This is a genomic window from Rhodopila sp. (genome assembly GCF_965276935.1).
Taxonomy (GTDB): Bacteria; Pseudomonadota; Alphaproteobacteria; order Acetobacterales; family Acetobacteraceae; genus Rhodopila.
Map to the genome: position 1 here is coordinate 569474 of NZ_CBDIBS010000001.1, position 57671 is coordinate 627144.

Sequence of the window (57671 nt, forward strand, 5' to 3'; positions counted from 1 at the left end):
TAACACCGGGCTGTTCGATCAGCCGGTGAGTCATGGCACGGGTGCGGTAGAACGCGCTCGTGCCGTGGCCTGCCTCATCGAGCATGACCACGCGGGCATCAGCAAAGCCGCCGAATTCACGATGTTCGATGTCGGGCAAAGGTTTGGCGGCCGCGGCGATCATTGCCGATACAGGGCGAACCGTTCGCACCGGCGCGGGCCGCGCAACTTGAGCGGGCGCTTTGCGGTTCTCGCTTCAGCCGTGCGCGCCGATCAGCGGCACGAACATTACGCCGCCGAGATCCTCCTGCTGGAACGCGTCTTCGCCTGTACGGACTAGTTTCACGAGACGCTGGTCGTCATGCTCGCCTACAGGCATGACCAGGCGGCCGCCGACCTTGAGCTGGCGGCGAAGGGTATCCGGGACCTCCGGCCCGCCCGCCGCGACAAGGATCGCGTCGAACGGCGCGGCCTCAGGCCAACCGTGAGTGCCATCGCCGGTGCGCACATCCACATTCTCGTAACGAAGATCAGTCAGCCGCCGCCGCGCCATGTCGGCCAGCACGGCGTGACGCTCGATCGTATACACATGATCGACGATCCGGCTGATGATCGCGGCCGCATAGCCCGACCCGGTGCCGATCTCTAGCACCCGGTCGCCGAACGCGACTTTGGCTGCCTCGATCATCAGGGCCACGATGTATGGCTGGGAGATGGTCTGTCCCGCTTCGATTGGCAGTGGCCCGTCGTCGTAGGAGAACGCCGCAAGGTGCGCGGGAACGAAACGCTCCCGCGGAACCCGACGCATGGCGGCCAGCACGTCAGGATTTGATACGCCGCGCCGGGCAATCTGATTGCGCACCATGCGCGCGCGTTGTCTTGCCGGATTAAGCATGGCGACCTCCCCGCACGGGCACCTGCACCCGATAGAACGCGTGAAGAAGTAACCGATTCCAGGAGGTGGGGTGATGGACACGATTTCGCGGCCAGCCTGAACAAGGGTTGACTGCGTCGAGAGCTTCGGGCCGCGTGTTGGCAGCGTCCTGGCCGCGCGAATCAAGATGGCGATGGCGTGCCAATCAGGACGAGCGACTTGAAGGTGCGCCGCCGTCCCGTCCCGAACCGCGACAAGCGCCTGGTGGGCTTGATCTTCCTTCGGCGATATCTCGAAAGGGCATGATCATATGCACACGCAGTCCCGGGATTTCCGCATTGTCTTACACACCCGATGGTCTTGCAGCGCGCTGCGCTGTCCGCTCCCAGTTCACCGGATGGCTTGACTGGTGTATCCACGGCACGCCGCGGAATGGCTCGCAGCCGAACCTTGACATTGTCATCAAGGTTCCGAACGACAGAGCTGTGCCATAGGCATCCTTCCGCGGTGCTATCAACGACAGCGTGTGAGCAGGCATTGGCGGAAAACAGACATGATAAGGACCTGCTGAATGACCTCCGCGCGTTTGGCCGTCGATATCGGCGGAACCTTCACCGACCTGGCTCTGGAGCACGGCGGCCGACGCACGACAATCAAGGTCTTGACTACCTCCGCCGCACCGGAACGCGGCGTCATGGACGGCGTCCGCACGATCACCAATACAGCCGGCATCGCACCAGCCGACATCGCCCTGATCATCCATGGCACCACGCTCGCGACCAACTCCATCATCGAGCGCAAGGGTGCCCGCACCGCCCTGATCACCACCGAAGGCTTTCGCGACGTCATCGCCATGGGCAACGAAAGCCGCTACGACCAATATGATCTGAACATCACCTTGCCGGAGCCGCTGGTGCCCCGCCACCTGCGCCTGCCGGTGCCGGAACGGCTGGACAACACCGGTCAGGTGCTGCTCAAGCTGGACGAGGCGGCGGTGCGCGCGCTGATCCCGGTTCTGCGCGATGAACGGGTCGAAAGCATCGCGATCGGGCTGCTGCACGCCTTCGTCAATCCAATCCACGAGCAAACGATCCAAGCGATCCTGCGGCAGGAACTGCCCGACGTCCCGGTTTCCCTGTCGTCGGAGGTGTCGCCGGAAATGCGTGAGTGGGAGCGGTTTTCGACCACTGTCGCCAATGCCTACGTGCAGCCGATGATGGCGCGCTACCTGCGGCGGCTGGAGGCCGACCTGCACGCGGCGGGTGCCGCCGCACCGCTGTTCCTGATGATGTCCGGCGGCGGCCTGACGACGATCGAAACCGCCTGCCGCTTCCCGATCCGCCTGGTGGAAAGCGGGCCGGCGGGCGGCGCGATCTTCTCCGCCCATATCGCCCGCGAATGCGGGCTGGACAGCGTGCTGTCCTTCGACATGGGCGGCACCACGGCGAAGATCTGCCTGATCGATAACTACAAGCCGCAGACCGCCCGCAGCTTCGAGGTCGCGAGGGTCGGGCGGTTTCGCAAGGGGTCGGGCCTGCCGCTGCGCATTCCGGTGATCGAGATGGTGGAAATCGGCGCCGGCGGCGGATCAATTGCACATGTCGATACCATGGGCCGGATTGGTATTGGACCGGAGAGCGCCGGAGCCGATCCGGGGCCGGCCTGTTATGGGAAAGGCGGCGTGCATCCGGCGGTGACGGACGCAAATCTGGCACTTGGGCGCTATGATCCCGCACGCTTCGCCGGCGGTTCGATGAAGCTGGACCTTACCGCCGCGCATGACGCGCTGCTGGCCGATGTGGGCGCCCGGTTGAGCCTGTCCGCCGAACTGGCGGCGCTGGGCGTGGTGGAGATGGTTGACGAGAACATGGCCAACGCCGCCCGCGTGCATGCGATTGAATCCGGAAAGACGTATCAAGGCCGGACGCTGATCGCCTTCGGCGGCGGTGGACCGGTGCATGCTTGCCGCGTGGCCGAGAAGATCGGCATCACCCGCGTGCTGGTGCCCTCCGGCGCCGGTGTCGGCAGCGCCATCGGCTTCCTGCGCGCGCCCGTGGGATACGAGGTCGTGCGCAGCCTGTATCAGCGTTTCTCCACATTCGACGCCGCGGCGGTGAACGATCTGCTGGACAATATGCGGCAGGACGCCGAGGCGGCTGTGGCCAAAGGCAGCTTCGGCGCCCTGACAACGGAAACCCGCACAGCGTATATGCGCTACGTCGGACAGGGGCACGAGATCCCAGTGCCGCTGCCGAACGCGGTGCTGGGCGACAAGGATATCCCGCTGATCCGGGAGTGCTACGACCGGGAATACGCCCGGTTCTTCGATCGGCCGGTGCCGGGATCGGATGTGGAGATCATGAGCTATGCCGTCGTCGTGACCACGGTGACCGATAAGGTGGCACCTATGCCGTCCAGCCCAGGCGCGCCGCGGACCGAAGCGAAACCGGCGCGGACCCAACTTGTGCGGGACACGACGACGGGTACGGTGTCGGCCTGGGCGATCCATGACCGGGATACGCTGGGGCCGGATGCCTACATCACCGGCCCGGCGGTGGTGGTGGAGGACGAAACCTCCACCTTGATCGGACCGGGATGGACGGCGGTGGTCAGCGCGCTGGGGTATATCGAAATGACGCGGTAAACCGAGCGAGGCCAGCCACACCAACCGTCATCATCCAGGCCAGCTTTGTCAGCAGATACGCCACCAGAGGAATATCACGTTGAACGTCTCGGACATGTTCTCGCGCGTCGTCGCGCTGGTCGGCGGCGCGGCGCTTCTGACACGTCGGTGGACCGACGGCTCGCCTGAGCCGGCCTGGGGCAGCGCGCCGGCAATACCCGCGGCAAGGCCGCAGGGCAATATCCCGACACTCAAGATGCCGACGGCCCAGGGATGGGCCCAGGGACAGACGCCAGTTGCCGCACCCGGGCTGACAGTCAATGCGTTCGCCACCGGTCTCGATCATCCCCGCTGGATTCAGGTGCTGCCCAATGACGACGTGCTGATCGCCGAAGCTATGAACGCGGACCGACCCCCCAGGTCTGTCTTCGACTACGCCATGGTCAGCACGATGAGACGCGCCGCCGCCATGGGTGTCAGCGCAAATCGCATCACGCTGCTGCGCGATGCGGACGGCGACGGCGTCGCCGAAATACGCGAGGTGTTCCTGGAGGGACAGAACCAGCCGTTCGGCATGGCGCTGGTGGGCGATACGTTCTACGTCGGCAACACTGATGGCGTGGTTGCCTTCCCCTATACGGCGGGCGCCAGCCGCATCACGGCCCCCGGTCGGAAGCTGACCACGTTCAAGCCCGGCGGACATTGGACGCGAAGCCTGCTGCCAAGCCCCGATGGCCGCAAGCTTTATGCCGGCGTCGGCTCACTCACCAATATCGGCGACAACGGCATGGACGTGGAGGAAGGCCGAGCGGCCATCCATGAACTGGATCTTGCCAGCGGGCAGAGCCGCATCTTCGCCTCCGGTCTGCGCAATGCGGTTGGCTTGGCGTGGGAGCCCGAGACCCGCGCCCTGTGGACCGTGGTCAACGAGCGCGACGGGCTGGGCGACGAGACGCCGCCCGATTATCTGACGTCCGTGCGCGAGGGCGGCTTCTACGGCTGGCCCTATTGCTACTGGGGGCAGACGGTGGACGACCGGGTGCCGCAGGATCCGGCCGCGGTCGCGCAGGCCATGACCCCGGACTACGCGCTGGGCGGGCACACCGCCTCGCTGGGCCTCTGCTGGGTGCCGGCCGGCACGCTTCCGGGCTTCCCGGACGGCATGGCGATCGGACAGCACGGCTCCTGGAACCGCAGCAAGCTGAGCGGCTACAAGCTCGTCTTCGTGCCGTTCGCGAACGGACGCCCGGCCGGCCCATCGCGTGACATCCTATCGGGATTTCTCGCTCCGGACGAACGGGTGTCGTATGGCCGGCCGGTTGGTGTGGCCATCGGTCCCGACGGCTCCCTGCTGATGGCGGATGATGTGGGCAATGTGATCTGGCGCGTGACTGGCGAGCGGCAGCGCTGAGCACGCGCCGAAGGTGCATCTGCATGCGGAGTACCCCCGTCTTTCAAAACAGCGCTCCTGAACGCGGCCTCCACACCACCGCCGCATGGCCGGAGCCTTGCGCGGGTATCAGCAATTGCTGGTCCCAATCGGCTCCGGGTTGCATGCATGACGACGCCGCTGGATAAAATGACGCGTAGACCGCGACGGTCATCAAGGCTTCATGGCCAGGGATCGCAAACGACCCGTTCGTATGGTTAAGCTTACCCGTCCTACCGACCAGCACCCATAGGCCCTTCCAATGTCCCACGAAACCAGCGCCATGGCGCAGATTCATCGTCAGATCATGTGGAACCGCCTGATCGCGGTGGTGGAGGAACAGGCGCAGATCATGATCCGCACCGCCTTCTCCACTACCGTCCGCGAAGCCGGTGACCTGTCCGCCGGCATTTTCGACATTCAAGGCCGGATGATGGCCCAGGCCGTCACCGGCACCCCCGGGCACGTCAACTCCATGGCTGAGTCCGTAGGGCACTTCCTGCGGAAGTTCCCCACCACCACCATGCGTCCCGGCGATCATTACATTACCAACGACCCCTGGCTTGGTACCGGCCATCTGCACGACCTGACCGTCGTCACACCGGCGTTCCACGGCGAAACGATCGTCGGCCTGTTCGCCAACACCGCCCACGTGATCGACATCGGCGGCCTCGGCATGGGACCGGAGGGACGCTCGGTCTACGAGGAAGGCATGTATATCCCGATCGTCAAATGCTTCGATCAGGGCCGGCAGAACGAGACCTTCTTTGACTTCATGCGCGCCGGATCACGCCTGCCGGTGGAACTGGAAGGCGACATCTACTCGCTATGTGCCTGCAACGACGCCGGCGTCCGCCGGCTGACCGAGATGATGACGGAATTCGAGATGACCAGCCTCGACCCGCTGGCACGGTTCATCTTCGACAGTTCCCGCCGCGCCACGCTGGCCGAAATAGCCCGCATCCCGCGCGGCACGTATCAGGCGGAAATCTTCTCCGACGGCTACGAGGAACCTGTCCGTCTGGCCGCATCGATGGACATCCTGGATGACCGCATCGAGGTGGATTTCACCGGCACTTCCGGCCTGTCCTCCCGCGGCATAAACGTTCCGCCGGCGTACTGCAGGGCTTACTCGTGCTTCGGGATCAAGTGCGTGGTGGCGCCGGAGATTCCCAACAACTGGGCATCGCTGGCACCGTTCCGGATGAGGATACCGGACGGCTGCATCCTGAACGCGCCGCATCCCTACCCCGTTTCCGTCCGCCATGTCATCGGCCACCTGCTGCCAGACCTGATGATGGGTTGCCTGCACCAGGCGGTGCCGGAGCGGGTCACCGCGGAGGGCGCCTCCGCGCTGTGGAACCCGCCATTGCGCGGCGGTGGCGCGATCTCCGGCCAGTCGCGCGGCAACAAGCCGGTTATCGCCGATTTCGAGATCATCACCTTTAACTCCGGCGGCACCGGCGCGCGGCCGACGCAGGACGGGCTGAACGCCACCGCCTTCCCCTCCGGCGTCCGCACCATGCCGGTGGAGGCGACCGAGAACGTCGCCCCGATCATCCTCTGGCGCAAGGAGCTGAAGCCGGATTCCGGCGGGGCCGGCCGTACCCGCGGCGGCGTCGGCCAGATCATGGAAATCGCCACCAAGGGCGACCTGGAATTCGCCGTCAACGCCAGCTTCGACCGCATCGCCAACGCGCCGAAAGGCCGGGAGGGCGGGCTGAACGGCGCCGCCGGACGCGTCGCCCAACAATCGGGCAAGCTGCTGCGAACCAAGGGCTTCCAGGTCATTCCCGACGGCGACCGGCTGATCCTGGAACTGCCTGGCGGTGCCGGCCTGGGCAATCCGGCGGTGCGGGACCCGGTCCTGGTCGCGCGAGACGTGCGGGATGGTCTGGTGTCGGCGGAAAATGCGCGCAGGCTGTACAAGGTGGCCGTCACCGAAAGCCATCAGGTCGACGAGGCCGAAACCCAGCGGCTGCGCTCGCTGCGGACAACCTGATACCAGCCGGCCTATGCGCTGACGCGTCAGCGCACGAGCCGCCGCGGGTGAACTCAGTGCCAGACCCGCAGCTCGCCTGGATTAGCTCCCTGCCGAGCTGTCATCATGCGCGGGTGATTCCGGGGTTTCCGATCGCGGTGGCGCTTCGGTCGCTGATCTCCACCGCCCTGCTGTCTCTGACAGGCCGGCTCGGCCTGCGCGGCTGGATGACGGTAGAATTGCTCTCGCCGGGACCGGCGTTGCAAGTCGTGGATGACGCGCGCGCCATGGCATTAACCGCATAGGACATTACGATAGAAGGCCATTTATGCATGGCAACCGGCGACCGCTTGTTGAAAGGAACAATACCTGTCCATGCCTCTGGCCATGATCCTTGATACCAGTTGGATCGCGCATGATCGCAGTGGATGGCGATTCTTGCTGAACGTGCATTGGTAAGGAGCCGCACATGTCACGCCACGCGTTCATCCTCGGCGGAACCGGACAAGTCGGCCGAGCGGTTGCAAGCGAGTTTCTTTCCGCCAACTGGCGGGTCACGATCTCTCATCGTGGCGGCCGTCCCGCGCCGGAGGACCTTGTCGAGCGGGGTGCCATGGTCGTCACGCTCGACCGAGACAATCCTGGCCAGCTTTCGCGCGTCCTTGGCACCGGCGCGGATGCGCTGGTCGACACCACCGCTTATGAACGAAACCACGGCAGCCAATTGATCAGCCTTCAAGGTAGCGTGGGCAGTTTCGTCGTCATCTCTTCAGCCAGCGTCTATCGAGATGATCTTGGCCGGAGCCTGGATGAAGCATCGCAACACGGCTTTCCGGAATTACGCGATCCAATTCCGGAAACGCACGCGACGGTTGATCCCGGGCCAACGACCTACTCGACGCGGAAGGTCGCACTGGAACGCCATCTGCTGGATGACGCCACAACACCGGTTACGATTTTACGGCCGTGTGCGATTCATGGGCCAAACTCTCGTCATCCGAGGGAATAGTGGTTTGTCAAACGCATCCTCGACCGTCGCTCGGCCATACCGCTGGCGTATCGGGGAATCAGTCGTTTTCATACGTCGGCTGTCGCCAACATTGCCGCATTGACCCGCGTTGCCGCGGAAGCGCCCGGACGCCGGGTGCTGAATATCGCCGATCCCACGGCGCCGACAGTGGCCGACATTGCTTGGTTCATTACGCGGCATCTTGGTTACACGGGATATATCGTGAAGCTGGACCAAACGGACTATCCGCCAAAGATCGGCAGAACGCCGTGGTCTCTGCCCCGCCCTTTCGTGGTCGATTGTGGAGCGGCCCTGGATCTGGGTTATTTGCCGAAGACAACCTATGCCGATGCTGTCAAAGTGACGTGCGACTGGCTGCTAGAGACTGTCGCGAGCGGGGAGTGGCAACAACACTTCCCCGTCCTCGCCGCTTACCCGAGAGACCATTTCGATTATGCCGCCGAGGAAGCTTTTTTCAGTGCCCGTCAATGACCTCTTGAGACCGAATGCAGTCCCGCCATTCAAGTTGCCTGGCCTGACCCTCCGTCCTGATCGAACCTTCAATCGCTTTGCGATCGAGACTTCCTAGGCCTTCCTTCAAAACAACAGTGCGCGGAAATCCGCCCGCTCTGCCTGTACCAGGACCGGCACAGTCGGCGTGGATGGGGTCGCCCTGCGCGGACCAAGACATCGAAAGCATGCAACGCCCTGGTGCAAGCGACAGGCTGCTGCAACCGACAGGCCTCTTGATCCACAGGAGGCAAGGACAGTAGGGGTCGGCAAGGAATAGCCACCGCCGCCGGCTTATGCTCGCATCAGCACAATGTCGAACGTCACCGCCAGCGCGTTCGGCTCCTTGCCGACCGCCGGTGTGGGATCCACGATCAGCAGATCCTTGCGGCTGGCGCTGTTCAGCCAGGAGTCTGTTTCGTTATAGGCATCACCCTTGAAATACATCTGCGTCACCAGGCGTTCATGTCGGCTGGTGACGCAGAAGTGGATGTGGGCAGGACGCCAGCGGCCCGGTGCGGCGGGATAGGCGGCCGGACGCACGGTCTTGAAGGCGTAGCGGCCCTCGCCATCCGTGGTGGTGACGGCGAAGCCATGGAAATTCTCATCCAGCGGCGCGGCGGTGTTGTCGTCGTTGGGATGCGTGTAGCGGCCACCGGCATTGGCCTGCCAGACCTCCACCGAGGCGCCGGCGACAGGCTGCCCATCTCGCGCCAGGATACGGCCGGACAGATAAAGCACGGTTCCCAGTGCCCGTCCGCCGCCAGTCAGGTCGCCGCTGTCGGTCGGCGTGTGCATGAACGGGTAGAACGGACCCAGGATTTGCGGCGGCGTCCCCGGCAGGATGGCGGCAGCACTCTGGCTGTCGGTCACAACATCATTCATTGTCACTCTCCCCTCGCTGTGCCGGGGCTTGAGCCGGCACCGGCGCAACGTCCCTTATGGTGGCGCCATGCTGTCCGATGTGCAATGCCGTTTCCTGAACGCCAGCCGCGTCGGCCATCTGGCGACCGTCGATCATCGCGGTGCCCCGCACGTCGTGCCGGTCTGCTTCGGCCTGCACGACACATCGGTCTACATCACGGTGGACGAGAAGCCGAAGCGGGCCGACGTCCCGCTCAAGCGCCTGCGCAACATCCAGGCTAATCCGGCGGTGGCGCTCAGCGTCGACCGATGGGACGAGGATTGGACTCGCCTCGGCTGGGTCATGCTGCGCGGTCTGGCGACGATCCTGACGGCTGGTCCGGAACATGATCAGGCGCAGGATCTGCTCCGGTCGCGTTACCCGCAATACCACGCGATGGACTTGTCGCCGCTTCCGGTGATCGCAGTGCGCATCGCCAAGGTTCTCGCCTGGGGTCGGCTAATGCCCGATGTAATCCATCCGCCCGCCGTCCACGGCCAGCACCTGGGCGGTGATCCAGCCGGAGTCGGGTGAGGCGAAAAAGGCCACCGCGTTGGCGATGTCATCGGGTTCGCCGACTCGTCCCATCATGGACAGGGCGCCAATCTGCTGCGCGCGCTCCTTCCACGCGGCCTCATTCCCGCTGCCGCGCGTCAGGTCGGTTTGCACGAAACCGGGCGCCACGGCGTTGACGGTAATGCCGAAGGGGCCGAGTTCCATGGCGAACCGCAGGGTCAGGATCTGGCCCCCCGCCTTGGTCGCGGCATAGAATGCATTGCCGGGAAGCGCCGTGCCAAGGCCGGCGATCGACGTGATGTTGACGATCCGGCCGTATTTCTGTCGCCGCATGTCGGTCATCACGGCGCGGGTGGTGTGGATCAGCCCATCAACATTGACCTGGCGCATCCGCTCCAGCTTGTCCGCGTCGTAGTTGTCCAGCGTGCCCTTGTGCGAGATACCGGCATTGTTTACCAGGATCGTTACCGGCCCGAAAGCGGCGGCGACGCGATCCACCATGCCCTCCACCGCGGCGTCATCGGCGACATCGGCGGCAACCGCAATGGCTCGGCCGCCATTTGCCCGAATATCGGATACCAGTGATTCCGCGGCATCCGCACGGGCGAGGTAGTTGACGCAGACCGATGCACCCTCATTCGCCAGCCGACGGGCGATCGACCGCCCAATGCCGCGTGCGCCGCCGGTTACCAGCGCCACCTGGTCGCGCCATGTCGCCATGCTAGCCTCCGTTACTCCGCGCTATTTGCGGTAGCTTAGCTTAGACCAGTACAAGCCCGGCATTGGTCACAAGATTCGGACGGGCGCTTGTTTCCACAAGGAATTGATCAGACGCCTTGATCGGCACTAGGCACGGCCACGGGAGAACCGTGCAAGCAGCACGATGGTCTATGTGGCGGTACTGGAGATGCTCGATGATGATCACGGCATGTGCATCTTCTAATTGGCGACGATGCGAAGTATGGCCGCAATAGGCAATGTGATTACGGCGCCGTTCCGCGCTTCTGTTCGCGCGGTCCCGGCTGGGGGACGGTTCGACCAGGCGTGGTCCACTTGGCTGTCCTGTTCCGGAAAGACCACCTGGCCGTGGTGGTCGGTGCGCCGGGACGGATCTGCTCGAACATCTTGTTATAAATGAAACTGATCGGCGCGGCGCCGGCCGGGCAGGCTCGTTTTCAGGTATCCTGTCGACAAATGCCGCAAAGCGCGCGCGAAGCAATGGAACAGTAGATAACGCGCTGTCTGTGGTGGCGTCCCCGGCGGGATTCGAACCCACGGCCCCAGGATTAGGAATCCTGTGCTCTATCCTGCTGAGCTACGGAGACTTGACCCTTTGCGACATCACTGCATTTGCGCTCGACCCCAGCATCCGGACCCGTGCCTGAAGCGTCAGCCTCAACGCGACCAGCCAGTGAAGGCCGTCCGGCTTATAGCATCGGTCAAACCGCAGGGCGAGGGGCGATCCATGACCAATCGTGACGAGCTTGTTGGCTCGCCTCGGTATCAAGCCTCCTCTGGATGCGGTCGGCGGCAATGCCGCTTCACGGCGTGGCCGGTAAATCATTCCCACTCTGATCGGACAGCGGCAGGGCGCCCGCGTTGCTACCGCCGCGAAACAGCCACGGTCGACCGATCCCGACATGACGTCGACAGCCTGGCGCGCTGCTGCGAACGACGTATTTCGTGTTGTGGCGGACGACGCATGACCAGCGATTGCCGATGTCATGCTTCCTGTCGCCGGGCGATTGGGCGGGTTGTCAATGAGGCATGGTGTTGGCTGACATCGCATGGAACTTGTCGTAAACGACGATGGACGGATCAGCTTGGCGGCAATAGCGTAGGCTTCTGACGTTGTTCGAACGCTGTTGAAAAGGCACGGCTTCTGGATCTGGACACAATCACCGTGATCGAGACCCCTGGCGCTCGCACCGAGCTGAAACCGTGGCAGTCGGGTGACGCCTGGCTGGCCGGCGGCACTTGGCTGTTCTCGGAACCACAGCCGCATCTGCGGCGGCTGGTCGACCTATGCGCGATGGACTGGCCGGCGCTGGTGGTATCCGAACACGGACTGGAAATCGCCGCGACTTGCACAATCGCGGAACTCGATGCCGCTGTACTTCCAAATACATGGATCGCGGCACGTTTAATTGGACAATGCTGCCGAGCGCTCTGGGCTTCATTCAAGGTGTGGAACACGGCGACGGTGGGTGGGAATATCTGTCTGTCGTTGCCCGCGGGCTCGATGACATCACTGATGGCCGCGCTGGACGGCGTCGGCACGGTGTGGCTGCCGAATGGAACCGACAGGCGGATACCGATCATCGACCTGGTCACCGGCCCGAACAGCAACGCGCTGCGGCCGAACGAGGTATTGCGCCGGATCGACATCCCAGCGGCGGCGCTGATACGGCGAAGCGCGTTTCGTCAAATCTCGCTCACCCGGCACGGCAGGTCGGGCGCATTGCTGATCGGCACGCGCCCAAGCTGCGGCGGCGGTTTCACGTTGACGATAACCGCCTCGATAATCCGGCCGATGAGGCTAAACTTTCGCCATCCGCCGGATGCGGCCGGCTTGGCCGCCGCGATCGATCGGAACATTGCGCCCGGGTCCTGGTTCAGCGACATGCATGGGCGACCGGACTGGCGCCGGCATGTGACGCTGCTTCTGGCGGAGGAGATCCGTCGCGAACTCGCGCCCGCGGCAGTGTCTTGACCTGCACCATCAACGGGCAGGCAACGGCACATGCGCCGCGGCCAGGGCAGTGCCTGCGCACATTCCTGCGGGAAGCGGGATGGTTCGGCGTCAAGAAAGGCTGCGACACGGGCGATTGCGGCGCCTGCACCGTGCTGCTGGACGGCAAGCCGGTGCATAGCTGCCTGGTGCCGGCATCGCGCGCCGCAGGCAAGACGGTAACGACGATCGAGGGCCTGGCACCGGCGCACGGCTTGCACCCGATGCAGCGCGCCTTCCTCGATGCCCAGGGCTTCCAGTGCGGATTCTGCACCGCCGGCATGATCATGACCGCGAGCAGCCTGACCGACGCGCAACGCCAGGATCTGCCGGTCGCGCTGAAGGGCAACCTGTGCCGCTGCACCGGCTATCATGCGATCAGCGATGCTATTGCGGGCATCCGCAACGTCGAGGCCGGCCCGTCAGGCTCAGCCATCGGCCGCTGCATCCCGGCGCCGGCCGGTCCGGACATCGTCACCGGGCAGGCCCGCTACACGCTGGATGTCGCCATGGATAGGCTGCTGCACATGAAGCTGCTGCGATCGCCGCATCCGCACGCCCGGATCGTGGCGATCGACAAGACCGCGGCGCTGGCGGTTCCCGGCGTGCAGGCGGTGCTGACTTACCTGGACGCGCCGGACAAGCTGTTTTCCACCGCGCGGCACGAGCGTCCGACGGACGACGTCGATGACACCCGTGTCCTCGATCCTGTCGTGCGCTTCATCGGCCAACGAGTCGCTGCCGTTGTCGCGGACACCGAAGCGGCGGCCGAGAAAGCCTGCGCGCGCCTGGCGGTAACCTACCAGACTCTGCCGGCGGTGTTCGACCCGGTGCTGGCGATGCAGCCCGGCGCGCCTGTCGTGCATGACAAGCCGGCCGCCGCCTCGCGCATCGCCAATCCCCAGCGGAACATCGTGGCCGAGGCGCACGGCGACATCGGCGACGTGGACGCCGGCTTCGCGGCTTCCGCCCATGTTCATGAAGCCACCTATACCTCCCAGCGCATCCAGCATGCCGCCTTGGAAACCCACGCCGCCATCGGCTGGCTGGAATCTGATGGCAGGCTGCACATCCGCACCAGCACGCAGACCCCCTATCTGACGCGCAACGCACTGTGCGACGTGTTCGATCTGCCGCGCGACAAGGTGCGGGTGTTCTGCGAGCGCGTCGGCGGCGGCTTCGGCGGCAAGCAGGAGATGCTGATCGAGGACATCGTCGCACTCGCCGTGCTGCGCACCGGCCGCCCGGTGAAGCTGGAACTGACCCGCGAGGAGCAGTTCACGACAACCACGACCCGGCATCCGATGCAGGTGCGCATCAAGGCCGGCGTGCATGCCGATGGGCGGCTGAGCGCGCTGCGGCTTCACGTCGTCAGCAACACCGGGGCCTACGGCAACCATGGCCCTGGCGTCCTGTTCCACGCCTGCGGCGAATGCTTCGGCGTCTACCGTTGCGCCAACAAGAAGGTGGACACCTTCGCCGTCTACACCAACACCGTGCCGGCCGGCGCGTTCCGCGGCTACGGATTGAGCCAGACGGTGTTCGCCGTCGAATCCGCGATGGACGAACTGGCGCGGGCGCTGTCGCTCGATCCGTTCGAGTTCCGCCGCCGCAACATCGTCCGGCCGGGCAACCCGATGGTGTCGATCGACGAGGCACCGCATGATGTGGAATTTGGCAGCCATGGACTCGACCAGTGCCTCGATAAGGTCGAGCGGGAGCTCGCGGCCGCCGAACCATCCACGTTGCCGCCAAGCTGGCTAATCGGCCAGGGCATGGCGCTGGCGATGCTCGATACGATCCCGCCCAACGGCCATTATTCCGAGTCGCGGGTGCGGCTGCGCGACGACGGGCATTACGAGGTCGCGGTCGGCACCGCTGAATTCGGCAACGGGACCACGACGGTCCATCAGCAGCTCGCGGCCGCGGCGCTGGGCGCCGTGCCGTCCCGGATCCGGATCATCCAGTCGGATACCGACCGGGTCGGCTATGACACGGGCGCCTTCGGCAGCACCGGAACGGTGGTGGCCGGGGCCGCCACGCACCGCGCGGCCGAGGCTCTGGCCGCGGTCATGATCAAATTCGCGGCGGAAATCGCCGGTTGCGGACGCCAGGCCTGCACGCTCGGCGCGGATGGCGTGACCTGCCCCGATCGGCACATCAGCCTGACCGTGCTGGCGTCGTTGGCCGTGGACGCGGGCCGCGACCTTGCGGCGACGGGGCATTCGAGCGGAACCCCCCGCTCCGTCGCCTTCAACGTGCAGGCCTTCCGGGTGGCGGTGCACGGGCAGACCGGCGAGATACGAATCCTCGACAGCATTCACGCCGCCGATGCCGGTGTGGTCATCAATCCGATGCAGTGCCGCGGGCAGGTCGAAGGCGGCATCGCCATGGCCCTGGGGGCGGCGCTGTTCGAGACGGTCGACGTCGATGCCTCCGGGCACACAATGAGCCGGACGTTTCGCGACTACCATATCCCAATCCTGGCCGACGTGCCGAACAGCCGCATATACTTCGCCGACACCGTGGACCGGTTTGGCCCCGCCGGAGCGAAATCCATGAGCGAAAGCCCCTTCAACCCTGTCGCGGCGGCGCTCGGCAACGCGATCCGCGATGCCACCGGCGTGCGCTTCCGGCAGACGCCGTTCAAGGCCGACCGGCTGTACCGGCAAATCATTGATCGCGAGGCCACGTGAAGGCGACACACTGCTCTTGCGACGCGTGTGCGATCGTTCCACCGCCGATTCAACATCATCACGCCAGCAGTGAGGTCTGGCGACCGTGCCGCCACGATACCCGTACGGACAGTCAAAGCCTCCAGAGCCGCGGCGACGAGACTTTTTGCGGTCCGCCCGCGTCGGCACCGGGGGACAGGCGCCCGACCTTTATGTTGCAACCCCTATGACAGGAGCCTGACAATGCCATTGATCCAGAACACCTACGGCAAGGGCCAAGTGCGGGTGTTGCGGGTTCGGCGTGACACCGCACGTCACGAGGTACGGGAATTATCCGTCAGGACAATGCTGCAAGGCGACTTCGCGGCATCCTATACGGCCGGCGACAACCACGCTGTCGTCGCCACCGACTCGATCAAGAACATCACCAATATCGTCGCGCGCGAGAACCTTACCGCCAGCGCGGAACTGTTCGGCGCGGCGCTCGCCAGCCGATTTCTGGAGCGCTATCCACAGGTGGCGCGGGTGACGGTCGAGATGCAGGAGACGGTCTGGCGCAGAGCCAGCGTCGGCGGCGTGCCACACCACCATAGCTTCGTGCTGGACAGCAACGGCAAGCCGTTCGCCGCTGTAAGCGGCACGCGTGAGGCGACGACCACCATCTCCGGCATCAACGGCTTTACCTTCATGAAGACGACGCAATCGGGCTGGGTGGAATACGTCAAGGATGAATATACCACGCTGCCGGAAACCACCGACCGTATCGCCGCCACGGCGATGGATGCGCACTGGTCCTGGCGCGCGCCAGTCGAGGACTACACTATTAGCAATGCGCTGGTGTTGAGCACCATGCTGGACGTATTCGCCAGCACATACAGCCGAAGCGTACAGGATAGTCTCTATCGCATGGGCGAAGCCGCTCTGGCAGCGGTGCCCGAGCTGGCGACGATCAGCCTCGCCTGCCCGAACAAGCATTATCTGCCAATCAACCTGAGCCCGTTCGGCCTGTCGTCCGACAACATGGTATTCACCCCGACCGACGAGCCACACGGGCAGATCGAATGCGTGGTCGGACGGGTGAATTAAACCGTGATCAAGTCAACTGAATTGTTCAAGGCGCTTGAATCGCGCGATCAGGAAAAGCCTGGGGTCCCTGCCCCGACGTTCGACGCATCTCGCTGCGGACGTCAGGGCACGTCTGTGCCCAAGCCAACCTGGGCTGCGGCCCAAGTCAGACCGCCTCGCGCCATCTGCGCATGTTCGCAGCCTGCGAGGTGCAACGGGCCTCGCCCGACCCATATGTTGCTATGGCAATGAGCCCGAATCCCCAGCTTCGCGAACTGGCCGACTTCATCCGGGTGCGCCGCGCGCGCCTATCACCGGAGCGGTGCGGTTTCGGCGCCGAACCGGCAACGCGGCGGCGCACGCCAGGCTTGCGCCGGGAGGAGCTGGGGCGGCTGGCGGGCCTGAGCGCCGACTGGATCGCATGGCTCGAGCAGGGTCGCGACATCAAGCTCTCGGTTCCGGCCGCGGCCCGCCTGGCCCTTGCGCTGCGACTCGATCTGATCGAAACGGAGCACCTGCTCGCTCTTGCCGACCGGCGTCGCACCGCCTGCGCGCTCCCCTGCTTGGTCCCCCCGAGCTTGCGTGCCATCGTGGCCGCACAGGAAACCAACCCCGCCTATGTCTCGGATGGCTACGGCGACGTGTTGCTATGGAACGCGGCGGCCGGTCTGGTCTTTCCCGATGTCGGCCAGGTCCCCAGCGGCGACGCCAATCTGCTGCGCTTCATGTTCCTCAACCCCACAGCCCGACATAATATCGTCGAGTGGGAGAGCCACGCGCGGCGGATCGTGGCCCAGTTCAGGCTACGGTATGACCGAGCGGGCGGCGCTGGAAGGTTCGCCGAACTCGTGCACGAGTTGCGCGCCGGCAGCAAGGTATTCGATGCCCTCTGGACGACGCACGACGTGCTGCGCCGCACCGGCGGCCGCAAACTCATTCGCCACCCGCGATTCGGCGAGTTGGTATTCGATTATGGGTCTTTCCAGGTGAGTGAAGCGCCGGACCTTACCCTGACGCTTTATGTCCCTGCGCGCGATCACGCGACGACAGAACTGGCGTTGAAGAGCGCTCTCACGCACGACGTGAGGGTAGGGGCGCAGGTCCTAGGATAAGTTTATATCTGTCTCCACAACATCCCACTCGCTAACTGCCCATGCGGATGCTGAGAGAAGCCGGTTCGGCATGACAATCCTCCAAGGACAAACTTCGACAGACCGAGCGAGGTTGTGACGGAACATGTTTTGCAACCGACCCTGCTGTTGGCGAGAAAGTTCACAGGATGAATTCCATGCTGACCATTCATGAAGGAAAGCGCGGGCACGGCAATGACGGCACGCCGACGCTATGGCTCCGCGTCAACGGAACCGTCCATGCCATCAACGTCGATCCTTGGGTCACGCTTCTCGACGTGCTGCGGGAGCGACTGGGCCTGTTCGGCACCAAGAAAGGCTGCGACCACGGCCAGTGCGGCGCCTGCACCGTGCTGCTCGACGGACGGCGCGTGCTGTCCTGCCTCATGCTGGCCGCGACGCAGGAACGCCGCGAAATCACGACCATCGAAGGTCTGGAAGGGCCGGACGGGGTGCTGCACCCGGTGCAGGAGGCTTTCGCCGCCCATGACGGCTATCAATGCGGCTACTGCACGCCGGGCCAGATCATGTCCGTCGTCGGCCTGCTGCGCGAGGGTGTGCCGGAGACGGACGAGGCAATCCGCGAGGCAATGAGCGGCAATATCTGCCGGTGCGGCGCCTACAACAACATCGTCGTAGCAATCCGCGATGTTCGCGATGCCGGGGTAGAAGCATGATACCAGCGGCCCGAAGGGCTGACTGGTATGCGCGTGGGGTTGGTGGGGCGGCCACGCGCAAAATCAATAAGATACCGACGGCCGTTGACCGGCTGTCGGTCAAGATCAAGGGCCGTTGGTATGACCCCTTTTAGGTTGCTCACTGCTCATTCGCCCGAGGACGCCGTGGCGTTGCTCGCATCGAACCAGGGGGCCGCCCTGCTCGCGGGGGGCACTTCGCTGCTTGACCTGATGAAGCTAGGCGTGACCAACCCGCGCGTCGTCATCGACATCTCGCGCGTCGGCGGCCTGGACAGCATCGAGCGAGCCGCGGGCGGCTGGCGGATCGGCGCCCTGGCGCGAAATGCCGACGTCGCCAACCATCCCGACATCGTTGCAAGGCTGCCGATGCTCGCCCAAGCCATCCGGCTTGGTGCGTCTGGACAGCTCCGCAACATGGCCACGATGGGTGGCAACCTGCTCCAGCGGACACGATGCTCCTATTTCCGCGACACGCACAGCGCGTGCAACAAGCGCGCGCCTGGCAGCGGCTGCGATGCGATCAACGGCGTCAACCGCGGGCACGCCATCCTGGGTACGTCGGACCGGTGCATCGCCACTCATCCGGGCGACATGGCCGTGGCGCTGGCCGCGCTGGCGGCAACCGTTCACCTGCGGGGACCCGAGCACGAGCGGGTCGTGCCGTTCACCGACTTCAACCTTGAGCCGGCCAGCACGCCCGAACGCGAGACGGCAATGCTGCCCGGCGAGGTGATCGTGGGCGTGGAGGTGCCGGCGCTGTCCTTCGGCAATCGATCGATGTACCGGAAAGTCCGCGACCGGGCCTCCTACGAGTTCGCCCTCGTGTCCTGCGCCGTGGCGCTCGACATCGCGGACGACGGCTCCATCCGCGAGTCGCGCATCGCCCTCGGCGGCGTCGCTACCAAACCTTGGCGTGCCTGGGATGCCGAGGCTGCCTTGCGCGGCGGCCGCCCGAATCTCGCAGCCTTTCGCCAAGCGGCGGAGGCAGCGATGGCTGCCGCCATCGCACGAAAACATAACGGCTTCAAGATTAGGCTGGCCAGGCGGGTGCTTGTGCAAACCCTGGCGGACGTTGCGGAGATGCCGGCATGAACGTTGCTCTGATCGGCCAAGGCGTCCGCCGTCCCGATGCACGAGCCAAGGTGACCGGACGGGCGGACTACGGCACCGATCGCTTGCCCGCCGGCGTCGCGCACGCCGCCTTGGTGACCGCGACGATTGCCAAGGGCCGCATCGAGCGCATCGACACCGCCGCCGCGAGAGCGGTTCCGGGCGTGCTACTGGTGATGACGCATGTGGAGCACCGCCCCGTTCTGCATCCCCTCGAGCCGGTCATGCACCCCACGCTCGGCCAATACCCACACGAGAACATGCCGCCTCTCCAGGGTTCGGAGATTCACTATGCGGGGCAGATCGTCGCCCTGGTGGCGGCGGAGACGCCAGAGGCCGCACGGCAGGCTGCCGCGCTGGTCCAGCTGGCCTACGCGAACAGCACGCCTGTCACATCGGTCGGTTTCGTGCCGGCGATGGCCGAGGCCATCCACCTCCCCATCGCCACCGGTGAGCCCACCGATGTCACCTTCGGCGCCCCCGACGACGAGCTGGCCGCCTCCGCTTTCGCCGTCGACCTCACTTACACAACGCCTCAGGAGCATCATGCTTCGATGGAGCTGCACGGCAACGTCGCCGAGTGGCATGGCGACGACCTGATCTTCCACGAGTCGTGCCAATGGGTTACCGGCACCGCCCGGGGCTTGGCTCAGGCACTTGGCATCTCGCATGAGCGTGTGCGGGTCACCAGCCCTTTCATCGGGGCCGGGTTCGGCGGCAAGGGCTGGTTTCGCTACCATTCGGCGCTGGGTGCCCAGGCGGCGCGCGTCCTTGGCCGGCCCGTGAAGCTGGAGATGTCACGCGAACAGGTCTTCGTTCTTGGCGGCGCACGCCCAGCGATCCGGCAGCGCGTGGCGCTCGGTGCTGACGCCGACGGCAGGCTACGATCGGTCATGCACGAGACCTGGTCCGCGACTTCGACGGTGACCAATTACCAGGAGACGTGCGGCTACTTGACGCGGCAACTCTATGCGACGCGGTCAATGCGCACCACACACCGCGCCGTGCCCATCAACATCGGCACACCCTGCCCGATGCGCGCGCCGGGCAAGGCAGCGGGCAGTTTCGCCCTCGAAAGCGCCATGGACGAACTGGCCTGGGCCCTGCGCATCGACCCGCTGGAGCTGCGGTTGCGCAACTATTCGGATGCCGAGCCGGGTACCGGAAGGCCGTTCTCGCCAAAGCATCTGCGCGATTGCTACGCGGTTGCCGCCGAACGGATCGGATGGAAGGAACGCAGCCCAGAGCCGCGTGGCAGGCGGGAGGGCGACTGGTGGATTGGACTGGGAATGTCCACGGCAGGCTTTCACAACCATCAAGTACCTGCCGGCGCAACCGTTGCCGTGCTTGCCGATGGTTCGGCGCTGGTGGCCGCCTCCACGCTCGATCTCGGAACCGGAACCTACACGATACTAAGCCAGATCGCCGCGGATGGCCTTGGCTTGCCGATCGAGCGGGTGCGATGTGACCTCGGCGACACCGATCTGCCGTTGGCTCCGGGCTCCGGCGGACAATGGACCGCGAGCAGCGTCGGTCCAGCCGTCTCGTTGGCGGCGGAGCAGGTCAGAACCAGGTTGGTCCGCCTCGCGTCCAGCGATGCGGCTTCGCCGCTCGCCAACCTCCCCGACGACCGGATCGGCTTTCGGGCAGGATGCCTGTTCGCGGTCGATGCGCCTGACCGCGTCGACAGCTACGCGGACCTGTTGCGCCGCAACGGGCTGGACCGCATAGCTGAGGAAGGCGTGTTCACGCCTGTCGCGGCCCAGAAAACCCACTCCGTCCAGTGTTGGGGCGCCCAATTCGCCGAGGTTGCGATACGCGCGAGCAGCGGCGAGGTGCGCGTGCGCCGTATTGTTTCAGCATTCGACTTCGGACGCGTGTTAAACCCCACCACTGCCCGTAACCAGCTCGCCGGCGCGATTGTGTTCGGCATCGGCATGGCGTTGTTCGAGGCCGGAGAATACGACGAGCACAGCGGCCGCATGACGAACGCCTCGTTGGGCGACTACCTTTTGCCGGTGCAGGCGGACGTGCCCGACATCGACGTCATCATGATCGACCGGCCGGACCATGTCGCCAACCCCATTCTCGGCGTCAAGGGCTGCGGCGAGATCGGGACCGTCGGCAGCGCCGCGGCCATCGCCAATGCGGTGTTCAACGCGACCGGCGTTCGCGTGCGCGACTTGCCGATCTTCCCGGAGACTCTTTTTGCCGAGATCTGAAAGGGATACGGCAAGTCATGGCGTGCCGCGGTGCAACCAACAACTCGCCAGGGCGGCTGCAGCCTGGCCATGTTCCCCCATGTGCCGCGGATCGCGCGATCCGCCCGTTCAAGCCGTTACCCCAACACCAGATCGTCCCGGTGGACCATCTCATCGCGCCCCCGCCAGCCCAGGATCGCCTCGATCTGGTCCGACCGGTGCCCGGCGATCCGCTCGGCATCGGTGCTGGCATAGGCGGACAGACCACGGCCCAGCATCACGCCGTCCGGACCCAGGATCATGACGGGATCGCCGCGTTCGAAGACGCCTTCCACCATGCGGACGCCGGCCGGCAGCAGCGAGCGGCCGCTGGCCAGCGCACGCGCCGCGCCGGCGTCGACCGTCAGGGTGCCTTGCGGCGACAGCGAGCCGGCAATCCAGCGCTTCCTCGATGTGCGTCCCTCCGGCGCCGGCAGGAACCAGGTGCAGCGGGCGCCACGTTCCAGCGACTGCAACGGGCGCTCCACGTTACCGATAGCGATGGCCATGGCGCAGCCGGCCCGGGTGGCGATCCGCGCCGCGGCCAGCTTGGTGCGCATGCCGCCGGACGAGTAGCCGGGTGGCGGTTCGCCGCCCATTGCCTCGATCTCCGGCGTGATGCCGTCCACCACCGGGATATGCGCGGCCGAGGCATTGCGGCGCGGATCGGCGGTGTACAGGCCGTCGATGTCGGACAGCAGGATCAACTGATCCGCCTGCATCATCTCGGCGACGCGGGCGGCCAGCCGGTCGTTGTCACCAAAGCGGATCTCGGCGGTGGCGACGGTGTCGTTCTCGTTGATCACCGGCACGCAGCGCAGCGACAGCAGGGTGGTCAGCGTCTCGCGGGCATTCAAGTAGCGGCGACGGTCCTCGGTATCATCCAGGGTCAGCAGAAGCTGGGCGGCAGTCAGATCGCGGGCGGACAGGGCCTGCGCCCAGGCCTGCGCCAGGCGGATCTGCCCGACCGCCGCGGCGGCCTGCTTCTCCTCCAGTCTCAGCCGCTTCTGCGTCAACCCTAAAGTCCGGCGGGCCAATGCGATAGCGCCCGATGAGACCACGATGACGTCCGCACCCCGCGCCCGCAGCGCCTGGATGTCGGCGGCGACGCTGTCGAGCCAGGCTGTGCGCGGCGCGGCTTCGTCCTGGTCTACCACCAGGGCGCTGCCGATCTTCACCACGATCCGCTGGGCGAGGCCGATCGAAGGGATCATGCCGCCCGCTCCCGCCCCGCGGCATGACGCCGGGTTTCATGGATCGTGTTCTGCAGGGCACGCAGGACTTCGGGCACCCCCTGCCCGGTCGCGCCGGACAGCAGGAAGACGGGTTGTCCGGAGGCTTTCCGCAAGGCCGCCAGCCGAGCCGAGGTCTCCCGCGGAGTCATCGAATCCGACTTGTTCAGGCCGATCAGTTCGGGCTTTTCCGCCAATCCGCCGTCATAAGCTGAAAGTTCGCCGCGGACGGTGCGCCACGCCCGGACGACATCGCCGGCGGCGCCATCGACCAGGTGCAGCAGGACGGCACACCGCTCGACATGGCCCAGGAAGCGATCGCCCAGGCCGGCACCCTCGTGCGCGCCCTCGATCAGGCCAGGAATATCGGCCAGGACGAATTCCTCCGAGGCCGACAGGCGGACGACGCCAAGCTGCGGGTGCAGCGTGGTGAACGGGTAGTCGGCGATTTTCGGACGAGCGGCGGATACCGCCGACAGGAAGGTGGACTTGCCGGCGTTGGGCAGACCGACCAGGCCAGCATCGGCAATCAGCTTCAGGCGCAGCCAGACCCAGCGTTCCTCGCCTGGCCAGCCCTTCGTCGATTTGCGTGGCGCGCGATTGGTCGAGGTCTTGAAGTGGGTGTTGCCAAAGCCGCCATCGCCGCCGGCCAGCAGGGTGACGCGCTTGCCCGCGGCATCAAGGTCCGCCAGCATGGTTTCGTGGTCATCGGCGAACACCTGGGTGCCGAGGGGGACCTTGATCACGACATCACGGGCACCGGCGCCGGTACGATCCGACCCGGCGCCATTGCCGCCCTTCGGTGCCCGGAAATGCTGGGTGTAACGAAAGTCGATCAGCGTGTTCAGGTTGTGCTCCGCGACAAAGACAATGTCGCCGCCCTTGCCCCCGTTGCCGCCGTCAGGGCCGCCGAACTCGATGAACTTCTCCCGCCGGAAGGCGGTCACGCCATCCCCACCGTCACCGGAGCGCAGATAGATCTTCGCCTGGTCGAGAAACTTCATCGAATGTCACCAAACAGAAACGGGGGCCGGCATGCACCGGCCCCCGTCACAGCCATATCGGGTCCGGCGCTACTCCGCGGCGAGCGCCAGCGGCTCCACCGATATATGCACCTTACCCTCGGACTTCCGGGTAAACTTCACCTTGCCGTCAACCAGGGCGAAGATCGTGTGGTCGCGGCCCAGGCCGACATTGCTGCCGGGGTACCACTTGGTGCCGCGCTGGCGGACCAGGATGTTGCCGGCGATGACCTTCTCGCCGCCGAACTTCTTGATGCCGAGGCGCCGGCCCTCGGTATCGCGGCCGTTGCGAGACGAGCCGCCTGCCTTCTTGTGTGCCATGACAGATTACTCCTGCACTTCGCCCAGGTTGGTTTCGGCGGGATCGGTTTCAACAGCGTCCGGCGCTTCAGCCGAAACGATGACCGGAGTCGCGGCCACATCGAGGGCGGCGGCGGGATTGGTTTCAACCGGATCGGCTTGCACACTCCGGGTTTCGACAGCACCCGGCGCTTCCGCGGAAACGATGATCGGGGTCGCGGCAACGTCGAGATCGACGGGCGCGACCTCATCGCCCACCCGCGGCTGCGCCTTCGCGGTTGCGGGCGCCGCATAGGTCTGGCCGTTCGCATTGATGCCCGCGATGCGCAGCACCGTGACGTGCTGACGATGACCGTTGCGGCGGCGGCTGTTCTGCCGGCGGCGCTTCTTGAAGATGATGACCTTGTCCAGGCGGTCCTGCGCGATCACCGTCGCGGTGACGGACGCATCGGCAACCATCGGCGAACCCAGCGTCAAGGAGCCCTCGACCCCCACGGCCAGCACATCGTTGAACGTAACCGTGCCGCCGGCCTCGGCGTCCAGCTTTTCGACCTTCAGCACGGCGTTCGGAGAAACGCGATACTGTTTTCCGCCGGTGCGGATGACAGCAAACATGGAATTGACTTTCAGAACCGCAAAGTAAACAAGCCCGGGAGAGAAAGCGCCTGGGCAACAAGAAACGCGCGTTATAGTCGTCCGCAACCCGATGTCAACGCCTGAAATACGTTCCAGGTCAACCGGTTGCCGATGTCACCCTGGGGTGCCGGCGCACCCGCTTGCCGATCCGCCGCCGCCGTTGTCCAATCGGCTTCCCGATCCGTCTCGTCCATCCAGCCTGACCTTGCAGGAGACCCCTTGATGCCGCGTTTGAATTTCGGTGCCTTTCTCGCCCCGCATCACCCGATCGGCGAGCACCCAATGCTGCAGTTCCGTCGCGACCTCGACCTGGTGCAGCACCTCGACAAGCTCGGCTACGACGAATTCTGGTGCGGCGAGCACCATTCCAGCGGCTGGGAGATGATCGCCTCGCCGGAGATGTTCCTGGCCGCGGCGGGGGAGCGGACCAAGCGCATCAAGCTCGCCACCGGGGTCGTGTCCCTGCCCTACCATCACCCGTTCCACGTCGCGCAGCGCATCGTGCAGTTGGACTACATGACCGGCGGGCGGGTGATCTTCGGCTCCGGCCCTGGCGCGCTGGCGTCGGACGCGCATACCCTGGGTGTCGATCCGATGCTGCTGCGCGACCGCCAGGATGAGGCGATCGGCATCATCCGGCGGCTGTTCAACGGCGAGCGCGTCACCGCCCGGAGCGACTGGTTCACCCTGCAGGACGCCGCCCTGCAACTGCTACCGTTGCAGGAAGACATGCCCTTCGCCGTCGCCTCGCAGATCAGCCCGTCCGGCATGACATTGGCGGGCAAGCACGGCATCGGCATCATCTCGATTGGCTCGATGTCGAGCGAAGGATTGAATGCCCTGCCGACACAATGGGGTTTCGCCGAGGACAGCGCGGTGAAGCACGGCAAGACGGTGGACCGCGCGAACTGGCGCGTGCTGCTGAGCTGGCACATCGCGGAGACGCGGGAAAAGGCCCGTGCCGAAGCCCGCGATGGGCTTATGCGACACCATAACGAATATGTCGCCGCGACCCTGCAACGCCCCGGCGCCCGGCCGTTCAAGACGCCCGACGAGGCGGTCGACAAGACCGCGTTCTCGGATGGCGCCGCGGCTACGATCGGCACGCCCGACGACCTGGTGCGGACGATCAAGTCCGTGCTGGACATCAGCGGCGGCTTCGGCACCGTCGTCGGCTTCGTGCACGACTGGGCCAATCCGGAAAATACCATGCGAAGCTGGGACATGGTGGCGCGCTACGTGGTGCCGGAGATCAACGGCTACCTGGCCGGGTTGCGGAAATCGCAGGACTTCGTGCGCAACAACCGCGAATACTTCGACCGCGCCCGCGACGCCGTGATGTCGAAGATCAACGCGAACGAGACGGCCGCCGCCGCGCTCGCGGTGACAAAGTCGCCGATGCTGAGCGCGTCGGGCAGCAACGTGCCCGATCTCGACAAGGCGCGCGGTCGGACGGCGGCGGAATGAGCGGGCGGACGCCGCGTGAAACTTGATCGGTATCCACGTCTCCGCCAGCAACAGTCCAGCAACAGTAATGGACTCGCGATCGGTGCCATGCATCATTTGGTAGGCATTTGAGCAGTGGCTATCCAAGGTCCGGTTTTGGGTCAGTCTCAAGAGTTGCAGGTGTCCTGATCACCCTCCTTGGAAGAAGGCTGCGACCTCAAAAGGCATTCATAGCGAGCGTGCTCCAGGCATGGTAATCCGCCGCCGAACGAAGCTTGAGATTTTCCCTATGAGCAATCGCATGGAGGGGCTAGCCGCATGCCGATCGGCCGCATGGCAACTGTCTATGTTGCGTTCTAGCTTCCCGATCCGGCCTCACGGGCCTGCATCGCCGCCTCCCAGTTCTGCCCATCAAACGACTGCGAGGGATGCAACATGGTCTGATTGATGCCTTCCAGGCAGCGCGCATTCACGCTGACCTTATCGGGCTCGGAACGGGGCGTATAGAAAGCATGGATGCCGCAGTGGCGGCAGAAGGTATGCTTCGCGATGCCGGTGCCGAACTGGTAAGTGGTCATCGCATCGTCGCCTTGCAGCAGCTCGAAACGGTCGAGCGGCACGATCAGGTGCAGGATGCCCTTTTTGGTGCAGATGGAGCAGTTGCACACGGAGACCTGCGTCAGGTCGGCCTGCACGCGGATGCGGACCTGGCCGCAGTGGCAACCGCCTTCGTAGGTTTGCAGCATCGTTGTCGCCTCCGGGATGTTTTGCAATGGACGCCCGATGATCGCGTGGTTGGGGCAGGAAGTCATCTCCGTCGGAGTGTCGCCGCGCCGGGGCATCCAGGACAGACAACCGGCCTGGGCTTTTCAGGGCGCCACGCCGTGCGCCAGCTCGGCGACAGGCCTGGCAATACCGAAACTTTCAAAGTGACAGGCGAACTGGTGGGAGCTGCTGACGACGCGAAGCTCGGGCGAGGTAACGCCGCACACGGATGGCAAACAATGCGGACACCGCGCAGCGAACACGCAGCCCCCGATGGCGATCGCGGCAGTCTCGCCGGTGCCGCGGTCATCGGGTCCGTCGGCGACGGCATCGAGCAGCATGCGTGTGTAAGGATGACGCGGTGCTGCCAGCAGATCGGCTGGTGTTCCGGCTTCGCAGATGCGGCCACGATACATCACCGCCACCCGGTCGGACAATTGCGCCACCACGGCCAGGTCGTGCGATATGAACAGATAGGCGAGGCCAAACTGATCGCGCAGGTCGGCCAGCAGATTGACGATCGCCGCCTGCACCGAGACATCAAGGGCGGACACCGGCTCATCGCAGACGATGAAGCGAGGCTCGGTCGCCAGGGCCCGAGCGATGGCGACCCGTTGCCGCTCACCGCCGCTGAGTTGATGCGGGTAGCGCTGCCGATAGGATGCGGGCAGCCGCACCATCTCCAGCAGTTCCTCGACGCGCTGGCGGCGTGCGCCGAGCTTGGCCAGGCCGAACAGGGCCAGCGGCCGTTCCAGTGCCTCGCCGACCGACAGGCGCGGATTGAGCGAGGAACCGACATTCTGAAAGACGATTTGTGCCTGCTTGCGGAACGCGCTGATTTGCGGTCCGGCCCACTGGCCGACATCGGCACCGTCGAATTCGACAGTGCCGTCGGTCCGCCGCAGCAGCCGTAGCACCAGGCGGCCCAGGGTGGATTTGCCGCAGCCGCTTTCGCCGACCAGACCCAGCACCTCGCCGGGTGAGATCGACAGCGACACGTCATCCACCGCGGTGACTTGCGTCGGCTGGAAGCGCAGCCTGGGCCTGGAGCCGGCGAACGACAGGCGCCAGGCGGCGAGGCCGCGCCGCGTGGCGAAGGTTTTGCGCAGCCGTGTCACATTGACCAACGCGTCGCCGCGGCGGAACGGCGGCTGGTCGATTGACTCGACCGCCAGGCGCGGCCAGTCGCCCAGCGCGTCGGCCTTCCAGCAGCGCGCCTGATGGCCGGTCGCGGCGATGACCAGTTGCTGTGGTTCGCCCGTGCAGCGGGCTTCGGCGAACGGGCAGCGTGGTGCGAACACGCAGCCGGAAGCGGGTCGTGGCGCGCTTGGCATCTGGCCCTGGATAGCAGGTAGCCGGCTGCCACGGGACGCCGCGGCCAGGGGTGGCCGAGACGCTAGCAGGCCTTTGCTGTAGGGATGCTCTGGATGCTCCAGCACGTCGCGCACGCTGCCCACCTCGACGAACTGGCTGGCGTACATCACCGCGACGCTGTCGCACAGGCGGCGGATGACGCCAAGATTGTGGCTGATGAACAGCAGGCTGACCTGCTTTTGCCGGCGCAACCGGGCGAGCAGGCGGAGGATCTGCGCCTCGACCGTGACATCCAGCGCAGTGGTCGGTTCGTCCAGGATCAGCAACGGCGGCTCGCAGGCCAGCGCGGCGGCGATCAGCGCGCGCTGCTTCATGCCGCCACTAAGCTGGTGTGGGAACGCGCGTGCCACGTCATCGGCTTGGTGGATGCCCATCTCGCGCAGCAGCGATACGGCGCGACGCATCGCCTCCGGCTGTCGCAGGCCGAGATGTTGCACCATCGGTTCGGCGATCTGCCGGCCGACGCGCAGTGCGGGGTTGAGCGCCGTGAATGGATCCTGGAACACCGCGCCGATGCGCCGCCCCAATACGCCGCGGCGCCGCACCGGCGTGAGCTGCGTGAGGTCGCGGCCCTCGAACAGGATCTCTCCCTCGGTGCGCGCGGCCGCGCCCAGCAGACCGAGGATGGCGCCGGCGATGCTGCTTTTGCCGGAGCCGGATTCACCGACGATGCCCAGCGCCTCGCCCGGTTGCAACTGAAACGATGCGTTGCGCACGGCGGCGCTGCCGTCGGTTCCGCCGCCGTAGCGCACGGTCAGGTCGCGGACCTGTAGCAGGGGTGGCGTATTCATCGCCGGCCACTCAGGCGCGGGTCCAGCACCTCCCGCAGTCCGTCACCCAGCAGGCTGATGCCGATCACGGTGATGCCCATGGCGATGCCGGGGGCGAGGGAAATCCATGGGGCCATGGTAACGAAGCCGCGGCCATTGCTGATCATCAAGCCCCAGTCGGCGGCGGGTGGCTGAACGCCGAAGCCGAGGAAGCTGAGCACCGTGCCGAGCAGGACGGCGAAGACGACGCGCAGGCTGGCCTCGACCATCAGGACGGGCCAGACATTGGGCAGCAGCTCCCGCCACAGCACGTACCACAGGCGCTCGCCGCGCGCGCGGGCGGCTTCCATGAATTCGCCGCTCATCAAATCGAGCGTGACGCTGCGGGTGACGCGCCCGATCGGCGGCGCTGACAGCACGCCGATGGCGAAGGCGGTTTTCATCAGGCTGGGCGAGGTGATCGCCAGAATAAGCAGCACCAGCAGGATGGGCGGAAACGCCATCATCACGTCGAGCACGCGCATGATCGCTTCATCGACCAGTCCGCGCCGATAGCCGGCGAGCAGTCCGAGCGGCACGCCGAAACCCATGCTGATGACCGTGGCGGTGACGCCCAGCAGCAGGGAAAGCTGCGAGCCGATCAGCAACCGGCTAAAGACATCCCGGCCGTATTCGTCGGTGCCGGCGAGGTAGCGCAGGCTGGGCGGGGAAAAGCGATCACGGATGTGCATCTGGTCGAACGGGTAGGGCGCGATGTATTGCGCCAGGGCGGCGGTGGCCAGCAGCACCAGCACGATGGCGCCACCGATCAGCAAGGCGCCGGGCAGCCGACGCGCCGAAATTGTGGTCAACGCCGCGACAGGCACTGCGTCAGTCAACCGCGCCACCGTAGCGAATACGTGGATTGGCCACGCCATACAGCAGGTCGGCGGTCAGGTTGGCCAGGCAGTAGACCGCTGTCAGCACCAGGATCGCCGCCTGCATCAGCGGCAGGTCCTGGTGCTGCAAGGCGAAGATCAGCAGCCGGCCCAGCCCTGGGTAGGCGAAAACCGTTTCTACCGCAACTATGCCGCCGATCAGGAAGCCGAAATCCTGCGCCAGCACGGTAATGGTCGGCACCAAGGCGTTGCGCAGCGCGTGGCGGAAGATCACCAGCCGTTCCGGCAGCCCACGGGACCGCGCCACCCTGACGTACATGCTGTCCAGCGCCTCGGCCATGCTGGATCGCGTCAGCCGCGAGACGTGCGCCAGCAGTGTCAGCGTCAGGGTGACCACCGGCAGCACCAGAAAGGCGCTGAAGCGGGCCAGGCCGTCACTCAGGTTGCCGGAGCCCGAAGTCGGCAGCAAATGAAACGTGCCGCCGAAGACAAGGATCAGGACCAGGCCCCAGTAGAACTCAGGCACCGAGATGCCGAGGTAGGCGAACACGGAAACCGCGTGATCCGGCCAGCGGCCGCGCCAGACGGCTGCCACGACGCCCATGGTCACGCCGACCGTAGACACCACCGTCATGGCAAGCACCGCGAGCACGGCGGAGCGGTCGAACGCATCCCACAGAACCGGGGCGACCGGGCGCTCCATCACCATGGACTGACCCATGTCGCCGTGCAGCATCGCGTCGGCCCAATGCCAGTACTGCACTGGCAGCGGCAGGTCGAGGCCGAGCTTGTGCTCGAGCGCGGCCTGGGTTTCCGGCGTGGAATACTGACCGAGGATCAGCGCCGCGGTGTTCGACGGCAAGGCGTGCGTCGCCAGGAACACCAGCAGCGACATCGCCAGCAGGATGAACAGCACGGTGCCGAGGCGGCGCATTGCGTACCCGGCCATCGCGTCAACCGGCCCGCATCAGGCGCTGATTGTTACGTGGCTGACATCCGCCCACATCAGCGGCGAACTTTTGAAGCCCTGCACCTTCTTGCTGACGCCGCAGGCGAAATTCTTCACGAAGACCAGGCAGCCCGGCCCGTCCTTGGCGACGATCTCCTGAAACCGTCCATACAGCTTCGCCTGTTCGGCTTTGTCGGTGGTGGAGCGCGCGGTGTCCAGCAACTTGTCGACCTCGGCGTTCTTGTAGTGCCACAACGTGTTGTTCCACGATCCGCTGCTGTGGTACCAGGCATAGGTCATCAGGTCGGGGGTCGAGCGGCCGAAGAAGCCATCGATGTTGAAGGGCACTTTGCCTTCCATCTCGGCGAAGAACTTGTCCGGCGGCACGATGCGCAACGACACAGCGATACCGAGCTGTTTCGCGCTGTCGCGGAACGCGGTTGCCAGCCGCTCCGCGGTCGGATCGCTGCCGCCGAGATACATCTCGATCGGGAAACCCTTGCTCAATCCGGCCGCGGCCAGCAGCTTCTTCGCCCCCGCGACGTCCGGCGGTGTCAGCAGGTCCTTGCGGAAAAACGGATGGTTTGGCGGGATCGGGGTGACGGTCGGGATGCCGTAGCCGAACGTGGCGATGTCGGTCAGAGCCTGCCTGTCGACCAGCTTGATCAGGGCTTCGCGGACCCGCGGATCATCCGACGGCTTGAACTCGTTGTTGAAGATGATGCCGCCCCAGTGACCGGAGGTGACAGCATCGACGCGCGCGACGCTGCTGTTCTTCAACTGGTCCTGCTGTTCCGGCGGCAGATCATAGACGATCTCGACCGATCCGCTTTCCAGGCCCGCCACCGCCGTGGTGAATTCCGGGATGACGCGCAGGATGGCCCGGTCGATCTTGGGCACGCCGGGTAGGAAGTAGTCCGGATTCTTTTCCAGCACCAACTGATCGCCGGGTCGATACTCGACGAAGCGGAACGGGCCGGTGCCGATCGGTTTGGTGGTCAGCGTGGCCACGTGCGCCTCGCTGACGATCTGCGCCTGGTAGCCGGCGGCGACCGCGGGCATGTCCGCGTACGGGACCTTCATGGTGAATTTGACAGTCAGCGGATCGACGGCTTCGACCTTGCCGACGGCACCCAGCGACGCACGCAGTACCGAGCCGATCGCCGGGTCCAGCAGCCTGTTATAGGTAAACACCACATCGGCCGCGTCCAATGGTTTTCCGTCGTGGAATTTCACGCCTGGACGGAGATGAAAGATCCAGGTCTTGAGATCCTCGGTGGCCTCCCAGCTTGTCGCCAGGTCGGGCAGCACCTGGGTGATGTCATCCTGCGCCGTCAGCCGGCTGAACACGCCTCTGGCGTAGTTGTAGTCAAGGCCGCCGACACGCATCTTGGCCGGGTCAAGTGTCGCGGCAGCCGCGGGGTAGGCGACCCGGACCGTACTGCCTTCGGCGGCGGGTGCCGACGCCATCGTGGCGGCCAGGGCCGCGGCACTGCCGCCGGCTAGGGCGTCGCGGCGACTAAGAATTGGGCGGCGTGGCGATTCGTTGCGCATTATGAGGCCCCCTCGTTTTGTTGTTGTCGTATATTGCCGAGATCCGCAGCAACCTTTGTGCCACCGTTGCGGGACGCCTGGATTTCAAGCGACCACAGGTCAAGATTGCGGCGCATTAGCGCAGGGTTTGCTCTTGCCGACAGGCATGCGCGATTTTCCGGCAATTTTCAGACGGTGAAGTCCCCCATGCATGAATATGCGGCTACAGAAGCCCACATAATCATGTAATGCGCGTAATACAGGCACGTGTCCGGCGATCGCATCCGTCAGTCGATCATCGACCACGCCCTTCACCATCGCGTTCCACCGAGTGGACGCCGACATGGCTGAAGATGTTCCCGATGCAATCATCCTCGCCGAGTAGCGCTTCATCTGCCCAACCGCGCGGCAAGCACAGGCGTCAAATTCTAAGCTGCGCATGACCCGGCATCCGCCAGTCACCGCTGTTGGCATCCACTCAATGTGCTCGCCTCCACGGGGCGCACCGACGCACGGCATCAGGCCAAGCTTCCAGCGGCTTCACCGCTTACCCCTGGTTCAGAAACCGCCGTCCGTGAGCGCCGACTGCAGGGGAATCGCTTGAGTGTCTCATGCGATGCGCCGGATGACGTTTTCCAGATAATCCTGATTCCAGCCGGCCTTTTTACGGCGGTTCTTAAAGCTGGTGACGGGTTTCGCCTGGTTCAGTAAATTCATGGCAGTATGTTTCACGACCGCCATGTTGGCAGGGCCATGAGCGGTGCGCAGGCGCGCCAAATCGTCGTGGAATACCACATCCAGCACCCAGTGCAGCCGGTTCTCAATGCCCCAGTGGCTCCGCACGACCCTGGCGAGGGTCTCGGCACTGAGTTTGGTTGAGCACAGGTAGTATCGGGTTTCTGTCTGGATAACGCCGCCCCGCTCGGTTTCGCTTTCGATCATGCCGATGGCGGTCAGGCCAGGGAATGCAAATTCGCCCGGATGACGCCGCTCGGCGAACAGCCAGTTGATGTCGTGGCAGATCGTATGGCGGCGGGTTTCGATCCGGCCATGGTCGCCATCGACGGTCTCGAAGCTTTGCAGCGTCAGCGTTGGTGGTGGATCGGCAAAGACGGTTTCCACTTCGGCATAGGTCGCTGGCCAGTTCTCCTTCAAGGCCAGCACGTAATCGCCACCACCCTCGATGATCGTCTGGGCAATCTCCTTCTGCGTGCCCATGGCATCGATGGTCACCAACGCGCCGGCCAGTTCCAGACGACGCAGCAGCACAGGAATGGCGGTGATCTCATTGGATTTCGCCGACACCGCCTCTTGTCCAAGGACCAATCGCTGACGCGTCGCCCAGGCGGACACCGTATGCAGCGGCAGACGCCCTTTGCCGCGGGCATGGCTGCGACGCGAGGTCTTGCCATCGATCGCGATAATCTCGGGCGTGTCAGTCCGCAACCCGTCTACCCAGGTCAGGAAACATGTCTTGAACAGCTCAGGATCAATCGCCGCGATCACGTCGCACAATGTGTCGTGGCTCGGGATGCCGTGCTTGAACGGCAGAAAACGGCGGAGGAAGCCCTGGCGTTCGCTGCCCCACAGGCTGATTTCGACAAAGTCGTCCGCACCGGCGATGGTCCCGCAGAGCATCAGCAACAGGATTTCCGGTAGAGGATATAGCACCTTCGTCGCTTGGCGCGGGTCCCGGAGGGCCGCGAAGTGGGACAAGAAGCAGGGCTGGCTTGGCATGGACATAGAGACCTCCTGATGAGAGGCTTCCTATGAATCCGATTCTAGCCCGCACGGGAATCCCTCAACCACTCAAGCGATCGCCCTGGCGCCGACTGGCGCGGAAATTGCCTCAGCAACACCAACCGGGCTACAACGGGAGGCTCGCGATGATAAAACATCTTGGCCGGCTATGCCGTTTTGCCATCTTCGCGACGGCAATCCTTGTTTCGTTCGAAACTGGCGCCGAGAGCAAGACATTCCGCTGGTCTAACGACGGCGATGCCACGACAATGGACCCGCACGCCCGCAGCGACGGCTTCGTGACATCCTTCGATATGAACATGTACGAGCCGCTGCTGATCCGCGACCGGAATTTGAAGCTGGCGCCCGTCCTTGCCACCGAATGGGCGAACACCAACCCGACGACATGGCGCTTCAAGCTGCGTCACGGCGTGAAATTCCATGACGGAACGCCAATGACCGCCGACGACGTCATATTTTCCATGCAGCGTGCGATGGCGACCGGCGCGGATGTCGCGGCAATGCTGACGACCGTCAAACAGGTGGTGAAAATCGACGACTACACTGTCGATTTCCTGACCAACGGGCCGTCGCCGATCCTGCCAAATTACCTGGTCGGTGTCGCGATCATGAGCAAAGCCTGGTGCGAGGCGCATGACACGACACTGGCCGCCTCGCATGAAGACAAGGAAAACTATGCGACCCGCAACGAGAACGGCACCGGACCCTTCATCCTGAAGGACCGCCAGCCCGCCGTGCGCACCGTTCTGGTCAAGAACCCGAACTGGTGGGGCCTTCCGGAGCAGCCGATCGATATTGATGAGGTCGTCTTCACCCGCATCGCCAATGCGGCGACGCGGGCCGCCGCTTTGCTGTCGGGTGAGCTCGACATGGTCTACAACGTGCCGTTGCAGGACATCGATCGCATTCGCAACACGCCAGGAATGAAAATCTGGCAGACGCCAGAGCTGCGAACGATCTTTCTGGGGATGGACCAGTCGCGCCCCGAGCTGCTCGAATCCAATGTCAAAGGCAGGAACCCGTTCAAGGACAAGCGCGTCCGCCAGGCGTTTTACCAGGCCATCGACGAGGACGCGATAACCAGCAAGGTCATGCGCGGCTTCGCCCGGCCGACGGCGCTGATGGTCGGGCCTGGCGTCAACGGCTTTGATCCGGCGCTCGACAAACGCTTCCCTTATGATCCGGCCGCGGCCAAGAAACTGCTCGCCGAGGCCGGCTTTCCCGCTGGGTTCGAAGTCGGCTTCGATTGCCCGAATGATCGCTATGTCAATGACCAGGCGATCTGCCAGGCGATCGTCTTCATGCTTGCCCGGGTCGGCATCAAAGCCGACCTGCTCGCCCAGACCAAGGCCAAATACTTCGGCAAGATCAACGCCCCGAACTACGACACCAGCTTTTACCTGCTAGGCTGGACGCCGACACCGCTGGACGCGTTGAACATGCTGAGCGAACTCTGCGCCACGCGGTCCGGCGACGCCCGCGAGGGGATCTACAACAATGAAGGCTATTCGAACCCGGCTCTGGATGTGCTGATCAAGCAGATCGAAGTGGAACTCGATGGCGAAAAGCGCAACGATGAAATCAGTCAGGCATTGCGCATCGTCAAGGACGACTTCGCCTACATTCCGCTGCATCAGCAGATCGTCGTCTGGGCCACGCGTGCCAACGTCGATCTGGCGGTGCTCGGCAATGATGACTTTCAGTGGCGCTACGTGAAAATGAAATAGCCAAATCGGCGGGTCCTGATGCTGGTTTTTCTGGTACGGCGCTTCTATCAAGCGGTTCTGGTGATGCTCGCGGTCGCATTGATCGCCTTCGCACTATTCAATTACGTTGGCGATCCAATCAGCGGCATGGTCAGTCAGGATGCCAGCCTCGCCGCCAGGGAGCAGATGCGGCAGGAACTCGGGCTCAACGACAGCGTGTTCGTGCAATTCACCCGCTTCATCGGTCGCGCCGTACAAGGCGAGTTTGGCCTTTCATACCAGCAGCAGCGGCCGGTCGCGCAGATGATCATGGAAACCATGCCGGCGACACTGGAACTCAGTTTCGTTTCCGCGGCGCTGGCAATCGCCTTCGGTGTGCCCCTTGGAATCTACACCGGATTGCATCCCGCATCGTGGCTGTCGCAGGCTCTGCTGAGCCTGTCGCTCATCGGGGTTTCGTTGCCAACCTTTCTGATCGGCATCCTGATGATCCTGGTGTTCTCGGTGGATCTGCACTGGCTGCCGTCGTTCGGCCGCGGCACCGTCGTGCATTTCGGCTGGTGGAGCTCCGGCCTGTTCACCGTCGACGGCTGGCGCGCCATTCTGATGCCCGCGATGAACCTCGCACTGTTTCAGATGACACTGATCATGCGCCTGGTCCGCTCCGAGATGATCGAGGTCTTGCGCACCGACTACATAAGGTTCGCGCGATCCCGCGGGTTGAGCAGCCGAGCGGTGAATTTTGGCCATGCGTTGAAGAACACGCTGGTGCCGGTGATCACCGTCGCTGGCTTGCAGCTCGGCTCGATCATCGCCTTCGCGATCATCACCGAGACCGTCTTCCAGTGGCCAGGGATGGGCCTGATGTTCATCCAGGCCGTCAGCTTCGTCGATATTCCGGTCATGGCTGCCTACCTGATGCTGGTCGGCGGCTTCTTTGTCGTCATCAATCTTGTTGTCGACCTGCTGTACCACGTCATCGACCCGCGGCTGCGGATTGATCGCGAGCGCATGGCGCATGGCTGATCTGGTATCAACCGCCGCCAGGGCAGGGTCGCGTTCGATCCTGCGTCGCGTGTTCGCTAGCGACCTGTGGTGGAGCTTCCGCCGGTCCCCGGTGGCCATGGGCGCCGCGGCCGTGGCGATTATCTTGATCGCCGGATCGCTGTTGGCGCCCTGGATCGCGCCGCATGATCCGTTCGACCTCGCGTCGCTCAATCTGCTCGATGCCACCACGCCGCCAGCCTGGCTCACCGGCGGCACCTGGCAGTATCCGCTCGGCACGGATGATCAGGGCCGCGACGTCCTCTCGGCCATTCTCTATGGCTCGCGTCTGTCATTGGCGGTCGGCTTCGCGGCCGTGGTGGTCGCCATGCTGGTCGGGGTCTCGCTCGGCCTGATTGCCGGGTGGACCGGCGGCATCGCCGACACGGTTATCATGCGCGTCGCTGATGTTCAGCTCAGCTTTCCGGCAATCCTGATCGCGCTGCTGATCGACGGCGTCGCCCGCGGCCTGGTGCCGCGCGATGCACAGGCCGAGATTGCGTCCTTTGTCGTCATCGCGGCGATCGCATTGTCGTCCTGGGTCCAGTACGCACGCACCGTGCGCGCATCGACGATGGTCGAGCGGGACAAGGAATACGTCCAGGCGGCGCGCATGATCGGCGTTCACCCGGCGAAGATCCTGGCCGGTCATCTGCTGCCGAATGTCGTCGGTCCGGTGCTCGTCGTCGCCACCATCAATCTGGCGCTCGCCATACTGACCGAAGCAACATTGTCATTTCTTGGCGTCGGCCTGCCACCAACGCAGCCGTCACTCGGCACCCTGATCCGCAATGGAAATGATTTTCTGCTGTCCGGCGATTGGTGGATTTCGATTTTCCCCGGCGTCGCCCTGGCGGCGTTGATCCTGTCGGTCAATCTGCTGGGTGACTGGCTGCGCGACGCCCTCAATCCGAAGTTGCGATGACATGACACGGACGCTGTTGCAGGCCGAAAATCTGCGGGTGGAGCTGTCGGGCCGGCGCGGCACGCTGCGCGCCATCGACGATATCAGCTTTACCATCGAGCCAGGCGAGGTGCTTGGCGTCGTCGGCGAGTCAGGCGCCGGCAAATCCCTGACCGGCGCCGCGATCATTGGGCTGCTGGAACCACCGATGCGCATGACCGGCGGCCAGATCCGGCTGGCCGGCAAGCGGATCGACAACTTGCCCAATGAGGCGATGCGCCGGATCCGCGGCAAGGAGATCAGCACGATTTTTCAGGACCCGCTGACTAGTCTGAACCCGCTTTACGCGATCGGCCGTCAGCTTGTCGAAACCATCCGCACGCATCTCGACCTGTCAGCCGGCGCGGCTCGGGACCGCGCCTTGTCGCTGGTGCATGAGGTCGGCATTGCCGGCGCCGGTGAACGTTTTGACCATTACCCGCATCAATTTTCCGGCGGGATGCGCCAACGCATTGTCATCGCGCTGGCAATCGCGGCCAACCCCCGGCTGATCATCGCCGATGAGCCGACAACAGCGCTGGATGTATCCATTCAGGCGCAGATCATCGCGCTGTTGAAGCGCCTGAGCCGCGATCATGGCACGGCGATCATGCTGATCACCCACGACATGGGGATCATTGCGGAAACCGCGCATCGCGTCGCCGTGATGTATGCCGGCCGGATCGTCGAGATTGGCGCGGTGCGCCAGATCGTCACCAATCCGCGACATCCTTACACGCGCGGCCTGATGGGCTCGATCCCGCGCATAGGCGGCGCACGCCACCGGTTGCGCCAGATCGAGGGATCAATGCCGCGGCTGAATGCAATTCCACCGGGCTGCCCATTCAGCCCGCGTTGTCCCGAGGCATTCGACGCATGCCGCCGTGGTCGGCCAGATCTGCTGCCGGCCAACGGGACCGACGCGGCGTGCTGGCTTTACCATATGGCGCCCGCCCTGGCGGAGGCTGTCGCGGATGGCTGACGCCGATAGCCTGCTGCGCGTCGAGGACTTGCATCACCACTTCGACGTTTCGCGACCGGCCCTGGAGCGCCTGTTGCAGGGCCGCGAGCGCGCCGTGTTGAAGGCGGTCGATGGCATCAGTTTCGCCATCCGACAAGGCGAAACCTTTGCCCTGGTCGGTGAATCAGGATGCGGCAAGTCGACCATCGCGCGCCTTGTGGTCGGGCTTCATCGTCCCACTTCGGGCCGGATTGTCTTCGGTGGACAGGACTTCGCCCGGTTGAACGGCCGCAAGGCGACGGCACCGCTGCGCCGCCGCATGCAGATGATCTTCCAGGACTCCTATGCCAGCCTCAACGCCCGTTGGCGGGTCAGGCGGATCGTCGCGGAACCGCTGCGCACGCACGGGCTTGCCGCGAGCCAGGCGGACCTGCGCGACCGCGTCGACGCGTTACTGCTTCAGGTGCGCCTGTCGCCGGCCGATGGGGAGAAGTTCCCGCACGAATTTTCCGGTGGGCAACGCCAGCGTATTTCGATCGCCCGCGCGCTTGCTTCCAACCCGCAATTCCTCGCCTGTGACGAGCCAACATCCGCGCTTGACGTGTCGGTTCAGGCGCAAATCCTGAACCTGATGAAGGACCTGCAGCGCCAGTTCAGCCTGACGTACCTGTTCATCTCGCACAATCTCGCCGTCGTTTATCAGGTGGCGGACCGTGTCGGGGTGATGTACCTGGGCCGCCTTGTCGAGGTTGCCACCGCGGATCGACTGTTTGCCGCACCTTGCCATCCCTACACACGATTGCTGCTCGATACGATCCCGCGCGTCGAGATGACCAGTCGAGAGCGTGAACCGGTGGCGGGCGAGGTGCCGAATCCGATCAGGCCGCCGCCCGGCTGCGGCTTTCATCCGCGTTGTCCGTTCGCCAACAACCGCTGCCGTCACGAGAGGCCGGAACTGCTCGACGTCGGCGGTGCGCTTGTCGCCTGCCACGCCGCCGAGGAGGGCCGTCTGGCCTGACGGGGCTGTCAGGTTGTCACTGTCCGGAAGCGGGCTTCATTCCAAAGCTGCCGTTAATCGCGATTGATCTGAGAGAACGAGCAACTAGCCTTCAGGCGGCGACTGCGAACAGCGCAGCGCAGCGCAGCCTGCCAGCGTTCGTCGGGCAGTCCAGAAGCTGCCAAAGGCGAGCCCAGGACAGGTCAGCCATTACGCCACGATCACGAAGCATGAGATCCAGATTGCGGTAGCTGATCGGGACCATGTTTAAAACGCCAGCGGCGTCGCCTGCACGACCAACGGCAAGGTGCGCACCATCTCCAGCACGGCGTCGGGCACGTCCTCGTCCAGCGACACCAGACAGATGGCGTCGCCACCTTGTCCGGATCGTCCCAGGTGAAAGGTGGCGATGTTCAGCCCGGCACCGGCCAAGGTCGCTCCAAAGCGGCCGATGAAACCTGGCTTGTCCTGATTGGTGACGTACAGCATGTGCGGGGCGAAATCGGCCTCGACCTTGATGCCCTTGATCTCGACGATGCGTGGGCGTGAGCCGGCGAAGAGCGTGCCGGCGACGCTGCGTGTCAAGCTATCGGTTTCCACCGTCACGCGGACCAGGGTCAGGTATTCGGTGGGGCGGTCGTGCACGGTCTCAGCCACATCGATGCCGTGATCGCGCACCGCGACGGCAGCATTGACCATGTTGACGCCCACCATCAGCGGCGACATCAGGCCGGCCAGCATCGCCGCCGTCAGCGGCCTGTGGTTCAGCGCGGCGGCCTGACCCTCGTACTCGATGGAGACCTTCCGCAGCATCCCCTCGCGCGCCTGCGTCAACTGGCCGGCGAAGGCACCCAGCAGGCGGCAGAGTTCCAGATAGGGCTTCAGCCGCGGTGCGTCCTCGGCGGAGACGGAGGCCATGTTGATGGCGTTGGCGACGGCGCCGGTTAGCAGGAAATCACTCATCTGTTCAGCCACCTGCAGCGCGACGTTCTCCTGCGCCTCGGCCGTGGCGGCGCCGAGGTGGGGGGTGCAGACGACGTTCTCCAGTCCAAACAAGGGCGAGTCGGTGGCGGGCTCGGTCTCGAACACGTCCAAGGCGGCGCCGGCAACGTGGCCGGATCGGATGGCGTCGGCCAAAGCGGCTTCGTCAAGCAGCCCACCGCGCGCGCAGTTGATGATGCGCACGCCGCGTTTCGTACGGGCTAGGGCTTCGCGGGACAGGATGTTGCGTGTCGCATCAGTCAGCGGCGTGTGCAGCGTGATGAAGTCCGCACGCGCGAACACCGTCTCCAGCTCGGCCTTCTCGACGCCCAGTTCCAGCGCTCGCTTTTCCGACAGATAGGGATCGTAGGCCAGCACGCGCATCTTCAGGCCGACGGCGCGGTCGGCGACGATCGAGCCGATGTTGCCGCAGCCGATCAGCCCAAGCGTCTTGGCGGTCAGCTCGACGCCCATGAAACGATTCTTCTCCCACTTGCCCGCCTTGGTGGAGGTGGAGGCTTCGGGAAGCTGGCGAGCCAGTGCGAACATCATGGCGATAGCGTGTTCGGCGGTGGTGATGGTGTTGCCGAGCGGGGTGTTCATCACCACCACGCCGCGCGCGGTGGCGGAGCGGATGTCGACGTTGTCCACGCCGATGCCGGCACGTCCGACCACCTTCAGGTTGCTGGCGACGTCCAGCAGTTCCTTCGTCACCTTGGTGGCGGAGCGGATTGCCAGGCCGTCATAGCCGCCGATGATGCCGCGCAACTCGGCCGGCGACAGGCCGGGTTTCAGATCAACCTCGATGCCCCGGTTGCGAAAGATTTCAACCGCGGCGGGCGACAGCTTGTCACTGATCAGAACTTTGGGCATGGGATGTCCTTAAGGGTACAGGAGCCAACCGGGCTGTCGGCGGTCATGTTCCGCCGTTGCGTCATCGTAGGAGCGGTCGCCCGCAATCGCAGTCCTTGGGCAAACCGCACGCGCGACAGACACCGGGCAACCTGGGATTTATGAAATCGTTACTGAGCTGCCGCGAAGGATTCGGCGACCTGTGCGGCGGCCCAGTCGAGCCAGGGCAGCAGCGCGGCGATATCGGCGGTTTCCACCGTCGCACCACCCCAGATGCGCAATCCAGGCGGGGCATCGCGGTAGGCGCCGATGTCATAGGCTACCCCCTGCTTTTCCAGCAACGTGGCAAGCTGCTTCGCCGCCTTGGCCTGGCCATCCCCCGGCAACGCGGTGAACCACGCTGCGGTGATCTTCAGGCAGATCGAGGTGCAGGAGCGCGTCGGCGGGTCCTCGGCCAGGAAGCCGGCCCAGTCGCTGCGCGCGACCCAGGCGGCGACGGCAGCGAGATTGGCCTCCGACCGCGCGATCAGCGCCGGCAGGCCGCCGATGTGTTCGGCCCAGCGCAGACTATCCAGCGCGTCCTCCACGCACAGCATCGACGGGGTGTTGATCGTTTCACCCTTGAAGATGCCTTCGGCCAGCTTGCCTTTCGCTGTCAGCCGGAAGATCTTTGGCAGCGGCCAGGGCGGGGTATAGGTTTCCAGCCGTTCGACGGCGCGCGGGGACAGCGCCAACATGCCATGTGCGGCCTCCCCGCCCAGCACCTTCTGCCAGGACCAGGTGACCACATCCAGCCTGTGCCAGGGCAGCGCCATGGCGAAGGCGGCGGAGGTGGCGTCGCAGATCGTCAGTCCCTGGCGGTCGGCAGGAATCCAGTCCGCGTTCGGAACACGCACGCCGGAGGTGGTGCCGTTCCACGGAAAGACGATGTCGTGCGCGGGATCGACCGCGGCCATGTCGGGCAATTTCCCATACGGCGCGGACAGCACGCGGGAATCCTGCAACTTCAGGTGCTTGACGATGTCTATCGCCCAGCCCTCCCCAAAGCTTTCGAACGTCAGGATGTCGACGCCGCGCGCGCCGAGAAGCGACCACAACGCCATCTCGAAGGCGCCAGTATCGGAGGCCGGCACAATGCCAAGCCGCCAGTCGTCGGGAATGCCAAGGATGACGCGGGAGCGGGTGATGACCTCGGCGAGACGGGCTTTGGGTTCCGTTGCGCGGTGGCTGCGACCCAGCGTGGCGGCGGCGAGCACTTTAAGGGAGAAACCCGGCCGCTTGGCGCAAGGGCCGGAAGCGAAGCAGGGGTTACGCGGACGCAGGTCCGGTATCGCGGTATCTGACATGGCAGCTCTCCCTTTCAGAAGAGAAGCGTCCCGGTGGGGGGACGTGACCCGCCGCGGGAAGTAGGCGGACGAGACGCTGGCGTCAATACATTTTGCTGGGTAACAAGATTTTTAGATCGCTCCAGACGATGTTACTATCGGGCTTAAATCTGACTTGGTTTGATAAATTGCCGCAGATGCTGTGGCGCCTCAATAAGCTTGCCGCCAATAGAGCTTGGAAGCTCGATCTGACTTACACGTTGGCTGTAGCCGGGAATTTTGGTGGCAATCCAACTGAATGTAGATGCATAACGAAGCACCGGTGCATTCAACGCTTTATAGTGCGGCTGGCCGTTTATGAAAAGATTATTCAGGAGCCGTTGGCCTTATTGTGTGTTGGAGGAGCTATGCTATATCTTAGTGTTCAGATTTTTTCAGGAAGCACAGCATTGCTTTCTGCAGTATTTTGGTATTTGGCAGCCCGCGTGAACATTCCCCATCCGGTCGGCGACAGCTATGCCGGCAAAGGACCATTTGAATGCGCAATGAAACGGCAAACTAAGCTTAATGCAATTGCAGCCGGGTCAGCAGCCGTAACGGCGGCACTACAAGCTATCGAAGCCGTCGTAAAGTAGATCCTGAGATTATTTTACTATTTGGGGCGATTATGAAAATCGTGCAGACGTGGATATGGGGCGAGCCAGAAGGACGGCTCGATAGTTTATTTCTCAATGTTGAGCAAATAGCCACGATTGAGGTTTACAGTGAAGATCCGCTGTATGACAACCAGGAAATATTTGGCTGCATAACAGAGGAGCATGTTTTGGGGCTTACAGTATGGCTCATAACCATGAGCAATGGTCGAGAGATCAAAGTTCCTAATCCGTGGAGTTGGAGAACCACCATCTGGAAAACGTTAGGGATACCAGAGGCGGTTTTTTAAGCCCTGGTTGGCGCTAACTTTCGTGTCTTTGGCGCGAGGCGCTCGGTTGTCGCAGTTGCGACTGTCGATGGGGCGAATGCTGGGTTCTATGGGTTCATGGCGTCGATACAATTTCCTAAACATGATAATTTGATCGCTGACGGTGAACTTCTCCCTGTTCTGGCAGCCGATCACGCGGAGCAGCCATTGTCGTTGAATTAGGATCGCTTGTTCCTGATCATCCGATCAAGCAGGAAATTATCAAATATGCGCCCCGGCGTAGTATGATGAAAAACGTTGCTAGTATGAGCAGGGGATTCAAACTCCTTCTTATTCCGATATTTTATCGCTCCGCTGCTAGTAGCCGAATCCTACAGCAAATCCAGCGCCTGCTTGCGCCCCGGCGGCTGGTGCGCCGCGTCGATCTCCGCCAGATCGGCCGGTGTCAGTTCAAGCGTCGCGGCCGCCGCATTCTCCCGCACATGCGCGACATCCGCCGCCTTTGGAATCGAAATCACCATTGGATGCCGCAACCCCCAGGCAATGGCGACCTGCGCCGGCGTCACACGATGCCGCCGCGCCACCGCCCGCAACGCCGGCGAGCCAAGCAGGCGGCGGACGTGATGGCCAAGCGGCGAGTAGGCCATGATCGGAATGCCGTGCGAGGCGCACCAGGGCAGCAGATCGAATTCGATGCCGCGGCTGTCCGGGTGGTACAGCACCTGATCCGCCGCACAGGCCTGGCCTCCCGCTACTTCAAGCAACTCCGTCATGTCCGCGGTATCCAGGTTCGAGACACCCCAGTAGCGGATCTTTCCCGCCGCCCTCAGTGCCTCGAACGCCGCGACAGTCTCGGCCAGCGGATGTCCGCCCTGCCAATGCAGCAGATAGAGGTCGATCCGGTCGGTCTTCAGCCGCTTTAGGCTGCGCTCGCACGCGGCCGGCACGCCGGAGCGGGACGCATTGGACGGCAACACCTTGCTGACGATGAACAGCTTGTCGCGTTGTCCGGCGCTGGCCTCGGCGACGACCGTCTCGGCGCCGCCGTTGGCGTACATCTCGGCGGTGTCGATCAAGCTCATGCCCAGGTCGATGCCCAGGCGCAAGGCATCCGCTTCCCGCCTGATCTCGCCGCGATTCTCGCCCATGTTCCAGGTGCCCTGGCCCAGGGCCGGGACGGTCTCGCCACCAGGCAGTGCGACCGTGCGCATCACGCCGCCAGACGCTCCGCCACCCGCATGACGCGGAGGAAATTGCCGGCCCAAAGCTTCTCCAGCGCACCTCGGTCATAGCCGCGCCTTGCCAGTTCGATCGTGATGTTGGGGTTCTCGCCGGCATCGTGCCAGTCGCTGAACCCGCCGCCGCCATCGAAGTCGGAGGAAATGCCCACGTGGTCGATGCCGATCCGCTTCACCGCATGATCGATATGGTCGGCGAAATCGGCGACCGTCACCTCGTCCGGCTTGGCGTTGGCTTTCAGGAAGGCGGACACCGCGGTGATCTGCACCACCCCCTTGACGTCGCGGATCACGTCAAGCTGCCAGTCCGTCATGTTGCGGGAGTGATCGCACAGCGCGCTGACGCAGGAATGCGTCGAGACGATGGGGGAGCGTGAGGCTTCCGCCGCCTGCACCATAGTGTCCCGCGATGTATGCGCCACATCCACCAGCATGCCGGCCCGGTTCAGCGCCGCCACCGCCGCCCGGCCGAGGGTGGACAGTCCGCCATGCTCGCTGGCGCGGTCGCCCAGGTCGCGCCGCGGATTACAGGAATCCGCCAGCGCGTTATGACCATTATGCGTCAAGGTCATGTAGATCGCGCCGCGCGCCCGGAACTGCGCGATGCGCGACAGGTCGGCGCCGACGGCGAATCCGTTTTCCACGCAGGGGACGATGGCGAGCACGCCGTCCCGCTTCGCCGCCTCGATCGCATCGGCGGTGGAAGCGGTCCGCACCCGGATCGCCGACGCCGTGTACTGCATGCGGCTGATCTGGTCGAGCATGGCGAGTGCCCTGCCGTACGCCGCGTCCTCGGTCGCCGGGGTGCGGGTCATTTGCGGCACGTAGGCGACGAAACAGGCAGCCGACAGGCCGCCGCGGATCATCTTCGGCAGGTCGACCCGCCTGGTGCCATCATGAAATGGGTCCGGGCCTGTCGGCCAGGGAATATCGATATGGGTATCAAGGGTGACGATCGCACGATGGATGGAGATCGCGTCGAGGCGGGATGCGTCGGGGCGAAGCGCGTCGGGCTGAATGGCGTCGTTCATCGCCCTAGGCTTACAGATAATGGCGTAATGCGGAAGAGGCTGGTCCAAACAAGATCTGATCGAGAACGATGGATCATCGGCGGCGGTCACGGTTTGCTGATGAATAAACCCGTCGTTTATCCCGGTGTGCCATGCTCTTGACGTCATGGCGGGCGCAGGGCCGCCATCCACGGCTTGCAGCGATGGTCTCGAAAAATATTTGGGTGGCGGACCCGCGCCCACGATGCGGCGATGGCGGCGATCGTGCCTGACTTGCGGCACCGATTTGTCCACGAACTTAGATGACCCCCTCCTCCGCCAGGCGTTCGACATCGGCATGCGTCATTCCCAACAGCTCGGTCAGCAGCCAGGCATTGTCCTCACCATATCCGGGGGCGCCGCGGTTGATCGGGCCGCCGATATAGGCCGGGGTGCGGGAGAACTTCATCGGCAGTTCATAGACCGGCCAGGTGCCGATCTTGCTGCCGGTGACCTCGGTCAGCCATTTCAAGTGGCGGAGTTGCGGGTCGTTGTCGCAACGGTCCTCGGCGGTCTGGCAGACACCGGCGGGAACACTGGCGTTTTGCAGCGCGATCATGATGTCCTCCGCCGTGCGGGTGACGGTCCAGGCTTCGACCGCGGCCTCCAACGCGTCCTGGTGCGCCAGCCGGTCGGCCAGGCTGGCGAAACGGCGATCCTCCAGCCAGTCGGGCCGGCCGGCGACCTGGGCCAGCGCAAGCCATTCCGTCTCGGTAAAACAGGCGATGGCAATCCAACGGTCGTTGCCCTTGCAACGAAAGGCACCGTGCGGGGCAGCTTGCTTGTAGGGCGAGCGGTTGCCATAGCGTTTCCATTCGCGCCCATTGGCGGACCAGTCCAGGATTGATGTCCCGGTCAGGAACAGCCCGGATTCGCACTGCGATGCATCGATCCACTGCCCCTCCCCGGTGCGGTCGCGGTGGTACAGCGCGCCCAGCAGGGCCAGCGCGTAGCCATAGGCGCCCATCCAGTCGAGGTAGGAATAGCCCCAGCCTACCGGCATGGCAGGCTCCGGCAGGCCGGACATGTCGCCCTGTCCGCCAAACGCCGCCGCCACCGGACCAACCGTGCGCATCCGGCCATAGGTGCCATGCACGCCCATGCCGGCCTGCTGGATGTAGATGATGTCGGGTCGGATCTTCCGCATCACATCGTAACCCAGGCCGAGGCGCTGCAGCACGCCGGGCGAGAACCCTTCGGCCACGATATCGCAGAGGCGCACCAGGTCCTTGGCGATCGCAAGGCCCTTCGGATGGCGGATGTTCAGCGAAATGCCGCGCTTGCCGGCGTTCTTGTTGTTGAACTGGCCGCCCATGTCGGGGTCCTTCACCCCCGGCAGCGGGCCGGTCGCGGCCTGCCGCGCGGCGCGCCCGCCCACCGGCGCCATGGCGGCCAGGCGGGTGTCGGGATTGTCCTTCCACTCGACCTTGTAGCTTTCCGCCCCCATCGCGGACAGGAACCGCGTGCCGCCGGCGGAGGCCAGGAACCAGGCGAAGTCGAGGATCTTGACGCCCTGCAGCGGAAACGGCTTGTCGTGCAGGGCGGACCGAACGGCGTCCGTGCCGGCTTTCGCCTGGGCCGGAACCAGGGGCGCCCTTGGCGGCTCCGCCAGCACGGCATCGGTATCCTCGCCCAGCAGCGGCGCTCGCCGGCCGACCTGCCAGCTTGTCTTCGTGGCCAGCCACTTGCTGGTGGGATAGCGGAACGACCGCCCATGTTCGGGATGCGGGATGTCGGCGAAGGACCGGCGCTGCAGCCAGTGCTCGTCCACCGCGTTTTCATGCGGTTTCCGCAGCGGCGCCCAGAGCAGGCCGGCTTCCTGCGCCTCCAGCCACGGCATGTCCTGGTAGGTCCAGGCGCGGGCAAAGCGTTGCACCACGTCGATCATGTGGGCTCGCGCCGCGTCGCTGGCGGTCGACCCGGGCACCGCCCGCGCCTTCAGGTCGGCATCCGGCGGCGGCGGTTGCAGGTCGGCCTGCATGCCATATTGGCTCAGCAATGGCACCAGCGCCTTGAGGTCGCGCGCACCCATCCCATGCGAGATAAACCACCTTCCATCCTTCGTATGCATGATGTTCGGCGAATGGTTCGGTGTCTCCAGCGCGTGCCGGCAGGTCAGCCGCCACAGCGGCACGCGGCGCATCACCCAGTGCATGATGTCGAGTTCAGGGTTTTTCGCCACCGCCTCATGCACCGCGACCGAAACATCCTGGCCTTGTCCGGTGCGATGCCGGGCGATCAAGGCGGCGATGATGCCAGTGGCGAGCTGCTCGCCGGCGATATGGTAGGCGTGCCAGACCTGTGGCGCGATCGGCGGGGTATCGTAGTGCAAGTTCGGATCGGGATCATATCCGCAGTTCATCATCACCCCGCCCAGCGCCAGGTGGATCAGGTCGGACGCCTTGAAGTCCGCCCATGGCCCGTCATCGCCGAACGGCGTCATGCGTGCCGTGATCAGCCTTGGGAACCGCGCATTCAATGCTGCCCGGTCAAAGCCAAGCGCGGCATTCAGCGCGCCGCACGACGAGTCCAGCAGAACGTCGGCGCTATCCAGCAGGCGAAGCAGTTCAGCCGACCGGGACTGGATGTCCAGGACGACGGACTTCTTGTTGCGATTGTAGTTCCAGAAGAACAGCGACCGTTCCGCACTCGGTTCGTCGTTGAGGAACGGGCCGATCCGGCGGGTGGCATTGCCCTCCGGCGGCTCGATCTTGATCACGTCGCTGCCGAGGCCCGCCAGCAGCAGGCCGGTGTATTCGGCGCGTTCGTCGGCAATCTCGATCACGCGCAGGCCGGCCAGCATGCCTGGGCCGGCATTGCCCATCATCTCACCGGGGCCGGTGGCGATCTCCGCTGGGTTCGTCATTGATTGTATCCTCCCGAAAAATCCTGTCAGGGTCTTGTGCGGGCCAGCATCTCCAGCAGGATCGCGTTCACCATGTCGGCGGACTCGTACGCCGCCCAGTGGCCGGTGTTGGGGAGCAGCCGGACATCGGCCTCGGGCCGATGCGCGCGCAAGGTGGCGACCCGTTCCGGCCCCTTCGGGTTGGCCGGCGCATCAAACTCGCCCCACATCCCATTCAGCGGCGACCGCAGGCGGTCGATCGCCCGCATGATGGCACCGCTGCGAGAGATCGCCGGCGTGCGCAGCCGCGAACGGATGGTGTTCCAGTCCTGGATGGCGATCGCCAGGTCATCGATCCTGGCTGGATCGGCAATCATCAGGCGGCCGAGGTTGACGCGGTGGGTGTCGCGCCGCTGCTGCCCCTCCAGACGGCGCACCTTTTCCAGCTTCACCGCCGATCCCGGCGCGCCGACACCGGAGGAGCCGATGATGGTGACCGAGCGCACCCGCTTGCCGCGCGCTGCGCCGACGCAAGCGGCCATGGTGCTACCAAACGAAAACCCGACGACGTCATACGCCGTGTCCGTCCCGACGATCGCATCGATGCCGTCGGCGACGATCGCCGCGATGGGATCGGCGTCCTCGCCATTGGGTGGATCGTCGGATTCGCCCAGGCCAGGAAGGTCGGGGACCAGCACGCGATAGGTCGGAAGCAGCGCCGGGATCGTGCGGATCCAGTGCCGCCATGATCCGGCGCCGCCATGGAACAGCGCCACCACCGGCGCGGTGCCGCCGGAGCGGTCCCACAGGTGCCAGACCATCCGGCCATTGCCACACGGGGTTTCGTGGCGGATAGCCTGGTTTTGGATGCGGTCCAGGATGGTCTGCGGGGTTTCGCTAGGCTGGTCGTTCATCCGGGGCTTGTCCTTTGCTTCAGGTGCCAGATTATAGGGATCGGCTGGCCGGCGCCAAATTCGGCGGCAAAGCGGGAGCGTCGTGGTAGGATGAGGGAATGAGTTCAGCGGAGCGCCAACGCAGGACGGTCGAGGCGTTCCTGGCCTGGGAGGAACAGCAGCCGACGCGTTACGAATTTGACGGCGTCCAGCCGGTCGCCATGACCGGTGGTACGGCAGATCATTCGCGCGTCCAGCTCAACCTGCTTTCGGCACTGAAGGCGGGCCTCCGTGGATCGTCCTGCGAACCGTTTGGAAGCGAATTGAAAATTTTGGCGGCTGGTACTGTCCGGTATCCTGATGCCTTCGTTGTCTGCTCTCCTGTTTTGGGTAAAGCGACGTACGTGACCAATCCTGTCGTGGTGTTCGAGATGATCAGTCCCAGCACATCGGGAACCGACCGGATCATCAAGAACCAGGAGTATCGCGACACGTCATCAATCCAACGCTACGTGATCCTGGAGCAGGATCGTCAGGCAGCCATGGTTTTCGCCCGTGATCACGATGACTGGACCGGGCACCTGATTGCCGGCGACGCGGAACTGCACATGCCGGAGATCAATATCAGCCTGCCGCTGCCCGAACTCTATGTCGGTGTTGAACTGACGGTTGATCCGCCCGCAGACATCTCAGGCGGATTTGGGTGACGATCGTCTTCATCGGCGACATCCACCAGCAATGGGACAAGGTTGAACGCGGGCTGTCGCAACTGGCGGAGCCGCCGAAAGCCGCCGTGATCCTGGGCGATGTACAGTGCGAGCAGCCGCTGGACGTGCTGGCGGCGCCATTGCTGCGCCGTGGCATCGCCGTCCACTGGATTTTCGGCAATCACGACAACGACGGCGGCCCGGGCATGTGGGCCAACCTGACCGCCGTCGCACACAACCCGATCACGGCGGGCCGGTCGCTGCATGCGCGCATCGAAATCGTGCAAGGCGTGCGCATCGCCGGGCTAGGCGGGACGTTCCGGCCGCGCATCTGGGAGCCGCCTGCCCCGCCGCGCTTGCACGCCCGCACGGACCTGCCGGACGACGTGCGTCAGATGGGGCGTGGCTGGCGACCTGAACACATCGACGCGCTGATCCATTCGCTCGCCACAACCGCGATCTGGCCAGAGGATTACGACAATCTCGCCGGTCAACGGGCGGATATCCTGGTGACGCATGAGGCGCCGTCCAGCCACCCCGCCGGCAATGCCGCGCTGGATGCGCTGGCCCGTGCGATGGGCGCGCGCCTGATCGTGCACGGGCATCACCATGTGAACTACCTGGCCACGGCCGAGGATGGGCTTCAGGCACTGGGCGTGGCGGCGGCCTGGGGCGTGACAGCGGCAGGCAATGTGCTGTGGGAGGGTGAGGCACCGCGGCACCTGACGGCCTCCCCCGCAGGATGGAGACGATGAATCCATGCGGCTTTCAGAGCAGTAAAACTGCTGTTGGTAAATAGCTATCAAATAGCTATAATATCTCGCTATGAGCCAGCATAGTGTCGCCGAAGCCAAGAACCGCCTGTCCGATCTTATTGAACGGACATTGGCCGGGGAAGCCGTTGTCATCACCCGTCACGGCCACCCGGTTGTCGAGTTGAAGGCATTGCGGCCAGCCGCACGGCCTGTCACGCCCGATGACCTGGAATGGTTGGCAGCGCATCGCGTTCAGATAACGTCAGCAACGAACGCCGGAACAGTCCTCAGCCGGATCCGCGACGAAGAAGAGCGGTGAAGCTCTATCTTGATGCTAGCGTCATTGTGGCGCTGGTGACAACCGACCTGTTTACCCCGCGCGCGGTTGCGTACCTTGGCGCGATGGCTCCAATCCTGCTGATCAGCGATTTCGTGGCGGCCGAATTCGCTTCGGTCATCGTCCGCCGCGTTAGGACGCGTGAAACCAGCCGCCAAGTCGCGCGGGTGGTGTTCGCGGCGCTCGATGCCTGGGTGCTCCGGACAGCCGAACGAGTCGAAACGACCACCGCGGATGTGGTGCTTGCAGAGGCCGCGCTGCGCCGGCTGGATCTGCCGTTGCGCACCGCTGACGCATTGAATATCACGATCGCGCGGCGGGTTGCGGACGCCTTGATGACGTTCGACGACAAGATGGCCGCATCCGCGAAAGCACTCGGGGTCGAGGTCGTGGCGGCATAGGACTTCACGGTCTTCTGGCGGTTATCGACTGCGGCTGCCCGATGCGGAGCGGGCGATTACTTCAACGGCGGCATCACCGCCGTCGGATCAAGCCCCAGCTCGTGAATGCCCATGTTCCACAAACAGAAATCCGACGGCGGCGGCTGGATTTCGGCGATCGCGCCGTCACGGAACAACTGCTCCAGCCGCGAACCCTTGAAGATCCCATGCGCCCCACCCAGGATCAGAGCAGTTCGGGTAATGCTGCTGACCGCCTCGCCCACCACGAATTTGGCCCGGTACAACGCCGTGGTCGTTTCCGCGGTGGGACCCCGCGTATCGCTCAACCATGCGGCATGATACGTCACCAACCGAGCCGCCTCCAACTCGGCGCTCATCCGCGCCACATGGCGGCGCACATCGGGGTGATATGCCAGGGGCTGAGCATAACCGGCCGGCTGGCGCTCGGTGACCACGCGCCGCACCGCGTCATACGCCGCCGCCGCCACGCCCAGGTAGACGGACGTATAGGACCCCCAGAACCAGTTCAGGTTGTTTAGCCGGAACGGCCGGATGTCGTCGGTGCGCAACATCACCGCGCTGTCCGGCACCCAGCAGTCCTTCAGCACCAGCGAGTCGCTGCGGGTCGCCCGCATCCCCAGCGTATCCCAGTTGGCAATGACGCCGCGACCCTCGGCGCCGCGCGGCACCAGCAGCAGGATCGCCGCCGTCGGGCTGCACGCGTCCTCGGGATAGGCCATGACCAGCACATGATCCGCTGCATCCAGCATGGAGGCGAACATCTTCCGCCCGGCGATGCTGTAGCCGCCATCGACCAGGCGGGCGCGCACGCCGAGTGGTCGCTCGCCCATCAGCGATGTCGTGCCGGGCTCGGAGAAGTTGCCGCCGATCAGCCGGCCCTGCCCCACCACCAGATCGGCCAGCCGTCGCTTGGCGTCGGCGGTCACCTCGGCGCTGTCCATCAGCGGCATCACCACCGAGGCATGCATGTTGAACGCCAGCGCGGTGGCGGGACAGCCCTGCGCCAGCGCCTCATAGGCCAGGCTATGGCTCAGCAGCCGGCAACCGCCGCCGCCGCAGGCTTTCGGCATGTTCAGCGCCAGAAAGCCTTCCCGACGCAGGCGTTCATAGTTCTCAATCGGGTGTGAGGCGTCGCGATCGTGGTCGGCGCTACGCCGGGCGAAGTCGGCCGCCAGGACTTGGCAGCGCTGTCGCAGCTCTTTCTGCTCGTCGGTCAGACTGAAATCCACGCGCCGCCCTCCTCGCCGGCGGCAACTTACCCCGGTCGCTGCGTCTGTATAGACGGATACCCGACAACCTCCGCCAGGGCCGCAAGCTGCTCCACGTGGCGGCAGACCGGGTTCAGCAGCAGGTGGTTGGCGCCCATGCCGATGATCTCCTCCAACCGCGCGCGGACCTGCTCCGGCGTGCCGTGGATGCCGGAGGTGTCGATATCGTCCGGGCTGTGATAGACCTCGGTGTACCAGCGGAGCAGGTCGGCGCGCGCGGCGGCGGGATTTTCGTCCACCGCGATGAAGATGCGCTTCGAGATCGGAAAGTCCTCCGGATCGCGGCCGGCTTGCGCCAGCGCCGCCTTCAGCAGCGGCACGGCGTGACGGAAGTCCTCGGTGCTGGAGCCGCCGGCGCCCATCCAGCCGTCGGCGATGCTGGCCGAACGGCGGATGGCCTCGGGGTGGCCGCCCCCCATCCAGATCGGCACCGGTTGCTGCACCGGCCGCATGCCGAGCGCGGCGTTGTCCAGCGTGAAGAAGCGGCCATGATGTGTGACCGGTGCCGCTCTCCATAAACCCCGGATCAGGTCGATTGCCTCGCGGAACCGAGCGACACGCCCTGCCTCCGGCACCTGAAATTCCTGCAAATGTCGCGGCCGCCCCAGCCCGACGCCCATGATCGCGCGCCCGTTGCTGACCTGGTCCAGCGACGCCCACTGGTGCGCCACCATGCGCGGATCGTGCACCGGCAGCACCAGGACAGAGGCCCCCAGGCGGATCGTGCGGGTCACCGCGGCGGCGTAGGTCAGGATCACCACAGGGTCGAAGCAGGTGACGTGATCCAGCGTGTTCTCCGTCACCCACAGGTCGCGGAACCCATAAGCCTCGGCCCGCTGTGCCACGGCGCGCACCGCGTCCATGTCGATGCCGTCGGGCGAGCGGTGCGGCAGCGACATGCCGAACGGGATGCGGTCCTTCAACGCCATGACCGGCATCCTATGCTTTCTCGATGATTTCCATCTGCGCCCCGTCCGGCGCCGCGACGAAGGCCACCCGGTTGCCGTTGCTGCCAGTGAGTTCCTCCAGCACCGCGACGCCGTTGTCCCGCAGCTTCGCCAGCGTCGCCGGATAATCGTCGGTGACCACCGCCATGTGCTCGATACCGTAATGCTGCTCGTGGTGCTGTTCGGCGATGATGCCGGTGACGTTGAGCTGCACCCCGTGCAGGTCGAGCTGCCAGCCGCGGCCAGGCATCTCGGCTTTCGTCGTCGCGCCGAAGTTGTCGGTGTAGTATTGCACCGTCTTTGCCACGTCGCGGGTCTTCAGATGCACATGCTGGACGGTCAGCGCCATGGTCGTGTCCCTTTCAATCGGCTGCTGGCGGCAATGGTGATCGGTTTCGGGACGTGCTGGCAAGCCGCCGCCCGTTCCCCGCATGTGGAAAATGTGGGATTCTCGATCGTTCAGGCCGACGTTTCATCGGAAAAGCCCGCGAAGATCGGCATCTGGTACCCAACGAAGGCGCCTGCGGCGAAGCATGGCATTGGGCTGTTCATCCAGACGGTTGCGCCTGACGCGTCGGTGGACGGACGGAGGCACCCGTTGATCGTGATATCCCATGGCAATGCCGGCACGCTGGAGGGACATTACGATACGGCACTCGCATTGGCGCACGCCGGCTTCATCGTCGCGGCGGTGCGGCATCCGGGGGACAACGCCCAAGATCAGAGCAGAGCGACCCATCTGGAGGACAGGCCGCGGACAATCCATCAGGTGATCGACTACATGCTGACCGCCTGGTCAGGCCACGCGGCGATTGACCCAGCACGGATCGGGATGTTCGGGTTTTCCGCCGGTGGGTTGACCACGCTGATTTCAGTCGGCGGCGTGCCTGACCTGACGAGGGTCGCGCCCTACTGCGCGGACCATGCCGCGACCTTCATCTGCACGCTGTTGAAGACCCATCCACGTGAATCCGGTGCCACGATCCCGCTGACCGCATGGGTTGCCGACCGGCGCATCAAGGCCGCGGTGGTTGCCGCACCGGCGCTCGGGTTTGTCTTCTCCCGCAATGGCTTGGCGAAGGTGCGGGTGCCGATCCAGCTTTGGCGGGCGCAGGATGACCAGGTCCTCCCGTCGCCGGACTATGCAGAGCCGGTGCGGGACAGGCTGCCGGTCAAGCCGGAGTATCACGTCGTCTCCAGTGCCGACCATCTCGACTTTCTAGCGCCTTGTTCAGAGGCCTTGGCACATGTGGAACCGGTGATCTGCCAGGAGCATGATGGCTTCAACCGTGCCGCGTTCCACCGTGACTTCAATCGCTCCGTAATACTGTTCTTTCAGCGCACGCTCGGCCGGTAAGACGTCATGCGCCAAGCAGGGTCCCGAGCGTCCGACTGATTCATTACAGATAACGGTTGCGTTATCAGTCAGCCGCCTGAAAGCAGCCTGACATTCCGCCCTCGGTGGCGGCCATGAAGACCGCCGCCACCATCATCTCCTTCATTGCTTTATTTCATCTCCATCAACTGGCCCCGAATCGCTCCGCTGGGGTTGTTCTTGGTATGGACATTCACATACCACATGCCGGATGTAAGCTGCCGCTGCTGCTCCGCGGTCAGTGTTTTCGTGCCATGGATCGGGCTGGTTGGATTGGTGCCCAGCGGCACCAGCACGCCGGCGTTCTTGCCGGGTTCGGCTGGGCCATGGAAGTGTGCCGCCGCGACCGCGCTGGTAAAGCCCGAGAAGGTCACGTCATAGGTGAGTTCGTGCGTGGCCGTATCCAGCGTCGCGTTCGCCTCGCCCGAGCCGGTGGACTTGGTGGGCGGCACTTCGGATGTGGCAGCCAAAGTGGCGTGGAATTTTTCGGTCGCCGCGGAGGCCGAACCCGCGCAGGCGATGGCGATGCTGGCGAACACCAATGAACGACGAAGCATGGAACGTCTCTCTTTGTTTCGTATGCCGAGCCTGACCGCCCGACAGGACCACCGGATTTTTCCGATGCCGGGGTTGATAGTCGATCAAACGGATCAAATGCAAACAGCCGGGTAGGTTGCCACCGGTTGAAGCAATCCAACGGCTTGCGCGGCAGCCCTCGGCCGCCATGCTCAGACTAGCGATTGACGCGCCGGCCGATCCCGGGAATATCAGCCGGAACAACGATATCCCGCAATGCGGGTAGACAGCGGCTTGGCAAACCCCCGCGCCGCTGCCTGAGCCAGACCTGGAGGACCGCCCAATGACCCTGACAAGATCCCTCGGTCGCTTCGTCGCCGAGCTGTCGCCGAATCGAGTGCCGGAGGAAGCCGCCCGCATCGCTCGCATGGGGTTCATCGATACCATTGGCACGATGATTGCCGGCCGCCACGAAGACAGCGTGCGCATCCTGACCGAGACGCTCGCGCCCGCCGGCGGCCCGGCCACCTTGACGTTCGGCGATCGCCACGCCCCCGCGCCGGAGGCCGCCTGGATCAACGCCACCGCCGCGCACGCCCTGGACTATGACGATGTCGCCCTGCGCGGCCACCCCAGCACCGTTCTGGTCCCTGCCATCCTCGCCGAAGCGGAACACCTCGGGTCGTCCGGCGCCGACATGATCACCGCCTATGTCGCCGGCTACGAGACCTGGGCGGAGCTGTTCCGCCGCGATACCGGCCTGCTGCACCAGAAGGGCTGGCACCCGACCGGGCTGTACGGCGCGGTGGGCGCCGCTGCCGCCTGCGCCAGGCTGCGCAAGCTGGATGCCGAGAAAGCGGCGATCGCGATTGCCCTCGGTGCTTCCCAATCGGCCGGACTGATGGCGAATTTCGGCACCATGACCAAGCCGTTCCATGCCGGCCGCGCGGCTCATGCCGGCATCATGGCGGCTCGGCTGGCCGACGCCGGCTTCACCGCCAGCACCGACGCGCTGGAACATCCGCAGGGGTTCCTGCACGCGATCTCCCCCACCGGCACCGAGGACCGGGTCAGCGAAAGCCGCGCCGGCACCGACTGGGCGATCCTGTCGCAGGGGCTGGGCATCAAGAAGTACCCCACCTGCTATTGCACGCATCGCGCCATCGACTGCATGCTGGACCTGGTGGCGAGCAGCCCGATCGCGACTGGCGAGGTCGAGACGATCACTGTCAGCATCAGCGACTATTTCTCGACCGTCCTGCGCAACCACCAGCCGGATACCGGCCTGGCGGCGAAGTTCAGCATCGAGTTCTGCATGGCCAGCGGCATTGTCGCCAGGCGCGTCGGCCTGCACGAACTGACCGACGACTTCGTCCGGCGTCCCGACATCCAGGCGCTGATGCGCCGCGTGGAGATTGTCACTACCACGGAGCACGATCCGGACCTGC

Annotated in this window: 52 protein-coding genes, 1 tRNA gene and 1 pseudogene (2 of these 54 running past the window's edge); 28 read left to right on the plus strand and 26 right to left on the minus strand. The window is 64.6% G+C overall.

Annotated elements, in window-relative coordinates; all coding sequences use genetic code 11:
- Together ACQY4S_RS02580 and ACQY4S_RS02585 are read right to left on the minus strand one after the other, a co-directional pair.
- Positions 1-163 carry the 5' end (the start) of a hypothetical protein gene (locus tag ACQY4S_RS02580; protein ID WP_428483627.1) on the minus strand. The gene continues 272 nt to the left of window position 1, outside the view, so 163 of the gene's 435 nt are visible here — the first part of the coding sequence; it begins with the start codon at positions 161-163; its stop codon lies off the left edge, out of view.
- Between the two features lie 72 nt (positions 164-235).
- Complete coding sequence (locus tag ACQY4S_RS02585; protein WP_428483629.1) at positions 236-874, minus strand: protein-L-isoaspartate(D-aspartate) O-methyltransferase; 639 nt, start codon at positions 872-874, stop codon at positions 236-238.
- 550 nt (positions 875-1424) lie between these two features.
- Here ACQY4S_RS02585 and ACQY4S_RS02590 point away from each other — a divergent pair.
- The 6 genes from ACQY4S_RS02590 to ACQY4S_RS02615 all read left to right on the plus strand — a co-directional run bounded on the left by ACQY4S_RS02590 (position 1425) and on the right by ACQY4S_RS02615 (position 8387).
- Positions 1425-3497: a hydantoinase/oxoprolinase family protein gene (locus ACQY4S_RS02590; RefSeq protein WP_428483630.1), complete on the plus strand. Its 2073-nt coding sequence runs from the start codon at positions 1425-1427 to the stop codon at positions 3495-3497.
- Positions 3498-3576: 79 nt separating this feature from the next.
- A complete protein-coding gene (locus tag ACQY4S_RS02595) occupies positions 3577-4887 on the plus strand; it encodes a PQQ-dependent sugar dehydrogenase (RefSeq protein WP_428483631.1) in 1311 nt (436 codons plus the stop codon).
- Positions 4888-5188: 301 nt separating this feature from the next.
- Positions 5189-6907, plus strand: coding sequence for a hydantoinase B/oxoprolinase family protein (locus tag ACQY4S_RS02600; RefSeq protein ID WP_428483633.1), 1719 nt, complete (start codon positions 5189-5191; stop codon positions 6905-6907).
- Between the two features lie 47 nt (positions 6908-6954).
- Positions 6955-7191, plus strand: a complete 237-nt coding sequence (locus tag ACQY4S_RS02605; RefSeq protein WP_428483634.1) for a hypothetical protein — start codon at positions 6955-6957, stop codon at positions 7189-7191.
- 164 nt (positions 7192-7355) lie between these two features.
- Positions 7356-7895, plus strand: coding sequence for an NAD-dependent epimerase/dehydratase family protein (locus tag ACQY4S_RS02610; RefSeq protein WP_428483635.1), 540 nt, complete (start codon positions 7356-7358; stop codon positions 7893-7895).
- Between the two features lie 135 nt (positions 7896-8030).
- Entirely contained in the window at positions 8031-8387 is a 357-nt protein-coding gene (locus ACQY4S_RS02615) for a hypothetical protein (RefSeq protein WP_428483637.1), read from the plus strand.
- 312 nt (positions 8388-8699) lie between these two features.
- Here the strand turns inward: ACQY4S_RS02615 and ACQY4S_RS02620 are convergent, their stop codons facing one another.
- Positions 8700-9290 (minus strand): protocatechuate 3,4-dioxygenase subunit beta, encoded by a 591-nt coding sequence (locus ACQY4S_RS02620; protein ID WP_428483638.1) that lies wholly within the window; start codon positions 9288-9290, stop codon positions 8700-8702.
- A gap of 67 nt (positions 9291-9357) precedes the next feature.
- On the opposite strand from ACQY4S_RS02620, the gene ACQY4S_RS02625 reads away from it, so the two are divergent.
- Positions 9358-9843, plus strand: coding sequence for a TIGR03668 family PPOX class F420-dependent oxidoreductase (locus tag ACQY4S_RS02625; RefSeq protein WP_428483639.1), 486 nt, complete (start codon positions 9358-9360; stop codon positions 9841-9843).
- Here ACQY4S_RS02625 and ACQY4S_RS02630 read toward each other — a convergent pair.
- Positions 9769-10545, minus strand: coding sequence for an SDR family NAD(P)-dependent oxidoreductase (locus ACQY4S_RS02630; protein WP_428483641.1), 777 nt, complete (start codon positions 10543-10545; stop codon positions 9769-9771). The genes ACQY4S_RS02625 and ACQY4S_RS02630 overlap by 75 nt on opposite strands.
- A gap of 528 nt (positions 10546-11073) precedes the next feature.
- A tRNA-Arg gene (locus ACQY4S_RS02635) sits at positions 11074-11150 on the minus strand.
- Positions 11151-11728: 578 nt separating this feature from the next.
- Between ACQY4S_RS02635 and ACQY4S_RS02640 the strand changes: the two genes are divergently transcribed.
- The 7 genes from ACQY4S_RS02640 (at position 11729) to ACQY4S_RS02670 (ending at position 21456) form a co-directional block, all read left to right on the plus strand.
- On the plus strand, positions 11729-12538 hold the full coding sequence (locus ACQY4S_RS02640) for an FAD binding domain-containing protein (protein ID WP_428483642.1): 810 nt from the start codon (positions 11729-11731) through the stop codon (positions 12536-12538).
- Positions 12535-15252 (plus strand): molybdopterin-dependent oxidoreductase, encoded by a 2718-nt coding sequence (locus ACQY4S_RS02645; RefSeq protein ID WP_428483643.1) that lies wholly within the window; start codon positions 12535-12537, stop codon positions 15250-15252. The genes ACQY4S_RS02640 and ACQY4S_RS02645 overlap by 4 nt, the downstream gene beginning before the upstream one ends.
- A 222-nt stretch (positions 15253-15474) precedes the next feature.
- Positions 15475-16317, plus strand: a complete 843-nt coding sequence (pucL, locus tag ACQY4S_RS02650) for a factor-independent urate hydroxylase (protein WP_428483644.1) — start codon at positions 15475-15477, stop codon at positions 16315-16317.
- 227 nt (positions 16318-16544) lie between these two features.
- Entirely contained in the window at positions 16545-17408 is an 864-nt protein-coding gene (locus tag ACQY4S_RS02655; RefSeq protein ID WP_428483645.1) for a helix-turn-helix transcriptional regulator, read from the plus strand.
- Between the two features lie 176 nt (positions 17409-17584).
- Positions 17585-18103: a (2Fe-2S)-binding protein gene (locus ACQY4S_RS02660; protein WP_428483646.1), complete on the plus strand. Its 519-nt coding sequence runs from the start codon at positions 17585-17587 to the stop codon at positions 18101-18103.
- Positions 18104-18223: 120 nt separating this feature from the next.
- Entirely contained in the window at positions 18224-19216 is a 993-nt protein-coding gene (locus ACQY4S_RS02665; protein WP_428483647.1) for an FAD binding domain-containing protein, read from the plus strand.
- Complete coding sequence (locus ACQY4S_RS02670; protein ID WP_428483648.1) at positions 19213-21456, plus strand: xanthine dehydrogenase family protein molybdopterin-binding subunit; 2244 nt, start codon at positions 19213-19215, stop codon at positions 21454-21456. The genes ACQY4S_RS02665 and ACQY4S_RS02670 overlap by 4 nt, the downstream gene beginning before the upstream one ends.
- A 116-nt stretch (positions 21457-21572) precedes the next feature.
- Here the strand turns inward: ACQY4S_RS02670 and proB are convergent, their stop codons facing one another.
- From proB to rplU, 4 genes and pseudogenes are all read right to left on the minus strand, one after another.
- On the minus strand, positions 21573-22688 hold the full coding sequence (proB, locus tag ACQY4S_RS02675; RefSeq protein WP_428483649.1) for a glutamate 5-kinase: 1116 nt from the start codon (positions 22686-22688) through the stop codon (positions 21573-21575).
- The gene (obgE, locus tag ACQY4S_RS02680) at positions 22685-23710 is read right to left on the minus strand and encodes a GTPase ObgE (RefSeq protein ID WP_428483650.1); all 1026 of its coding nucleotides are present in this window, start codon (positions 23708-23710) and stop codon (positions 22685-22687) included. The genes proB and obgE overlap by 4 nt, the downstream gene beginning before the upstream one ends.
- A gap of 69 nt (positions 23711-23779) precedes the next feature.
- Positions 23780-24049, minus strand: coding sequence for a 50S ribosomal protein L27 (gene rpmA, locus ACQY4S_RS02685; RefSeq protein WP_428483651.1), 270 nt, complete (start codon positions 24047-24049; stop codon positions 23780-23782).
- 285 nt (positions 24050-24334) lie between these two features.
- Positions 24335-24643: pseudogene (rplU, locus tag ACQY4S_RS02690) on the minus strand (50S ribosomal protein L21); the annotation flags it as partial.
- A 243-nt stretch (positions 24644-24886) separates the two neighbouring features.
- On the opposite strand from rplU, the gene ACQY4S_RS02695 reads away from it, so the two are divergent.
- Positions 24887-26131: an LLM class flavin-dependent oxidoreductase gene (locus ACQY4S_RS02695; RefSeq protein ID WP_428483652.1), complete on the plus strand. Its 1245-nt coding sequence runs from the start codon at positions 24887-24889 to the stop codon at positions 26129-26131.
- Positions 26132-26466: 335 nt separating this feature from the next.
- Here the strand turns inward: ACQY4S_RS02695 and ACQY4S_RS02700 are convergent, their stop codons facing one another.
- From ACQY4S_RS02700 to ACQY4S_RS02730, 7 genes are all read right to left on the minus strand, one after another.
- Positions 26467-26856, minus strand: a complete 390-nt coding sequence (locus tag ACQY4S_RS02700; protein ID WP_428483653.1) for a GFA family protein — start codon at positions 26854-26856, stop codon at positions 26467-26469.
- Between the two features lie 123 nt (positions 26857-26979).
- A complete protein-coding gene (locus tag ACQY4S_RS02705; RefSeq protein WP_428483654.1) occupies positions 26980-29040 on the minus strand; it encodes a dipeptide ABC transporter ATP-binding protein in 2061 nt (686 codons plus the stop codon).
- On the minus strand, positions 29037-29897 hold the full coding sequence (locus ACQY4S_RS02710; protein ID WP_428483655.1) for an ABC transporter permease: 861 nt from the start codon (positions 29895-29897) through the stop codon (positions 29037-29039). The genes ACQY4S_RS02705 and ACQY4S_RS02710 overlap by 4 nt, the downstream gene beginning before the upstream one ends.
- Positions 29890-30846, minus strand: coding sequence for an ABC transporter permease (locus tag ACQY4S_RS02715; RefSeq protein ID WP_428483656.1), 957 nt, complete (start codon positions 30844-30846; stop codon positions 29890-29892). The genes ACQY4S_RS02710 and ACQY4S_RS02715 overlap by 8 nt, the downstream gene beginning before the upstream one ends.
- 18 nt (positions 30847-30864) lie before the next feature.
- Positions 30865-32400: an ABC transporter substrate-binding protein gene (locus ACQY4S_RS02720; protein ID WP_428483657.1), complete on the minus strand. Its 1536-nt coding sequence runs from the start codon at positions 32398-32400 to the stop codon at positions 30865-30867.
- A 99-nt stretch (positions 32401-32499) separates the two neighbouring features.
- The gene (locus ACQY4S_RS02725) at positions 32500-32820 is read right to left on the minus strand and encodes a hypothetical protein (RefSeq protein WP_428483658.1); all 321 of its coding nucleotides are present in this window, start codon (positions 32818-32820) and stop codon (positions 32500-32502) included.
- Positions 32821-32988: 168 nt separating this feature from the next.
- Entirely contained in the window at positions 32989-34122 is a 1134-nt protein-coding gene (locus ACQY4S_RS02730; RefSeq protein ID WP_428483659.1) for an ISAs1 family transposase, read from the minus strand.
- A 143-nt stretch (positions 34123-34265) separates the two neighbouring features.
- Here ACQY4S_RS02730 and ACQY4S_RS02735 point away from each other — a divergent pair, with 143 nt between their 5' ends.
- From ACQY4S_RS02735 to ACQY4S_RS02755, 5 genes are read left to right on the plus strand one after another with little or no spacing between them, the layout of a single operon-like run.
- Positions 34266-35867 (plus strand): ABC transporter substrate-binding protein, encoded by a 1602-nt coding sequence (locus tag ACQY4S_RS02735; RefSeq protein ID WP_428483660.1) that lies wholly within the window; start codon positions 34266-34268, stop codon positions 35865-35867.
- Positions 35868-35885: 18 nt separating this feature from the next.
- Positions 35886-36872 (plus strand): ABC transporter permease, encoded by a 987-nt coding sequence (locus tag ACQY4S_RS02740; RefSeq protein ID WP_428483661.1) that lies wholly within the window; start codon positions 35886-35888, stop codon positions 36870-36872.
- Positions 36865-37815, plus strand: a complete 951-nt coding sequence (locus tag ACQY4S_RS02745) for an ABC transporter permease (protein WP_428483662.1) — start codon at positions 36865-36867, stop codon at positions 37813-37815. The genes ACQY4S_RS02740 and ACQY4S_RS02745 overlap by 8 nt, the downstream gene beginning before the upstream one ends.
- A 1-nt stretch (position 37816) precedes the next feature.
- The gene (locus tag ACQY4S_RS02750) at positions 37817-38815 is read left to right on the plus strand and encodes an ABC transporter ATP-binding protein (RefSeq protein ID WP_428483663.1); all 999 of its coding nucleotides are present in this window, start codon (positions 37817-37819) and stop codon (positions 38813-38815) included.
- Complete coding sequence (locus ACQY4S_RS02755; RefSeq protein ID WP_428483664.1) at positions 38808-39812, plus strand: ABC transporter ATP-binding protein; 1005 nt, start codon at positions 38808-38810, stop codon at positions 39810-39812. Before ACQY4S_RS02750 ends, ACQY4S_RS02755 begins: the two co-directional genes overlap by 8 nt.
- 246 nt (positions 39813-40058) lie before the next feature.
- On the opposite strand, the gene serA is transcribed toward ACQY4S_RS02755, so the two are convergent.
- Positions 40059-41645 (minus strand): phosphoglycerate dehydrogenase, encoded by a 1587-nt coding sequence (gene serA, locus ACQY4S_RS02760; RefSeq protein ID WP_428483665.1) that lies wholly within the window; start codon positions 41643-41645, stop codon positions 40059-40061.
- Positions 41646-41794: 149 nt separating this feature from the next.
- Positions 41795-42970: a phosphoserine transaminase gene (locus ACQY4S_RS02765; protein ID WP_428483666.1), complete on the minus strand. Its 1176-nt coding sequence runs from the start codon at positions 42968-42970 to the stop codon at positions 41795-41797.
- A gap of 92 nt (positions 42971-43062) precedes the next feature.
- Here ACQY4S_RS02765 and ACQY4S_RS02770 point away from each other — a divergent pair, with 92 nt between their 5' ends.
- Together ACQY4S_RS02770 and ACQY4S_RS02775 are read left to right on the plus strand one after the other, a co-directional pair.
- A complete protein-coding gene (locus tag ACQY4S_RS02770) occupies positions 43063-43584 on the plus strand; it encodes a hypothetical protein (protein WP_428483667.1) in 522 nt (173 codons plus the stop codon).
- Between the two features lie 32 nt (positions 43585-43616).
- On the plus strand, positions 43617-43892 hold the full coding sequence (locus ACQY4S_RS02775) for a hypothetical protein (RefSeq protein WP_428483668.1): 276 nt from the start codon (positions 43617-43619) through the stop codon (positions 43890-43892).
- A 350-nt stretch (positions 43893-44242) separates the two neighbouring features.
- Here the strand turns inward: ACQY4S_RS02775 and ACQY4S_RS02780 are convergent, their stop codons facing one another.
- From ACQY4S_RS02780 to ACQY4S_RS02795, 4 genes are all read right to left on the minus strand, one after another.
- Positions 44243-45082 carry an aldo/keto reductase gene (locus tag ACQY4S_RS02780; protein WP_428483727.1) on the minus strand — a complete coding sequence of 280 codons (840 nt, stop codon included), beginning with the start codon at positions 45080-45082 and terminating at the stop codon, positions 44243-44245.
- Entirely contained in the window at positions 45082-46140 is a 1059-nt protein-coding gene (locus ACQY4S_RS02785; RefSeq protein WP_428483669.1) for a dipeptidase, read from the minus strand. Before ACQY4S_RS02785 ends, ACQY4S_RS02780 begins: the two co-directional genes overlap by 1 nt.
- A gap of 277 nt (positions 46141-46417) precedes the next feature.
- Positions 46418-49024: a CaiB/BaiF CoA transferase family protein gene (locus ACQY4S_RS02790; protein ID WP_428483670.1), complete on the minus strand. Its 2607-nt coding sequence runs from the start codon at positions 49022-49024 to the stop codon at positions 46418-46420.
- Positions 49025-49050: 26 nt separating this feature from the next.
- Positions 49051-49917, minus strand: a complete 867-nt coding sequence (locus ACQY4S_RS02795; protein WP_428483671.1) for an alpha/beta fold hydrolase — start codon at positions 49915-49917, stop codon at positions 49051-49053.
- 98 nt (positions 49918-50015) lie between these two features.
- Between ACQY4S_RS02795 and ACQY4S_RS02800 the strand changes: the two genes are divergently transcribed.
- From ACQY4S_RS02800 to ACQY4S_RS02815, 4 genes are all read left to right on the plus strand, one after another.
- Positions 50016-50603, plus strand: a complete 588-nt coding sequence (locus ACQY4S_RS02800; RefSeq protein ID WP_428483672.1) for a Uma2 family endonuclease — start codon at positions 50016-50018, stop codon at positions 50601-50603.
- Complete coding sequence (locus ACQY4S_RS02805) at positions 50600-51358, plus strand: metallophosphoesterase family protein (protein WP_428483673.1); 759 nt, start codon at positions 50600-50602, stop codon at positions 51356-51358. Before ACQY4S_RS02800 ends, ACQY4S_RS02805 begins: the two co-directional genes overlap by 4 nt.
- 70 nt (positions 51359-51428) lie before the next feature.
- Entirely contained in the window at positions 51429-51677 is a 249-nt protein-coding gene (locus tag ACQY4S_RS02810) for a type II toxin-antitoxin system Phd/YefM family antitoxin (RefSeq protein WP_428483674.1), read from the plus strand.
- Positions 51674-52096: a type II toxin-antitoxin system VapC family toxin gene (locus ACQY4S_RS02815; protein WP_428483675.1), complete on the plus strand. Its 423-nt coding sequence runs from the start codon at positions 51674-51676 to the stop codon at positions 52094-52096. The genes ACQY4S_RS02810 and ACQY4S_RS02815 overlap by 4 nt, the downstream gene beginning before the upstream one ends.
- A gap of 56 nt (positions 52097-52152) precedes the next feature.
- On the opposite strand, the gene ACQY4S_RS02820 is transcribed toward ACQY4S_RS02815, so the two are convergent.
- From ACQY4S_RS02820 to ACQY4S_RS02830, 3 genes are read right to left on the minus strand one after another with little or no spacing between them, the layout of a single operon-like run.
- Positions 52153-53346: an acyl-CoA dehydrogenase family protein gene (locus tag ACQY4S_RS02820; protein ID WP_428483676.1), complete on the minus strand. Its 1194-nt coding sequence runs from the start codon at positions 53344-53346 to the stop codon at positions 52153-52155.
- Positions 53347-53372: 26 nt separating this feature from the next.
- Positions 53373-54314: an LLM class flavin-dependent oxidoreductase gene (locus ACQY4S_RS02825; protein ID WP_428483677.1), complete on the minus strand. Its 942-nt coding sequence runs from the start codon at positions 54312-54314 to the stop codon at positions 53373-53375.
- Between the two features lie 10 nt (positions 54315-54324).
- On the minus strand, positions 54325-54681 hold the full coding sequence (locus ACQY4S_RS02830) for a VOC family protein (protein WP_428483678.1): 357 nt from the start codon (positions 54679-54681) through the stop codon (positions 54325-54327).
- Between ACQY4S_RS02830 and ACQY4S_RS02835 the strand changes: the two genes are divergently transcribed.
- The gene (locus ACQY4S_RS02835) at positions 54661-55689 is read left to right on the plus strand and encodes an alpha/beta hydrolase family protein (RefSeq protein ID WP_428483679.1); all 1029 of its coding nucleotides are present in this window, start codon (positions 54661-54663) and stop codon (positions 55687-55689) included. The genes ACQY4S_RS02830 and ACQY4S_RS02835 overlap by 21 nt on opposite strands.
- 149 nt (positions 55690-55838) lie before the next feature.
- Here the strand turns inward: ACQY4S_RS02835 and ACQY4S_RS02840 are convergent, their stop codons facing one another.
- The gene (locus tag ACQY4S_RS02840; RefSeq protein WP_428483680.1) at positions 55839-56264 is read right to left on the minus strand and encodes a CHRD domain-containing protein; all 426 of its coding nucleotides are present in this window, start codon (positions 56262-56264) and stop codon (positions 55839-55841) included.
- 302 nt (positions 56265-56566) lie between these two features.
- On the opposite strand from ACQY4S_RS02840, the gene ACQY4S_RS02845 reads away from it, so the two are divergent.
- Positions 56567-57671 carry the 5' portion of an MmgE/PrpD family protein gene (locus tag ACQY4S_RS02845; protein WP_428483681.1) on the plus strand. The gene runs 239 nt beyond the window's last position, so the window shows 1105 of its 1344 coding nt (coding positions 1-1105); its start codon is at positions 56567-56569; its stop codon lies beyond the right edge, outside the window.

Excerpts from the sequence above, each read along its gene's own strand:
- ACQY4S_RS02750 (WP_428483663.1), top strand. The coding sequence starts at position 37,817 with ATGACACGGACGCTGTTGCAGGCCGAAAATCTGCGGGTGGAGCTGTCG.
- ACQY4S_RS02655 (WP_428483645.1), top strand. The coding sequence starts at position 16,545 with ATGAGCCCGAATCCCCAGCTTCGCGAACTGGCCGACTTCATCCGGGTG.
- ACQY4S_RS02670 (WP_428483648.1), top strand. The coding sequence starts at position 19,213 with ATGAACGTTGCTCTGATCGGCCAAGGCGTCCGCCGTCCCGATGCACGA.
- ACQY4S_RS02695 (WP_428483652.1), top strand. The coding sequence starts at position 24,887 with ATGCCGCGTTTGAATTTCGGTGCCTTTCTCGCCCCGCATCACCCGATC.
- ACQY4S_RS02720 (WP_428483657.1), bottom strand. The coding sequence starts at position 32,400 with ATGCGCAACGAATCGCCACGCCGCCCAATTCTTAGTCGCCGCGACGCC.
- ACQY4S_RS02825 (WP_428483677.1), bottom strand. The coding sequence starts at position 54,314 with ATGGCGTTGAAGGACCGCATCCCGTTCGGCATGTCGCTGCCGCACCGC.
- pucL (WP_428483644.1), top strand. The coding sequence starts at position 15,475 with ATGCCATTGATCCAGAACACCTACGGCAAGGGCCAAGTGCGGGTGTTG.
- ACQY4S_RS02795 (WP_428483671.1), bottom strand. The coding sequence starts at position 49,917 with ATGAACGACCAGCCTAGCGAAACCCCGCAGACCATCCTGGACCGCATC.
- ACQY4S_RS02620 (WP_428483638.1), bottom strand. The coding sequence starts at position 9,290 with ATGAATGATGTTGTGACCGACAGCCAGAGTGCTGCCGCCATCCTGCCG.
- ACQY4S_RS02705 (WP_428483654.1), bottom strand. The coding sequence starts at position 29,040 with ATGAATACGCCACCCCTGCTACAGGTCCGCGACCTGACCGTGCGCTAC.
- ACQY4S_RS02810 (WP_428483674.1), top strand. The coding sequence starts at position 51,429 with ATGAGCCAGCATAGTGTCGCCGAAGCCAAGAACCGCCTGTCCGATCTT.
- ACQY4S_RS02725 (WP_428483658.1), bottom strand. The coding sequence starts at position 32,820 with ATGCGCAGCTTAGAATTTGACGCCTGTGCTTGCCGCGCGGTTGGGCAG.
- ACQY4S_RS02840 (WP_428483680.1), bottom strand. The coding sequence starts at position 56,264 with ATGCTTCGTCGTTCATTGGTGTTCGCCAGCATCGCCATCGCCTGCGCG.
- ACQY4S_RS02785 (WP_428483669.1), bottom strand. The coding sequence starts at position 46,140 with ATGAACGACGCCATTCAGCCCGACGCGCTTCGCCCCGACGCATCCCGC.
- ACQY4S_RS02590 (WP_428483630.1), top strand. The coding sequence starts at position 1,425 with ATGACCTCCGCGCGTTTGGCCGTCGATATCGGCGGAACCTTCACCGAC.
- ACQY4S_RS02700 (WP_428483653.1), bottom strand. The coding sequence starts at position 26,856 with ATGCTGCAAACCTACGAAGGCGGTTGCCACTGCGGCCAGGTCCGCATC.
- ACQY4S_RS02585 (WP_428483629.1), bottom strand. The coding sequence starts at position 874 with ATGCTTAATCCGGCAAGACAACGCGCGCGCATGGTGCGCAATCAGATT.
- serA (WP_428483665.1), bottom strand. The coding sequence starts at position 41,645 with ATGCCCAAAGTTCTGATCAGTGACAAGCTGTCGCCCGCCGCGGTTGAA.
- obgE (WP_428483650.1), bottom strand. The coding sequence starts at position 23,710 with ATGAAGTTTCTCGACCAGGCGAAGATCTATCTGCGCTCCGGTGACGGT.
- ACQY4S_RS02660 (WP_428483646.1), top strand. The coding sequence starts at position 17,585 with ATGCTGACCATTCATGAAGGAAAGCGCGGGCACGGCAATGACGGCACG.
- ACQY4S_RS02600 (WP_428483633.1), top strand. The coding sequence starts at position 5,189 with ATGGCGCAGATTCATCGTCAGATCATGTGGAACCGCCTGATCGCGGTG.
- ACQY4S_RS02765 (WP_428483666.1), bottom strand. The coding sequence starts at position 42,970 with ATGTCAGATACCGCGATACCGGACCTGCGTCCGCGTAACCCCTGCTTC.
- ACQY4S_RS02755 (WP_428483664.1), top strand. The coding sequence starts at position 38,808 with ATGGCTGACGCCGATAGCCTGCTGCGCGTCGAGGACTTGCATCACCAC.
- ACQY4S_RS02715 (WP_428483656.1), bottom strand. The coding sequence starts at position 30,846 with ATGGCCGGGTACGCAATGCGCCGCCTCGGCACCGTGCTGTTCATCCTG.
- ACQY4S_RS02780 (WP_428483727.1), bottom strand. The coding sequence starts at position 45,082 with ATGCGCACGGTCGCACTGCCTGGTGGCGAGACCGTCCCGGCCCTGGGC.
- ACQY4S_RS02835 (WP_428483679.1), top strand. The coding sequence starts at position 54,661 with ATGCTGGACGGTCAGCGCCATGGTCGTGTCCCTTTCAATCGGCTGCTG.
- ACQY4S_RS02665 (WP_428483647.1), top strand. The coding sequence starts at position 18,224 with ATGACCCCTTTTAGGTTGCTCACTGCTCATTCGCCCGAGGACGCCGTG.
- ACQY4S_RS02790 (WP_428483670.1), bottom strand. The coding sequence starts at position 49,024 with ATGACGAACCCAGCGGAGATCGCCACCGGCCCCGGTGAGATGATGGGC.
- ACQY4S_RS02625 (WP_428483639.1), top strand. The coding sequence starts at position 9,358 with ATGCTGTCCGATGTGCAATGCCGTTTCCTGAACGCCAGCCGCGTCGGC.
- ACQY4S_RS02610 (WP_428483635.1), top strand. The coding sequence starts at position 7,356 with ATGTCACGCCACGCGTTCATCCTCGGCGGAACCGGACAAGTCGGCCGA.
- ACQY4S_RS02745 (WP_428483662.1), top strand. The coding sequence starts at position 36,865 with ATGGCTGATCTGGTATCAACCGCCGCCAGGGCAGGGTCGCGTTCGATC.
- ACQY4S_RS02735 (WP_428483660.1), top strand. The coding sequence starts at position 34,266 with ATGATAAAACATCTTGGCCGGCTATGCCGTTTTGCCATCTTCGCGACG.
- ACQY4S_RS02830 (WP_428483678.1), bottom strand. The coding sequence starts at position 54,681 with ATGGCGCTGACCGTCCAGCATGTGCATCTGAAGACCCGCGACGTGGCA.
- ACQY4S_RS02630 (WP_428483641.1), bottom strand. The coding sequence starts at position 10,545 with ATGGCGACATGGCGCGACCAGGTGGCGCTGGTAACCGGCGGCGCACGC.
- ACQY4S_RS02740 (WP_428483661.1), top strand. The coding sequence starts at position 35,886 with ATGCTGGTTTTTCTGGTACGGCGCTTCTATCAAGCGGTTCTGGTGATG.
- ACQY4S_RS02775 (WP_428483668.1), top strand. The coding sequence starts at position 43,617 with ATGAAAATCGTGCAGACGTGGATATGGGGCGAGCCAGAAGGACGGCTC.
- rpmA (WP_428483651.1), bottom strand. The coding sequence starts at position 24,049 with ATGGCACACAAGAAGGCAGGCGGCTCGTCTCGCAACGGCCGCGATACC.
- ACQY4S_RS02730 (WP_428483659.1), bottom strand. The coding sequence starts at position 34,122 with ATGTCCATGCCAAGCCAGCCCTGCTTCTTGTCCCACTTCGCGGCCCTC.
- proB (WP_428483649.1), bottom strand. The coding sequence starts at position 22,688 with ATGATCCCTTCGATCGGCCTCGCCCAGCGGATCGTGGTGAAGATCGGC.
- ACQY4S_RS02800 (WP_428483672.1), top strand. The coding sequence starts at position 50,016 with ATGAGTTCAGCGGAGCGCCAACGCAGGACGGTCGAGGCGTTCCTGGCC.